Below are 56,477 nucleotides of genomic sequence, written 5' to 3'. Positions count from 1 at the left end.
CGAGACATCGACGGTCGCGGTCGACGCGACATAGCCGGCGTTGGCGAACACCTCGGCGGCGGCCCGGGCGTTTTCGATCCGGTTGTCCGCCAGCAGCACATGTTTGCCGGTCCCGACGCGGCGGGCGATGGCCTGACCGATCTGGCCGGCGCCGATGAGAACGACGACGTCGGTCATCGGGCGGGTCCCGCGAGATATTGTTCGTCGGTCACCGCCTCCATCCACTCCACCACCTTGCCGTCGAGCGCTTCCTGAACGGCCCAGTGGCTCATGCCGACGGTGGCGCTGGCGCCGTGCCAGTGGCGGTGGTTGGCGCCGCACTGGACCACGTCGCCGGCGCGGATTTCCTCCACCGGCCCGCCCTCGCACTGGTGCCAGCCCACGCCCGAGGCCACGATCAAGGTCTGGCCCAGCGGATGGGTGTGCCAGTTGGACCGGGCGCCGGGCTCGAAGATGACCAGCGCGCCCTGAACATTGCCCGGCGCCGGCGCCTTGAACCCGTTCTCGATGCGGACGCGGCCGGTGAAGTATTCCGCCGGGCCGAAGGCAGCCGGGTTCGTTCCGTTGCGCTGAACGGTCATTGCGGGCTCCTGAATGAAGATGAGAAGGGCGGCGAGGAACGCCGCCCCCATCACGCGGCTTCTGTGGCCGGGGCTTCCAGCGACGCCATGTCGATAACGAAGCGGTAGCGGACGTCGGACTTCTCCATCCGCTCGAAGGCGTGGTTGATCTCGTCCATGCGGATCATCTCGACGTCGGGCAGGATTCCCTTCTCGCCGCAGAAGTCGAGCATCTCCTGGGTTTCGCGGATGCCGCCGATGGGCGATCCCGAGACGCGGCGGCGGCCCATCAGCAGGGGCAGGCTCGACATGTTCGGGATCGGACCCAGCTGGCCGACCAGGACGATGGTGCCGTCCACGTCCAGCAGCGGCAGATAGGGGTTCAGCTCATGCTCCACCGGCACGGTGTCGATGATCAGGTCGAGGCTGTTGGCCGCCGCCTTCATCGCCGCCTTGTCCGAGGACACCAGAAGCTCGTGGGCGCCCAGCTCCTTCGCATCGGCCTCCTTGTCGGCGCTGCGGCTCAGGACCACGACATGGGCTCCGAGACCGGCGGCCAGCTTGACCGCCATATGGCCCAGACCGCCCAGACCGACGACCCCGACGCGGGTCCCTTCCTTGACGCCCCAGGTCTTGAGCGGCGACCAGGTCGTGATGCCGGCGCAGAGCAACGGCGCGGCCCGGGCGATGTCGAGGCTCTCCGGGACCGACAGCACGAACTCCTCGCGCACCACCAGATGCTTGGAATAGCCGCCGTAGGTCGGGTCGCCCGTGATCCGGTCGCGGCCGTTATAGGTCTGGGTGTTGCCGTGGCGGCAGAGCTGCTCCTCGCCCTTGTGGCACTGGTCGCAGTGCTGGCAGCTGTCGACCATACAGCCGACGGCGACGCGGTCGCCTTCCTTGTATTTCTTGACCTCGGGGCCGACGGCGGTGACGACGCCGACGATCTCGTGACCCGGCACCACCGGATAGGACGACCAGCCCCAGTCGTTGCGCGACTGGTGCAGGTCCGAGTGGCAGACGCCGCAGTAGAGGATCTCCATCTGCACGTCGTTGGCGCGCAGCTCGCGCCGTTCGAAGGTCCAGGGCTCAAGTTCCGCGGTGGTCGAATGGGCGGCGTAACCGATGGTCTTCATGGGGGCGCTCCAGCAGGCGAAGAGGGCGCCGTCCGGACGGTCCCTCTCTGATTTCGGTAGGGGCAATCTAGGACTGGTTCGGCCCTTCGATTAGGCGCAGATATCGGCATGCACCCATGTCGAGGATTCATGAATGAAGCGCGATGAGCTGGGCGACCTCTCGACCTTCATGGTCGTGGCGGAGGAACGCAGCTTCACCCGGGCGGCGGCCAAACTGGGCACCTCCCAGTCGGCGGTCAGCCATACGGTGCGGCGGCTGGAGACGCGTCTGGGCCTGCGCCTGCTGGTCCGCACCACGCGCAACGTCGCCCCGACCGAGGCCGGCGAACGGCTGCTGGAGACCCTGCGTCCGGCCTTCGACGATATCGAACAGCGGGTCGCGGCGCTGGGCGACCTGCGCGACCGCCCGGCCGGGACCATCCGCATCACCGCCGGCGAACATGCGGCGCGCAAGGTGCTGTGGCCGGTGCTCGAGCGCCTCCTGCCCGCCTATCCCGACATCAAGGTCGAGATCTCGGTCGACGACAGCCTGGCCGATCTGGTCGAGGGCCGCTTCGACGCCGGCATCCGTCTGGGCGAACGGCTGGGCAAGGATATGATCGCCGTTCCCATTGGGCCTGACCTGCGCATGGTCGTCATCGCCTCGCCCGACTATCTGGCCCGCCACGGCGCCCCGCAGACCCCGCACGACCTCGCCGACCACGCCTGTATCAACTACCGCCTGCCAACCCTGGGCGGCCTCTATGCCTGGGAGTTCGAGAAGGACGGTCAGGCCGCCAATATCCGCGTCGCCGGCCGGCTGATCTTCAACAGCATGGCCCTGGTCCGGAGCGCCGTCCTCGCCGGCATGGGTCTGGCCGTCATGATGCACGACGAGGTCGCGCCCCTGATCGCCGAAGGCCGCCTGACCACCGTCCTCGACGACTGGACCCCGCCGTTCTCGGGGTACCACCTCTACTACCCCAGCCGCCGCCAGCCGACCCCCGCTTTCGCCCTCCTCGTCGACGCCCTCCGCTACCGCAGCCGGTAAAAGAACGGCGGCCCCTCTTACGAGAGACCGCCGCAGTCTCGTCCGGGTCGGGACGCTCGGGGGAGTGGAAATGCCCGGATCGACCTCTGGTCAAATCCGGGGCGCGGGTCGGCGCCTCAGAAGAAGCCGAGCTTGTCGGGGCTGTAGCTGACCAGCAGGTTCTTGGTCTGCTGATAGTGGTCCAGCATCATCCGGTGGTTCTCACGCCCGATGCCGGACTTCTTGTAGCCGCCGAAGGCCGCATGGGCGGGGTACTGGTGGTAGCAGTTGGTCCAGACGCGGCCCGCCTCGATGGCCCGGCCGGCGCGATAGGCGGTGTTCATGTCGCGCGACCAGACACCGGCGCCGAGGCCGTAGACCGTGTCGTTGGCGATTTCGATGGCCTCTTCCAGCGTCTTGAAGGTTGTCACCGACAGGACCGGGCCGAAGATCTCCTCCTGGAACACCCGCATGTTGTTGGTGCCCTTGAAGATGGTCGGCTCGACGTAATAGCCGCCGTTCAGATCGCCCTTCAGCTCGGCCTGATCGCCGCCGGTCAGGACCTCGGCGCCCTCCGCCTTGCCGATGGCCAGGTAGGACAGGATCTTGTCGAGCTGGGCCTGCGACGCCTGGGCGCCGACCATGGTGTTCGGGTCCAGCGGGTCGCCGCGCACGATGGATTCCACCCGCTTGATGGCCTTCTCCATGAAGGCGTCGAAGATGTCCTCGTGGATCAGGGCGCGGCTGGGGCAGGTGCAGACCTCACCTTGGTTCAGCGCGAACATGGCGAAACCCTCCAGCGCCTTGTCGAGGAAGGCATCGTCGTGATCCATCACGTCCTTGAAGAAGATGTTCGGCGACTTGCCGCCCAGCTCCAGTGTCACCGGGATCAGGTTCTCGGTGGCGTATTGCATGATCTGCTGGCCGACGGCGGTGGAGCCGGTGAAGGCGATCTTGGCGATGCGCGGATTGGTGGCCAGCGGCTTGCCGACCTCCACGCCGGTGCCCGAGACGATGTTCAGGACTCCCGCCGGAATCAGGTCCTGGATCAGCTCCATGACCATCAGGATCGAGGCCGGGGTCTGTTCGGCGGGCTTGAGCACGATGCAGTTGCCCGCCGCCAGAGCGGGCGCCAGCTTCCACGCCGCCATCAGGATCGGGAAGTTCCACGGAATGATCTGCCCGACCACGCCCAGCGGCTCATGGAAATGATAGGCGACGGTGTCGTGATCGATCTCCGAGATGCCGCCTTCCTGGGCCCGGATGCAGCCGGCGAAATAGCGGAAATGGTCGATGGCCAGCGGGATGTCCGCGGCCATGGTCTCGCGCACCGGCTTGCCGTTGTCCCAGGTCTCGGCCTCGGCGATGGCCTGCAGGTTCGCCTCGATCCGGTCGGCGATCCTGTTGAGCATCACCGCCCGCTCGGTCACCGAGGTCTTGCCCCAGGCGGCCTTCGCCTTGTGGGCGGCGTCCAGCGCCAGTTCGACGTCGGCGGCGTCGGACCGCGCCACCTCGCACAGCACCCGGCCGTTCACCGGCGACAGGTTCTCGAAATAGCGGCCGGCGACCGGCGCCACCCATTCGCCGCCGATGAAATTCTCATAGCGGGGTTTGAACTTCGGCGTCGCGGCGCGGATGAATTCGGGCTTGGTCATGATCGGTCTCCGTCTGTTTCCATGGCGCGCCGGTTTTGGCGTCGTCGTTGGAGACCAGAGAAGCGCCCGCGATGCGGGCCGCGCCAGACGGCGAGTTCATGCTGCGCCGCACACCTGTCGCATGCGTGCGACAGGTTCAGTGCCCCGCCAGACCCAGCCGGTTCAGCTTCCTGTGCAGGGTCGCGCGGCTGACGCCCAGAGCCCTCGCAGCCGCCGAGACATTCCCGTCGGCCCGCGCCAAGGCCCGTCGAACCGCGCCGCGTTCGGCCTCGACCAGTTCCTCGCCGCTGCCGCCGACCGACAGCACGTCCGAGGCCGGCAGCTGTCCGGCGATGCGGGCGTCGGTGATGTCCAGCATCTGCCGCGCCGACCGCGTCGCCCCGACGACCAGATCGTGGCGATCCACCGCCAGGAGGGCGGCCCCGTGCCTTTCCCCGCCGGGCGGCAGGACGATGCGGGTCTGGGCGAAGGCTTCACGGAAGTGGGCGGCTTCGATGGCGCGCGCGGCGTCGCCCACCGCCGCCGCGATCAGGCCGACGAAGCCCTCGGTCAGGTCGGCCCGGGCCGAGGACACGTCCAGCGCCGCCGCCAGCCGCCCCTGATGGTCGTAGATCGGCGCTGCGGTGCAGCTGAGGCCGATGTTGCGCGTATGGAAATGCTGGTCGCGATGGATGGTCAGGGCCCGGCTCTCGGCCAGACACGTCCCGATGCCGTTGGCCCCCTCGGTCGCCTCGGACCAGACCGCGCCCGACCACAGGCCCCAGCGGCGGAACTGGTCGTCGTCGGCGACGGCGCCACGCCGATCGACGGGCACCCCGTCCCGATTGGTCAGCAGGACGCAGCAGCCCGTGTCGCCGACGGCCTGGAACAGCCGGTCCAGCGTCGACTGCGCCGCCCGCATCAAGGGCTCGATCTCCTGCCGCGCCGCCGCCAGCTCCTGCGCCGTCAGCACCTCGGGCGGCCGCCCGTCCTCGGGATCGAGGCCATAGAGGGTGATCGAGCGCCGCCAAGACGCCGCCAGGGCCGAACGCGCCGGCCCCGCTGCATCATCCAGCACCGACCGCACCCGATCCGGATGGGTGGCGGCGTCGGTCAGGGCGTCGGACCTCTGGCCCATGGTTCTCACTCCCGCCGAGGCCCCTTTCGAAGGACCTTCGCTGTTGACCGTTATTGGATACCCGTCGATCCCGGCTTGCAACCTCCTCATCCGCGACGGACTTTTCAGGGCGGGACGTTTCAGGTCTGACACACACGACGAGAGGACGGGCCATGCCTTCGGAATCCGACGTCAACGCCGCCATCGCCCTCACCCGCTTCGGCCTCGGCGCCCGACCGGGTGAGATTCAACGGTTGAACGACCCCCGCGGCTGGCTGGAAGGCCAGATCCGACCGACCGGCGCGGCCAATCCGCCGGGCCAGTTCGACACCTCCGTCGAGCGGATGCAGGCCTTCCTCGACTATCAACGCGACGCCCAGCAGGTGCGGCAGGCGCGCCGGGACATGCCGCCTGCCGAGATGGGTCAGCCCGGCGCCCAACCGGCCATGGAGACGCCCGCCCAACCCCGGCGACAGCAACGCCGCGCCCAACGCATGGCCAATCAGGCCGACCAGAACGCCCCCATGGCCCAGGCGGCGCCCATGCCCGCCGCCTCCGATCCGGCTCAGGCCGCCTTCGACGCCCGTCGCGACAGCCGCCGCGATCTGGTTCAGGATACGGCGCGAGAGTTCCTCGCCCGTGCGCAGCTGGGCGCGACCACCGATGCCGGCTTCGCCGAACGCTGGGCCCTGTTCTGGGCCAACGGCTTCACCGTCTCGGCGACCAAGTTCCAGTCGGCCGTCTTCATGGGCCAGTATGAGCGCGAGGCCATCCGCCCCCATGTCTTCGGCAAGTTCGAGGATCTGGCCATCGCCGCCGAACAGCATCCGGCCATGCTGCTCTATCTCGATCAGGCCCAGTCGATCGGCCCCGACAGCCGCGCCGGACAACGCCGCAACGCCGGGCTGAACGAAAACCTCGCCCGCGAGATCATGGAGCTGCACACCGTCGGCGCCGACGGCGGCTATACGCAGGCCGACGTCACCGAATTCGCCCGCGCCCTGACCGGCTGGTCGGTTCCTGCCCCGCGCGATCAGGGCATGGATCTGGTCCGCGCAAATGTCGCGGCGGGCGCTCAAGGCTTCGGCGGCGGCGGCCAGAGGCAGCAGGCCCGCTATGCGCGCGGGGTTCAGGTGGCGGTCCGGGGCGAGCCGGGCCTCAACGGCTTCGTCTACCGCGCCATCGTCCACGAACCCGGCGCCCGCACGGTGCTGGGCAAGAGTTACGCAGCGGGTGAAAAGGATCAGGGCGAGACCATCCTCCGCGACCTGGCCAACCGGCCCCAGACGGCCCGGCGGCTGGCCAGAAAGATCGCCGTCCACTTCGTCGCCGACGACCCGCCGCCCTCTCTGGTCGACAAACTGGAACAGGTCTGGACCCGCTCGGGCGGCGACCTCGCCGTGGTGGCCCGGACGCTGGTGACCGCCCCCGAGAGCTGGTCGCCCCAGCCGGCCAAGATCAAGACGCCCTATGAGTTCATCGTCTCGGCCCACCGGGCTCTGGGCACCAGCCCGCAGCGGGTTCAACCGTTGCAGCAGGCCCTCGTCGCCATGGGGCAACCCGCCTTCGCCGCGCCCTCGCCCGAAGGCTGGCCCGACACGGCCGCCGACTGGGCCGGACCGGACGCCCTCGTGAAGCGGCTGGACTGGTCCAAGGCCGTCGCCGACCTCGCCCAGGTCGCCGACCCCAACACCGTGGCGGCCAATGCTCTGGGCGCCCGCCTCAGCGAACGCACCCGCCTCGCCGTCGCCCGCGCCGAGAGCCGCCCCGAAGCCCTGACCCTCTTCCTCATGTCGCCGGAGTTCCAACGCCGATGACCGCCCCCATCTCCCTCAACCGTCGTCTTTTCCTCGGCGCCGCCGGCGTCAGCCTCGCCTTCGCCGGCCGGGCCTCGGCCCAGTCGGCCGCCGGGCCGCGCAACAAGATGGTCGTCATCATCGCCCGCGGGGCCATGGACGGCCTGTCGGTCACCGTCCCTTACGGCGATGCGAACTACGTCCCCTTGCGCGCCGGCCTCGCCATCGCGGCGCCCGGCCAGCCCAACGGCGCGCTCGCCCTCAGCGAAGGCTTCGGCCTCCACCCCTCACTGGCGGGCCTGCACGGCCTCCATGCCGCCGGTCAAATGCGCTTCGCCCCGGCGGTGGCCATCCCGGCCCGCATCCGCTCCCACTTCGACGCCCAGGACGTGCTGGAAAACGGCGGCGAGGGCCTGCGCCAGCAGACCGACGGCTGGCTCAATCGGGCGCTCGCGGCGTCCGGCGCCCGCTATCACGGCCTGTCCATCGGGGCCCAGACGCCCCTGATCCTGCGCGGTTCGGCCCCGACCTCCAGCTGGGCGCCGGGCGGCAAGATCGAGGGCGGCGACCGCATCGCCTCCCTGCTTCAGGACCTCTATGTCGACGACCCCATGCTCGGGACCAATCTGGCGCGGGGCCTGGAGACCGAACAGATGGCCATGGTCGCGGGCGACGCCACGGTGCGCCGTAACGACGTCGCCGGCCTCGGCGCTGCGGTCGCCCGTTTGATGGCGGGGGATCAGGGCGCCGACCTCGTGGCCCTGTCGATCGATGGCTGGGACACCCACGCCCGCCAGCTGGGCCAGCTCCAGACCCGCCTCACCGGCCTTGATCAGGTCATCGGCGGCCTGCATCAGGGTCTGGGAAATGACTGGGACCGCACCGTCGTCGTCGTCGCCACAGAGTTCGGCCGCACCGCCCGCGCCAATGGCACACAAGGCACCGACCACGGCACCGGCTCCTCCCTGCTGCTGGCCGGCGGCGCGCTCAAGCGGGGCGGCCCAAACTCCGGCATGGTCGGCGACTGGCCGACGCTCGCCGAGGCGAAACTGTTCGAGGACCGCGACCTGACCCCGACGCTGGACGTCCGCTCGGTCTTCAAGGGCGTGCTGCGCGACCACATGGGCGTCGACCGCGCCGCGCTGGACAATCGCGTCTTCCCCGGCAGCGCCGCCGAGGCCCCGGCTTACGACGGGCTGGTCTGAAAGCGGCCTATAACCAAAGACCTAAGGGTTGCGTAAGCCTCTGGTATCCATCCCCGGTTATCACTCCGGGACAGCCCGAAAGGGCGTGAAAATGGAGCCCCCATGCCCGGACGCCGCCGGATCCTGATCGCCGAGGACGATTCCCTCGTGCGCGAACTGGTCCGTTCCAAACTGACCTCGGCCGGCTATGACGCCCACACGGCGCGCTGCGGCCGCGAAGCGCTCGAACGGACCTTCCTCATCCGCCCGCACGCCCTGCTGCTGGACCTGAACCTGCCCGATGTCGACGGCTTCGCGGTGCTGGAGACCCTGCGCGCGGAAGCGATCGAAGCGCCTCCATCCGTCCTCGTCCTGACCGCCAGTCGCGCTTCAGAACACGTCCAGCGCGCCGTTTCGCTGGGCGCGCGCGACTATCTGACCAAGGACCGGATTCAGAGCCACCTGCTGCCACGCCTGGCCCGGATGCTGCGAAGCGCCGAACAGCTCGCCCCGGCCCAGGCGGCCTGAAGCCATGCCCTGACGGGAGGCGACCTCAGTCCGCCTCGGGCGCGCCTTCATCCCGCTCAGCCTGTTTGGCGGCCTTCTTCTCGGCCTTGGCGGCGGCCTTCTCGGCGGCCTTCTTGGCGTCGGCGCGCTCGCGTTCCTGACGCTCGAAACTGTAGTTGGGCTTGCGAGCCATGGGCGGTCTTTCCTTCTTCTTCTGATCTCAGTTGAGCGCAGGTCGGCGGTCGCGTCGACCGTTGATCAGTCGACTTCGACGATCTCGACCGACTGCCCCGCCACGACGGCCTCGTCGCCGACCCGCTTGCCGATCAGGGCGCGGGCCAGGGGCGAGACGTGGCTGACAGACCCCTCCGCCGGATCGGCCTCGTCCTCGCCGACGATGCGCCAGGTCTGGGTGCGGCCGTCCTCGCGCTCGATGGTCACCGACCCGCCGAAGCGCACCGCCCCGTCCTCGGGAACCTCCAGCAGCTGGGCGCTGGCCCGCCGCGCGGACCAGTAGCGCAAGTCGCGCGTCGCCCGGGCCATGGCGGTGCGGTCGGCTTCGATCGATCCATGCGCCTGCGCCGCCGTATAGGCCGCGCGCGCAGAGGCCAGCTCGGCCTCGATGGCGGCCAGGCCGGACGCCGTCACCAGATTGGCGTGGGGCGAGATGGGGCGGTCGGGAAGATCGGCGGCCGTGGCCTCCAGGTCTTCCTCACGGGTGAAGGCGACGCTCATCTGGATCATATAGGGGGTTTCCCCCCGGATTTCTCCTGCGGTGTGGGGTAGAGGAAGCGCATGACCGCTTCGAACACTCCCCCCACCGTCTCCATCATCGGCGCCGGCCCCGCAGGTCTGATGGCGGCCGAGGTGCTGTCCCGATCGGGCGTCCGGGTGACGGTGCACGAGCGCATGCCCTCGCCGGCGCGCAAATTCCTGCTGGCCGGGCGCGGCGGGCTGAACCTGACCCATTCGGAGGCGCAGGCCGCCTTCCTGTCGCGCTACGGCGTTGGTGAGGCGACGGTGTCCGACTGGCTCGATGCCTTCACCCCCGACGACCTGATCGCCTGGGCCGAGGGCCTGGGCCAGGCCACCTTCACCGGCTCCAGCGGCCGGGTCTTCCCCCGCGCCATGAAGGCCTCGCCGCTGTTGCGCGCCTGGCTGGCCCGGCTGAGCGAACTGGGCGTCGTCCTGAAGACCCGCTCCCACTGGACCGGCTGGTCCGGCGACAGTCTGATCTTCGGGGACGGATCTTCGGAAGCTCCTGACGCCGTCATCCTCGCCATGGGCGGGGCCAGCTGGCCGCGGCTGGGCTCGGACGGAAGCTGGGCCCCGGTGCTGGCGGCCGAGGGCGTCGCCGTCACGCCGCTCCAAGCGTCCAACGCCGGATTCAATGTTGACTGGTCCGACATCCTGATCGACCGCGCGGCCGGGCAGGCGCTCAAGGCCATCGCACTCACCTTCGAGGGCAAGACGGTCCGGGGCGAGGTCATGCTGACCCGCTACGGGATCGAGGGCGGGGCCATCTACGCCCTGTCCTCGGCGCTGAGAGCGGCCATCGCCCGCGACGGCTCGGCCATCCTGACCCTCGACCTGCGTCCCGACCTGACCGAGGACGCCCTCGCCGACCGCCTGGCCAAGGGACGCGGCAAGGACTCCATGACCAACCATCTGAGGAAATCGGGCGGCCTGTCCCCCGCCGCCATCGCCGTCCTGCGCGACATCCCCGGCGAGATCCCGCTCGGCGCCGAGAAGCTGGCCAAACGCATCAAGGCCGTGCGTCTGAAGCTGACCGGGATGCAGGGACTGGAGCGAGCCATCTCCTCCGCAGGGGGCGTCGGTCTGGAGGCCGTGAATCAACAGTTGATGCTGACCGCCCGCCCGGGGGTCTTCGTCGCCGGTGAGATGCTGGACTGGGAGGCCCCGACCGGCGGCTATCTGCTCCAGGCCAGTTTCGCCTCGGGCGTGGTCGCGGCGAACGGCGTGCTGGACTGGCTGAAGGACTGAACGCGACTTTCGGACAACGCTCGCGCTGATTCCCGCCCGGCCCCGCTGAAGCGGGCGCGGACGCCCTCCCGCGCAACGGGCGGATTGGCTAGAACCCGCGCATGACCGACATCTCCGGCGTCTGCCCGCCCCGTTTCGCCGCCGTGAAGGACGCCTTCGCGGCCAATTTCACCGAAGCGCCCGACGGGCTGAACGAACAGGCGGCGCGGGTGTCGTTCTGCGTCGAGGGGGAGGTGGTCGTCGACCTCTGGGCCGGCCAGGCCGATCCACGAGAGGGGACGCCCTTCACCGACAGGACCCTGACCCCCGTCTTCTCGACCGGCAAGGCGGTGATGGCCCTGCTGATCGCGACCGCTGTCGAGCGGGGGCAGCTGAGCTACGACCAGACCGTCGCCAGCCTGTGGCCCGCCTATGGTCAGGCGGGCAAGGACGGGATCACTGTGGCCCAGCTGATGTCGCATCAGGACGGCCTGCCCGGCTTCGACACGCCCGAGGACCCGGCCATCTGGTTCGACCGTCAGGCGGTCTTGGACCGGCTCGCGGCCCAGGCCCCGATGTGGCCCCCGGGCACGGCCTCGGGCTACCACCCGATCACCATCGGCTATCTGGCGGGCGAGGTCTTCCGACTGGCCGACGGCCGCTCGATGGGCACGGCGCTGCGCGAGGATTTCGCGACCAAATACGATCTCGACCTGTGGATCGGCCTGCCCGAGGCGGAGCACGACCGGGTCGCGGCGATCAAAAAGCCCTCGGCGCCGCCCAGCCTCGGAACGATCGATCCGATCAAGTCCGCCGCCTTCATCTCGAAGGGCGCGGCCCCCGGCGGGCGCGGCTCGACCGAGTGGCGGACGACGGAGATCCCCTCGGCCAATCTGCACGGCACGGCGCGCGATCTGGCCCGCATCTTCAGCATCGTCGCCAACCGCGGCGACCTGCACGGCCGCACCATCCTGTCCCCGGACATCGTCGGCCAGCTGACGCGCGAACGCATCCACGGGCCGGACAAGGTCCTGCCCTATGTGATCAGCTGGGCCACGGGGGTGATGCGGAACGAGGGTCTGAACATCTTCGGCCCCAACCCGGACACGGTCGGCCACTGCGGCTGGGGCGGTTCCTGCGTCTTCGCCGATACGAAGACCCGCGTGTCGGGCGCCTATGTGATGACGCGTCAGTCGCCGCACCTGATCGGCGATCCGCGCGCCACCCGGCTGATCGACGCCTTCTACTCGGGCTTCTGAACCCGGCCCGGAGCCGTCAGTCCGCCGACAATCCCGCTGAGGATGGCGCAGGCGGCGCAGACGGCCATCACGACCTGATACGCCCTGTGGAAGGCCGCGCCCTCGGCCGCCTGACCGGACGCTCCCGCCATGAAATCGCCGAGCCGCGCTCGGGCCTCAGGCTGGTCCAGCAGGGCGACGAAGACGGCCGACAGCACCATGCCCAGCAGGGCCACCGCCAGCAGACCCGCGACCCGCGCCACCGCATTGTTGACGCCGGACGCCACCCCGGTGTGTCCGGGCGCGACCGCTCCCATCACCGCCGCCGTCAGGGGGCCGACGGCCAGGGTCATCCCGATCGCCAGCACCGTCATTCCCGCCAGAGGCCCGGCGACATAGCCGGCGTCCGACGGCATCATCGCCAGCAAGGCCAGCCCCACGCCCGCGAGGATCGGCCCGACGCTGAGCGACAGCTTCGCTCCGAACCGGTCGGCGATCCGCCCCGCCAGACCCGAGAACAGCCCCATGATCACGGCGAACGGCAGCATGGCCGAGCCCGCCCCGGTCGCGGTCCAGCCGTGCACCCGGATCAACTCGAACGGCAGGAAGAACATCGCCCCGCCCAGCGCGAAATAGAGCAGCAGCGTCAACAGGTTGATTCCGCTGAACACCGGCGACCGGAACAGCGACAGCGGCATCATCGGATGCGCCTCCTTGGCCTCGGCCCAGAGGAAACCCGCCAGCACCAGCACCCCGCCGACCAGCGACCCGACGATCCAAGGATTTCCCATCCCCAGATCGGGCGCCGCCGTCAGGCCCCAGGTCACCGCACCCAGACCGGCCACGGCGAGGACGGCGCCGAGCCCGTCCAGCCCCTTGGCCTCCTCGTCGCGGCTCTCGGGCGTGAACTTCACGGTGATCAGGACGGCCAGAATGGCCAGCGGGACATTGATCCAGAAGATGGCGCGCCAGTCGGCGTGGTCGGCCAGCCAGCCGCCGACGAGAGGCCCGACCATGCCGAAGATGGCCCCCGCCCCGGCCCAGGCGCCGAAGGCCTTGCCGCGCTCCCCGGGCGGGAAGGTCGCGCCGATCAGGGCGAGCGCTCCGGGCGTCAGCAGGGCCGCGCCGACGCCCTGCACCGCCCGCGCCCCGATCAGGGCCTGAACGTTCGGCGACAGGCCGCAGGCGATGGAGGCGAGGGTGAAGACCGCCACCCCGATCAGGAAGACCTTGCGCCGTCCGAACCGGTCGCCGGCCGCCCCGCCGATCAGGACGAGGGCGCCCAGCGTCAGCAGATAGGCGTTCGACACCCACTGCACCGCCGCCGGGCCCGCCCCGAGGTCGCTCTGGATCGACGGCAGGGCGACGCCAAGGGCCGAGCCGTCGATGAAGGTCAGCGAGGACCCCAGCACCGTCGCGGCGAGGATCCAGCGCTTGTGGGACGTCGACAGGGGCTCTTCAGTACGGGGGGCCATGGCTCCGAGGCTAGGCCGGTCCCTAGGCGGCGTCGACCACCGTCTTGATCGCCTGCCGCTCGGCCCGTTTGCGCCACAGGGCGGCGAGGGCGAAGACGGCGGCGCCGGCCCAGATGAAGGCGAAGGAGGCGAGGCGCAGCGCGGTCAGGGGCTCGCCCGTGAAGACGCCGACGGCGAACTGCAGCGTCGGGGCGAGGAACTGCAGGAAGCCGATCGTCGACAAGGGCAGCCGCCGCGCCGACCAGGCGAACAGGGCCAGGGGAACGGTGGTGATGATCCCGCAGGCGATCGACCAGGCCCAGTGCGACGGGCTGGCGAGGCCGACCGCCTGTCCCGTCTGGGCGAGCCAGATCAGTCCCGCCGCGCCGAAGGGCAGCATCAGCAGGCATTCGATGAACAGGCCGGTCTGGGCGTCGGCCGCGACCCGTTTGCGGATCACCCCATAGGCCGCGAAGCTGAGGGCGATGCCGATCGACAGCCACGGCGGACGGCCCAGGGCGACGGCCTGAATGGCCACACCGACGGCGGCCAGACCGATGGCGGCCCAGCCCCATTTGTCGATCCGCTCACGGAACAGCACCATGCCCGCCGCCATGTTGAGCAGGGGGTTGATATAGTAGCCGAGGCTGGCCTCGATGGTGTGGTGATGGGTCGTGGCCCAGACATAGAGGCCCCAGTTGATCACGATCATCACCGTCGACAGGGCCAGCCAGCCGACCGTCGCGGGGTTGGTCAGGGCCCGCCGGGCCTCACGCGTCTGTCCGGCCAGCAAGACCAGAACGGCGGCGAAAGGGGCCGACCACAGGACGCGGTGGGCCAGAATCTCGGGCGCCGAATAGCCCATGTGCGCCAGGGCCATGAACAGCAGCGGCAGGACGCCCCAGACGCAGTAGCAGAGCAGGGCCGCGATCAGGGCGTTGCGGGTTTCGGACGGGGCGTCAGTCATGACTCATCTTTCCTTCTCCCACGCGGGAGACGGCTGCCGGGCGGAGCCCGGTGGGATGAGGCGCCGTGCGGCCCCTCATCCCTTTGACGGCGGAACCCTCCCCTCGGGGAGGGGGATCAGACCGTGATCGAACGGAAGCCGGTCGAGGACTTGATGGTCCCCGTCTCGTCCAGCAGCTGGGCGATCTGGACGGCGTTCAGGGCCGCGCCCTTGCGCAGGTTGTCCGACACCACCCAGAGGACGAGGCCGTTCTCGACGGTCGGGTCCTTGCGGATGCGCGAGACATAGACGGCGTGTTCGCCCGCGGCGTCGACCGGGGTGATATAGCCGTCGTGCTCGTGCTTATCGACCACCAGGACGCCCGGGGCCTCGCGCAGGATGGCGCGCGCCTCGTCGACCGAGATCGGACGGTCGAACTCGACCGTGACCGCTTCGGAGTGACCCACGAAGACCGGCACCCGCACGCAGGTGACCGTCAGCTTGATCTCCGGGTCCATCATCTTGTGGACCTCGTTCCACATCTTGGCCTCTTCGTCGGTATAGCCGTCCTCGTTGAACGAGCCGATGAAGGGGATGACGTTGAAGGCGATCTGCTTGGGGAATTTCTTCGGCTTGGCGTCGCCCAGGCCGTAGATGGCCTTGGTCTGGTTCCACAGCTCGTCCATCCCTTCCTTGCCCGCGCCCGAGACCGATTGATAGGTCGCGACTACGGCCCGCTTGATCCTGGCGGCGTCGTGCAGGGGCTTGAGCGCCACGACCAGCTGGGCGGTCGAGCAGTTCGGGTTGGCGATGATGTTCTTGCGGATGTCCTTGACCGCGTCCGGGTTCACTTCCGGCACGATCAGGGGCACGTCCTTGTCCATGCGGAAGACCGAGGAGTTGTCGATCACGATCGGACCGGCCTTGCCGATCTTCTCGGACCATTCCTTCGACACCGTCCCGCCGGCCGACATCAGCACGATGTCGACGGTCGAGAAGTCGAACTGCTCCAGGTCCTGGCACTTCAGGGTGCGGTCGCCGAACGAGACCTCCACGCCTTTGGATTTTCGGCTGGCGATCGCGTGAATTTCGTCCACGGGGAAGTTCAGTTCCTCGAGGATGGTCATCATTTCCCGGCCGACATTGCCGGTGGCGCCTACGACGGCGACGCGATAGCCCATGATATCTGGTCCTTCGGACGCGCTAACGCTCGGGACGCGGTCCCTCGCTGCTTGAGCGCGATTTGGTGCGTGAAAAGGCAAGGCCTGCCGCAAGGGGTCTTGCGGCAGGGGCACGCATGTAAGCCTTCGCGCGCGCGAAGCAATCGCTTTCCGCTTCCGGCGCGCAAGGATTTGCCCCAGTTCGCAGGCCAGAAGCATCGGCTACGCTTATGAATGCCTCTCTGCCTGGCCGGACATCAGCTTCACAGCACCGCCCGTCTCGCCTAACTGGAAGGCCATGACCTCCCGCATCCGCTCCGCCTATGACATCCGCGTCGACGAGGGGGTGATCGCGCCCGATCCGGCCCAGGCGCCGTTGATCAAGGCCATGGAGCGGCTGGAGAAGGACCTGTCCCGGAAAGGCCTGTTCGGCGGCCATCCCGAGGTGCGCGGCCTCTACATCTGGGGGCCTCCGGGGCGCGGCAAGTCCATGCTGATGGACCTGTTCGTCTCCGCCACCCCCGAGCCGAAGAAGCTGCGCGCCCATTTCCACGCCTTCATGGCCCGCATCCACGACCTGGTCCGTCAGTGGCGCGAGGGCGACAGGAAGCAGCGTCAGGCCGTCTTCGGGACCCACAAGGGCGACGACCCCATCGAGCCGATCGCGGCCCTGATCGCCTCGGAGGCCCGCCTTCTCTGCTTCGACGAGCTTCAGGTCACCGACATCGCCGACGCCATGATCCTGGGCCGGCTGTTCGACGCCCTGTTCGAACGAAAGGTGGTTCTGGCCGTCACCTCCAACCGCGCGCCCGACGAGCTCTACAAGAACGGCATCAACCGCCAGCTCTTCACCCCCTTCGTCGACGAGATCAAACAGCGCTGCGTGGTCATCGAGATCGCCGGCGCCCGCGACTGGCGGCTGAACCGGCTGATGGGCTCGCCGGTCTGGTTCACGGGGGATGCGGACGGCAGGTCCGGCGCCGCCTTCGAGGCCCTCTGGACCGATCTGCGCGGCGGGGAGACGGAAGAGGCCGCCCATCTTCAGGTGCTGGGCCGCGACGTGGTCATCGAGCGCACGGCCGGCAGTCTGGCCCGCGCCACCTTCGAGGAGCTCTGCGCCCGGCCTCTGGGCCCGCAGGACTATCTGGCCATCGCCGCCCGCTTCCACACCCTGTTCCTGGATTCCGTGCCCATCCTCAGCCCCGACCGCCGCCATGAGGCCAGGCGGCTCGTGACCCTGATCGACGCCCTCTATGAGGCCGGGACCCGGCTGGTGGTTCGCGCCGAGGCCGAACCCGAAGCCCTCTATCCCGCCGGCGACGGGGCCTTCGAGTTCGAGCGCACGGTCTCGCGCCTGCGCGAGATGTCGAGCGCCTCCTGGCTGGAGAAGGCCGAACACGCCGAAAACCCGCTCACAACTTCGCCGTAATGGCCGCTAGGCTGGGCTGGAAGCTGGAGGATTTCCGATGACCGTTCTCGCCGCCGCCCTGTCGGCCCTCGCCCTGACCACCGCCGCCGCCGATGCGACGGCCGCGCCCCACGGTGCTTCTCAGACGCCCCCGGCCCGGCCCGCCCCGGCGGCGGCGCCCGCCGCGCCGCGTCCGCCTGTGGTGGGGATCTCTCCCGCCGGGATCGTCGCCTGGCTGGGCACGCAAGGCCTCAGCGTCGGTCCGCTGCAGCAGGATCAGGGCCGACAGTATGTCCGCGTCGACGCCGACGGCCTGGCCTGGCTGCTGTTCTTCCAGTCCTGCGACAACGGCCTGTGCTCGGACGTCCAGTTCTCGACCGCCGTGACCAACGCCGTCATCACCCCGGACATGGTCAACGGCTGGAACCGCGACCGCCGCTTCCTCAAGGCCATCTATGAGGCGCCCGAGGGGACTGACCCCGCCTCGGCCGTGGTCCAGTACGACGTCCTGCTGGACAACGGCGGCCCGGAGCAGCTGAACAACCATCTGATCATCTGGCGCAACCTCCTGCCCCAGTTCGCCCGCCTGACCACCGGCGCGACGGCGGCCCCGGCAGCGGCCCCGGCGCAATAGGCAAAAGAAAAGGGCCGCAGCAGATGCTGCGGCCCTTCTCCATTTCATCTGGCGCTCAAGCAGCGCGCGACCGCGTCGCGCGCGTTAGCGCCCGCTGGCGTCAAGCCAGCGACGGATCCAGATCCTTGCAGGACTGGATCAGGCCCTGGACCGAGGCGACCGACTTCTCGAACATCGCCTTTTCTTCGTCGTTGGTGGTGAACTCGACGACCTTCTCGACGCCGCCGGCGCCGATCAGGGCGGGCACGCCGACGTAGAGGTCCGACAGGCCGTATTCGCCCGACAGCCAGACGGCGCAGGGCAGGACGCGCTTCTGGTCCAGCAGATAGGACTTGGCCATGGCGATGGCCGATTCCGCCGGGGCGTAGAACGCCGAGCCGGTCTTCAGCAGGGCCACGATCTCGCCGCCGCCCTTGCGGGTGCGGGTGACGATGGCGTCCAGATCGGCTTGCGACAGGAAGCCGGCGGCGACGGCGTCAGGCAGGGGCAGGCCGCCGACGGTCGAGTGACGCACCATCGGGACCATGTCGTCGCCGTGGCCGCCCAGGGTCCAGGCGTGGATGTCCTGCACCGAGACGCCGGTCTTTTCCGACAGGAAGTAGGCAAAACGGGCCGAGTCGAGCACGCCGGCCATGCCGACGACCTTCTCCTTGGGCAGGCCCGAGAACTTCTGCAGCGCCCAGACCATGGCGTCGAGCGGGTTGGTGATGCAGATGACGAAGGCGTTCGGGGCGTGGGCCTTGATGCCTTCACCGACGGCCTTCATGACCTTCAGGTTGATGGAGACCAGGTCGTCGCGGCTCATGCCGTCCTTGCGGGGCACGCCGGCGGTGACGATGCAGACGTCGGCGCCCGCGATGTCCTCATAGGCGTTGGCGCCCTTCAGCGAGACCGACGAGCCGAACACGGCGGTGGCTTCGGCGATGTCCAGGGCCTTGCCCTGGGGGGTGCCCTCGGCGATGTCGAACAGGACGACGTCGCCCAGCGCCTCGCGCGCGGCCACATGGGCCAGGGTGCCGCCGATCATGCCGGCGCCGATAAGGGCGATCTTCGCACGAGCCATGGAATTCTCCGTTTTGGGTGGCCCGCCGCACGGATGGGAGCGGCTTCAGGCCGGTTTGCAGTTGCGAGAGGAAATCGTTCGGCGGCGGTCTAGACCTGTGGACGGGCCTCGGCAAGCGCCTGCGCCGCCTCACGGGATTTCTGCTCCGGCGATGCCGAAACCGCGCCCCGGAACGGATGCGCCAGTTGGCCGAGGAAGTCCCTGGGCACCGCATCCTCGACGCCGTATCGTTCCGGCATCTGGCCCTTCGGCAGGCGGAAGCTGCCGAACAAATGGTCGTAGAAGGGGAAGAGGGCCGCGAAATTGCGGTCATAGGCCTCGCGCTGGTCCGCATGGTGCCAGTGGTGGAAGGCCGGCGAGCCGAATACATGCCTCAATGGCCCGAAATCGATCCGCACATTGGCGTGCAGCAGATGGGCATGGGCCTGATAGACCAGGGCGTAGAGTGCGAGGGGTCCGGGCGAGAAGCCCAGCAGGATCGCCGGACCCGCCGCCGCCGTGGAGAACAGCACCTGCTCGACCGGATGCACCCGGTGCGAGGCGGCCCAGTCCAGATGCTCGCTGGAATGATGCACGGCGTGGAAGCGCCACAGCACGGGTGCGGCATGGGAGAGGCGGTGAATCCAGTAGACCCCGAAGTCGGACAGCAGCAGGATCTCGACGAACTGCAGCCACTGCGGCTGCGACCGGATCGCCTCGGCGACCGCCTTCGGGACCGCATGGACGGACAGCAGGCTCAGGGTCACCCCGACCGCGAAGATGCCGATACTGATCAGCCAGCCTCCGACAAAGGTGTGCAGCAGGTCGGTCGTCCAGCCCGGCCGCATTACGGCTTGCGTCCGGTCGCGCGGGATCAACCGCTCCAGCACGATGAAGGCGGCGCCCAGGCCGACCACGAGAGCGAGGTCCTTCAGCGTCATCCGCCCATGATGACCGGTCGTCCTTGAAAGCCGATTAAGGCCCTGCCGAATTCTTCGCTCCCGGCTAGGATAGGTCCATGACCTTCGAGACCGACCCCCGCCTTCTGGCCAACTCCGCCGCCGTCGCCGCCTGGCCCCTGTGCGACGTGCGGCTGATGGACGACGCCCGCTTTCCCTGGCTGGTGCTGATCCCGCGCGTGGCGAACGCCTCGGAGCTCGACGACCTCGCCCCGGCCGACCGCCCCGTCCTGATGGCCGAGATGATCCGGGCCGGTGAGATCGTGCGCCGTCTCGGCGACGCCATGGATCTGGCGGTGGACAAGGTGAATACCGCCGCGCTCGGCAATGTCACCGCCCAGTTGCACGTCCATGTCGTCGGCCGCCGCCGCGACGACCCCCTGTGGCCCGACCCGATCTGGGGCCGCGATGGGCGTCAGTCCCTGGGCGCGCTCCGCCTGGCCGAACTCGCCGCATTCGCCGCCGGGCTGTGAAAGCACGGCCGTATAACCAAAGTTAGTAGCCGCTTCCGGCCCGTCCTGACCTAGTTTCTGCGACTGGATATCAAGGGTCAGGCCTTGCCGAACAGCATCTTCGAGCGCGGAGCCGGGGACGACAGCGCCATGGGGCGTCTGGTCAGGACCGCGTGCGCCCTGTTTTCCGCCCCCGTCGGCCTGTGCTCCATCTTCGTCGACGAACGGATCGCCCAGCGCACCCTGATCGGCCTGCCCGGCTTCGGCGACGGCGGCCCGGTCCCCTTCAGCCCGACCCGGCTCCTGATCGCCGAAGGCCCGGGGGCCCTGTTGCTGATCGAGGACGGCCTGACCGATCCGCGCGTCAGGGACCTCGACCTGGTCAAGGGTGAGAAGGGCTTGCGCTTCTACGCCGGGGCCACGGTCTCGGACCGTTCGGGCCAGGCCATCGGCTCGATCGGGGTCATGGATTTCAAGGTCCGTCCGCCCCTGACCCCGGCCGAGGTCGACCACCTGCGCCGCTTCGCCGTCATGGCCGGCGACCTGTACGAGCTGGAGCGCGACGAACGCGCCTCCTCGGCCAAGCGCGAAACCCTGGAGCTGGCCGAGGCCATGGCCGGGGTGGGGCACTTCAGCGTCGATGTGGCCACCGGTCAGGTGACCTGGTCCGACGAGGTCTTCCGCATCCACGGCCTGGCTCCCGGCTCGGTCGATCCCACCCTGCATTCGGCCATCGGCGCCTATAATCCCGATGACGCCGCCGTGGTTCGCGCCCTGGTCGACCGGGCCCTGAGAACCGGGACGGGCTATGACGCCACCCTGCGCATCACCCGCGCGGACGGGCAGGAGCGCACCACCCGCTCCAAGGCCCGCTGCGAGATGGACGCCGAGGGCCGGCCCGTGCGCCTGTTCGGCGTCTTTCAGGACATCACCGAGACGGTCGAGGCCCAGGCGTCCCTGATCGAGGCCCGCGACGCCGCCGAGGCGGCGACCCGCGCCAAGTCCGACTTCCTGGCCAATACCAGCCACGAGATTCGCACCCCCCTGACCTCGATCATCGGCTTTTCCGCCTTCCTGCAGTCCAGCCCCACCCTGACCGACAAGGAGCGGCACTATGCCACCCGCATCTCGGCCGCGTCCAACGCGCTATTGGGGGTGATCAACGACGTGCTCGACTATTCCCGGCTCGAGGCCGACGCCTTCGAGCTGGACCCGGCCCCGTTCGACCCCCGGCTGATGGCCGAGGGCGCCGCCGCCATGATCGCCGAACAGTGCCGCGAGAAGGGGCTCGATCTCGACCTCCACATCGCCGCCGCCCTGCCCCGGGCGATGGTCGCCGACGAGGGCCGGGTGCGTCAGGTGGTGCTCAACTTCCTCTCCAACGCCATAAAGTTCACCGAGACCGGCCGCGTCGGCCTGACCCTCGCGGCCGTGGACGCGGGGCTTCGCGTCGAGGTAACCGACACCGGCATCGGCGTCTCGCCCGAGGCGGTCGAGCGGTTGTTCGACCGCTTCACCCAGGCCGACAGTTCGACCACCCGCCTCTATGGCGGCACCGGCCTGGGCCTGGCCATCTCGCGTCGGCTGGTGGTCATGATGGGCGGCCGGATCGGGGTAGACAGCACCCCCGGCCAGGGCTCGACCTTCTGGTTCGAAATCCCGCTGGAGCCGTCGGTGGAAGAGGCCCCGATGCAGATGCAGGCGGAATAGGCCGTCACACCCTCGGCGGCGGTCCGAACTTGCCGGCGTTGTAGTCGGTGATGGCCTGAATGATCTCCTCGCGGGTATTCATCACGAAGGGGCCGTGGCTGGCGACCGGCTCGCCGATCGGGTCGGCGTGGCCAAGAAGGACGACCGCATCCGAGGCCGCCTCGATCCGCACCGCGTCCCCGTCGCCGAGCGCGATCAGATTCCACGGCTGGACCGGCGTCCCGCCCACCGAAACCTGGCCCGCGACGACATAGAGGAAGACTGTCCGCCCGCGCGCCACCGGCGCCTCGAACACCCCTCGGGTCCTGAACTTCAGAACCGCGAGCTGGATGTCGATCAGCGACTGGATCGGGGCCGTCACCCCGCCCCAGCTGCCCGAGACCGGCTCCACCGTCACCCTGCCCTCGTCGGTGGTGAAGCTCGGGATGTCAGCGGCCTGCAGACCGACATAGTCCGGCCTGGTCATCTTCAGCCGCGACGGCAGATTGACCCAGAGCTGCAGGATCTCCATCGGTCCGCCCTCGCGCTTGAAGGCGGCGGGCGACAGTTCGGCGTGGATCAGGCCCGACCCGGCCGTCATCCACTGGATGCCCCCGGCCTTGATGATGCTTTCCCCGCCGGCGGAATCGTTGTGCGCCAGCTCGCCGTCCAGGATGAAGGTGACGGTCTCGAAGCCCCGGTGCGGATGCGGCCCGAACGGCAGGCCCCGGTTGTTCGGCGGATAGGTCTGCGGACCGTGGTGATTGAGGAACAGGAAGGGATCCATCTGGTCCAGCCCCGGCCCGGGCACCGGACGGCGGGTCACCAGATCGCCGATGTCATCGCGGTAGGCGGGATGCTGGCGCAGGACGGGGCGAACGATGGGATCGGTCATTCGCCACATCTAGTGTGGCTGATAGCTTTTTACCAGACGGCGCTCAAGCAGCGAGCGACCGTGTCGCGAGCGTTAGCGCCTCACCAAACTCCGGGGATCAGGCGGAACTTCACCTTGGCCGCGTGTTCGCGATAGGCCTCGTCCTGCATCAGGATGCGTTCCTCGGCGAAGATGCGCAGGACCTCGAACACCAGCCAGACCGACAGCAGCACGGCGTTCCAGCTGCTCGGGTTGACCGCGAAGGCGCCGATATAGGTGACCAGATAGCCCAGATACATCGGGTGGCGGACGGCGGCGTAAAGGCCCGAGCGCTTGACGCCGCGGTTGGCCGCGACCACGCCGAAGCTGCGGCGCAGCGACAGCTTGGCGCCCAGGCTGATCAGCAGGCCCGCGGCCATCAGCATGGCGCCGCCGGCCCAGCCGCCGCCCGTGGGCTGGTACAGCATTGGCAGGGCGGTCCCCAGAACCCCCGTCAGCCAGTCGACTGGCCGCAGGCTGATATCTTCGGTCCCCCGGCGCAGCAGCACCATGACCGCGATCAGGCCCTCGGAGAAGATGAACAGGATATTGGCGGGCTTTTCGGCCAGATCGCCGACGAACCGGTGAACCATCATGATGTAGAGCACAACGATGGCGATACGCTCTGCGCCGTCGAGCAGCCGCGACACGGTCAGGCGGCTCAGTTTCAGGTCGATGCTGGTCATGACCGCAACATGCGGCCAACGTCCTTGCTGACGGCTTAAGAACCGCTTTTAAATCCGCCGGTTATAACCATAGTTAGGCCTTTCAACCTCAGGGCGTAACCGGGTTACCGCAACGCTCGGGGCCTTCAGCCGGCCTGATCGCCCGGATGGGTCAGGGTCACGGCCTGATCCCGGCCGAGGCCGCTCAGCGTCCCGGTCCAGCCCTGGCCGGACGATCGCAGGCGCAGCCGCACGGCGCGGCCGCCGACCGAGGCCTCGATCTCTGCCGCCTCGCCGTCCCGGCTGACACCATTCACGGGGGCGGTCGAGCGGGTGGCGTCGTTCAGGCTCAGCGCGCCTTCGACCGGCTTCGAAGGTCCGCGATCCGACAGGACCAGATCCAGCACCGGCTTTCCGTCGGCCCCGACCGCCGTCCAGACGCCGTCGAGCGATCCCATCCGGGCGTCGGCCGAGGCCCGGGCGCGGTTCACCGCGGCGACATAGCCGATCTCGCCGGTCGAGCGGTTCTGTTCGTAATTACCCTGATAGGCCTCGACCGCGACCGGGCCCGTGATCGGCCGGCTGCGGATCGGGCGATTGACGTCACCCTCCTCGACCTGACGCCCGAAATCCGACGGCGGCTCATAGGGACGAACCACGGGGGCGGCATAGACCTCGCTCGAGGCGGCCTGGCCATAGGCGGTTTCCTGACCCGAAAGGCCCGAAACACCGGCGATCATGAGGGTAAGCAACAGCATAGCCCTACGATGCGGATCGCTGGCGCACATGGCTAGCGTGGAAGCGGCAACACGCGAAAACGTGATCGGTTCCCCCGGAACGACGGGAGGGCGCACTTTTTCTTGCCGCAGTGCGGCGCCGCTCGCGTTGACACCCCCGGACGGGGGGTCCTAAAGCCACTCCCACAAACGGTGAAAGCCTGAATTCACAGGGTTTTGAGAACCATTCGCATGTCGAACACCCCCGACTCGACCGGTCAGGACGACCGGTACGTCATTCAGCCCAACGGCCGTCCACGGCCCATGTCCCCCCACCTGCAGGTCTGGCGCTGGCACGTCACCATGGCGGCCTCCATCCTGTTCCGGGTGACCATCGGCGCCGCCAGCGTCGCGGCGCTGCTCGTGGTCGGCTGGCTCGGCGCCGTCGCCTTCGGGCCCGACGCCTTCGCCTGCATCGGCGCCTGCCTGGCCACGCCGCTGGGCCTGGTCGTCGGCTTCGGCCTGACGGTGGTGCTGTTCTCCTTCCTGCTGAACGGCGCCCGCCACCTGATCAACGACACGGGCGCGGCCCTGACCCTCAAGCCCGCGGGCCTGTTGTCGAACATCGCCGTCTGGGGCCCGGTCCCGCTGGCGATCGTTGTCTTCGCCATCCTGTTCGCCACCGGAAGGATCTCGCTGTGAGCGGAGCCGCCAAGTTCAAAAACGGGGTCAAGATCTCCGAGCGTCACGGCGCCGGCGAATGGACCCTGGAAAAGGTCTGCCTCGCCGCCCTGATGCCGCTGGGCGTCTGGGTCGCCTCGACCGCCTTCACCCTGACGGGCGCGGGCTATGACACCGTGGTCGCCTGGTTCGCCAGCAAGCTGAACGCCGGCCTGGCCATCGCCACCCTGCTGATCTTCTGCCTCTTCGGCGCCCTGGCCTGGAAGGTCATCGTCGAAGACTACATCCACAAGCCCGGGACCAAGGGGCTGCTGGTCGGCCTGCTGAACCTGGCCTTCTTCGTGCTGGCCGCGGCCGGCGTCTTCTTCATCGTGCGTCTGGCGCTGGGCTCGGCCCCGCTTCCCGCCGGGTTCGGAGCCTGATCGCATGGCTGATCTGAAATTCGTCGATCATGAATACGACGTCGTCGTCGTCGGCGCCGGCGGCTCGGGCCTCCGTGCGGCCCTCGGGGCGGCGCAGCAGGGCCTGAAGGTCGCCTGCGTCACCAAGGTCTTCCCGACCCGCTCGCACACCGTCGCGGCCCAGGGCGGCATCTCCGCCTCGCTCGGCAACATGGGTGAGGATTCGTGGAAATGGCACATGTACGACACCGTCAAGGGGTCGGACTGGCTGGGCGACCAGGACGCCATCGAATATCTGGTCCGCGAGGCCCCCAAGGCCGTCTATGAGCTTGAACACTGGGGCGTGCCCTTCTCGCGCACCGACGAGGGCAAGATCTACCAGCGCGCCTTCGGCGGCATGACCCGCAACTATGGCGAGGGCCCGGTCCAGCGCACCTGCGCCGCCGCCGACCGCACCGGCCACGCCATCCTGCACACCCTCTACGGCCAGTCGGTCCGCCGCGAGGTGAAGTTCTTCATCGAATACTTCGCCCTGGACCTGATCATGCAGGACGGCGTCTGCACCGGCGTCACCGCCTGGAAGCTGGACGACGGCACCCTGCACCAGTTCCGCGCCAAGCTGGTCATCCTGGCCACCGGCGGCTACGGCCGCGCCTATTTCTCGGCCACCTCGGCCCACACCTGCACCGGCGACGGCAACGCCATGGTCCTGCGCGCCGGCCTGCCCCTGCAGGACATGGAGTTCGTGCAGTTCCACCCGACCGGCATCTACGGTTCGGGCTGCCTGATCACCGAGGGCGCACGCGGCGAAGGCGGCTATCTGACCAACTCCGAGGGTGAGCGCTTCATGGAGCGCTATGCCCCCTCGGCCAAGGACCTGGCCTCGCGCGACGTCGTCTCCCGCTCCATGACCATGGAGATCCGCGAAGGCCGCGGCGTCGGTCCCAAGAAGGATCACATCCACCTTCACCTCGACCACCTCGACCCCAAGATCCTGCACGAGCGCCTGCCCGGCATCTCGGAAAGCGCCAAGATCTTCGCCGGCGTCGATGTGACCAAGGAGCCGATCCCGGTCATCCCGACCGTCCACTACAATATGGGCGGCATCCCCACCAACTATCACGGCGAGGTCCTGACCAAGGTCGGCGACAACGCCGACACCGTGGTCAAGGGCCTGATGGCCGTCGGCGAGGCGGCCTGCGTCTCGGTCCACGGCGCCAACCGCCTGGGCTCCAACTCCCTGACCGACCTGGTCGTCTTCGGCCGCGCCGCGGGTCTGCGCGCCGGCGAGATCGTCGACAAGGCCGCCCCGGTCCCGGCCGCCCCGCCGGAAGCCACCGCCCCGCACCTGGCCCGTCTGGAGCGCTTCCGCAACGCCAACGGCTCGACCTCGACCGCCCATCTGCGCGCCGAGATGCAGGCCGCCATGCAGTCGGACGCCGCCGTCTTCCGCACCGGCAAGACCCTGGACGAGGGCGTCGCCAAGATCCGCGACATCCACGCCCGCTCGGCCGACATCAAGACCACCGATCGCGGCCTGATCTGGAACACCGATCTTGTCGAGACCCTGGAATACGACAACCTGATCGACCTGGCGCTCGTGACCATCGAGGGTGCGGCCAACCGCGAGGAAAGCCGCGGCGCCCACGCCCGCGAGGACTTCCCCGACCGTCACGACGACGAATGGATGAAGCACACCCTGGCCTGGAAGGTCGCCGGCGAGCCGGTCAAGATCGACTACCGCCCGGTCCACACCTACACGATGTCCGACGAGATCGAGTACATCAAACCCAAGGCGAGGGTTTACTGAGATGGCTGAATTCACCCTCCCGATCGGCTCGCGCCCCAAGAAGGGCAAGGTCCACAAGGCTCCCAAGGGCGCCAAGAACGTCAAGACCTACAAGGTCTACCGTTACGACCCGAACGTCGACGAGAACCCCAGCTGGGACGAGTACCAGGTGTCGTCGGACGACCACGGCCCGATGCTGCTGGACGCCCTGATCCACATCAAGAACGAGATCGACCCGACGCTGTCGTTCCGCCGGTCGTGCCGTGAAGGCATCTGCGGCTCCTGCTCGATGAACATCGACGGGCGCAACACCCTGGCCTGCACCAAGGGTTGGGACGAATGCTCGTCCTCGACCATCGCCATCTCGCCCCTGCCCCACCAGCCGGTGGTCAAGGACCTGGTGACGGACCTGACGCTGTTCTACGCCCAGTACGACTCGATCAAGCCCTACCTCCAGTCGGACGAGCCCGATCCGACCACCGAGCGGCTCCAGTCGCCGGCCGACCGCGCCAAGCTGGACGGCCTGTACGAGTGCATCCTGTGCGCCTGCTGCTCGACGTCCTGCCCCAGCTACTGGTGGAACGCCGGCGAGTATCTGGGTCCGGCGGCCCTGCTGCAGTCCTATCGCTGGATCTCCGACTCCAGAGACGACGCGACCCAGAGCCGCCTCGACGAGCTCGAGGATCCGTTCAAGCTCTATCGCTGCCACACCATCATGAACTGCGCCCAGGTCTGCCCCAAGGGTCTGAACCCGGCCAAGGCCATCGCCGAGACCAAGAAGCTGATGGTGGCCCCGGACCGCAAGAAGACCGCCGCATAGTCGGCCTGAGATGACCGGGGTCCTGCTCTTCGCCTATGGCACGCTGCAGGACCCCGCGATCCAGATTGCTCATTTCGGCCGCCGGCTGACGGGCAAACCCGACCGCCTCGACGGCTTCACCCGATCGACCCTGACCGACGGCGACGCCGTCTATCCCGTCCTGATCCCGGGCGGCCCGGCCCCCGCAATCGTTGACGGCGTGGTCTTCCAGATCACCGAAACCGACCTCGCCGCCGCCGACGCCTATGAAGGCGACCTCTACCGCCGCATCATCGTCCGCCTCGCCTCGGGAACCGAGGCCTGGGTCTATGTCGCGGCCGACACCCGGGCGCTTTGCCTCTCTCCTCACCCTTGCTAAGACGCGCCATGGCCAAGATCACCTACATCCAGCACGACGGCGGCGAGCAGACCGTGGAGGTCAAGAACGGCCTGTCCGTCATGGAAGGCGCGATCCGCAACAACGTCCCGGGCATCGACGCCGACTGCGGCGGCGCCTGCGCCTGCGCCACCTGCCACGTCTATGTCGATCCCGACTGGCTGCAGGAGGCCGGCAAGGCCAGCGCCATGGAGGAGTCGATGCTGGACTTCGCCGAGAACGTCGAGCCCAACTCCCGCCTGTCCTGCCAGATCCGCGTCTCGGACGCGCTCGACGGCCTCGTCGTCCGTCTGCCGGAAAGCCAGCACTAGGTGATCGACCCCCGGCTTGAGGACCTCGCCGGGACCCTGATCGCGAACCATGCCCGCCCCGGCCATACGCCTCTGATCGGCGTCGCCGGGGCGCAAGGCTCCGGCAAGACCACCCTCGCCCGCTCGCTCGCGGTGGCCCTCGGCGGCGTCCAGCTGTCCCTCGACGACGTCTATCGGACCCGGGCCGAGCGCCAGACCCTGGCTCGCGACCTGCATCCGCTGCTGGCGACGCGTGGCCCGCCCCTGACCCACGACCTAGACCTGCTGGCCGCGACCATCGCCGCCCTCAGGGCCGCCGGGCCGGATACCCAGACGCCCCTGCCCGCCTTCGACAAGCGCGCCGACGACCGCCTGCCGCCCGACCAGTGGCCCGTCTTCACCGGCCGCCCGTCCGTCATCCTGATCGACGGCTGGTGCCTCGGCGCCCGTCCTCAGCCAGACGCAGACCTCGTCGAATCCATCAATGATCTTGAGCACGAGCACGACCCCGACGGCCGCTGGCGGCGTCTGGTCAATGATGCACTGGCGACCGACTACGCCCGCGCTTTCGCCGCCTTCGACGCCATCCTCTTCCTCGCCGCCCCGTCCTTCGACGTCGTGCTGGACTGGCGCTGCCAGCAGGAGGCCGACCTTCTGGGCCTCACCCCCGACGCCCTGCCCGCCGCCGATCGCGCCCGCATCGCCGGCTTCATCCAGGTCTTCGAGCGGATCACCCGCTCCATGCTGGCCGGCGGCGTCGACGCCGAGGTCACGGTAACCCTCGATGCACATCGGGCGGTAACCACTCCCCTGTCACGCTAGGAGCTCAGGCGCCGCCGGGAGGGCTCTGCGACCTGAATCAAGAGTTGAGCGTTCAGTACCCATGACCATCCAGCAGGAAGATCGTCGCCTCGAGGCGCGCCGGCCCAGCCACGCCCGCGGAATCGTTCTGGCGGGCGGGTTCGAACTCGGCTGCGTGATCGTCGACCTGTCCCACAGCGGCATGAAGCTCAGGCTCGATCGCCAGATGGCCCTGCCCTCGCCGGTCGTCGTCGTCGACATCGCGGCCGGAACCGCTTGCGAGGCCGACACCGCCTGGACCAAGGGCGCCGAGACGGGCCTCAAATGCCGCACCCAGGCCTCCCTGCGCGGCCTCGTCCCGGCCCGCCTTGCAGCAGCGAGAGACGCCTGGCGGCGCGCGGGCGGGCGCTAGCCTCCGCCCTCAATCATGCGATAATCCGTTCAGCGCGGTCAGCGGCATCCGGATTTTCGAACAATGAAACCTTCGCTCGACGATCTGGCCCTGCTGGTCTCGGTGGCGCGGCATCGCGGCTTCCGCCGCGCCGCGGCCGAGCACGGCCTGTCTCCGTCCAGCCTCAGCGAGCGCATCCGGGCGCTGGAGGACGGGCTCGGGACCCGGCTCCTGAACCGCACCACCCGCAGCGTCTCCCCGACCGAGGCCGGCGAGGCCCTGATCGCCCGCGTCGGCGGGGCGCTCGAGGATCTGGATCTGGCCCTGGCCGCGACCGGCCTGCCGTCGGACGAACCCGTCGGCCGCCTGCGCATCAATGCGCCGGGCGCCGCCGAGATCGCCCTGGGGCCCCTGATCGTCCCCTTCCTCGCCGCCCATCCGGGGGTGCAGCTGGAGCTGGTCGTCGACGACGGCTTCACGGACGTCATCGGCGCGGGCTTCGACGCCGGGGTCCGCTACGGCGAGCGGCTGGACAAGGACATGATCGCCGTCCCTCTGGGCGGCCCCGAACGCTTCGTCCTCGTCGCCGCCCCGTCCCTGCTGGAAAGGGTCGGGACGCCCGACAGCCCCGAGCAGCTGGCCGCCCTGCCCTGCATCCGCATGAAGCTGCCCGGCGGGGTCGTGGTCTGGGAGTTCGAGAAGGGCGACCGCGTCATCCGCATCCATCCGGAGGGGCCGTTCACCGTCACCGACCGCGTCCTCGCCGGCCACGCCGCCCGCGACGGCCTCGGCTTCCACGCCACCTTCTCGGCCTGGGCGGAAGACGACATCGCGGCCGGGCGTCTGGTGTCGCTGTTCGAGGACTGGCTGCCGCCGTTCGAGGGCCCCTTCCTCTACTACCCCTCGCGCCGCCATGCGCCACCGGCGCTGGCCGCCTTCGTGAGCTGGCTCAGGGCGCGTCAGCGGGAGAGCTAGAAGGGCAGGCCGCCGGTCCGTTCTACCTCGACCGGGCCGGTCATGAAGACGTGGTCGGTGGCCTCATCCCAGTCGATGACCACCTCGCCGCCGTCCATGACCACCGTCGCCTTGCGGTCGGTCAGACCGCGCCGCGCCGTGGCGACCAGGGCCGCGCAGGCGCCCGTGCCGCAGGCCTTGGTCAGCCCCGCACCCCGCTCCCAGACGCGGAAGCGGATGCGGTCGCGCGCCTCCACATGGGCGAAGCCGACATTCACCGCCTCCGGGAACAGCGGATGGTGCTCGATCAGCGACCCCGAGCCGCGCACGAAGGCGTCGTCGGGCGTATGGTCCATGAAGAAGACGACGTGCGGATTGCCCATCGAGACCGCGCCCGGCGTATGCAGCACCGGCGCATCGATCGGCCCGATCTGCAGCTCGATGCCGCGCGTATCCATCTCTTCCGACAGGGGGATCTGACGCCAGTCCAGCCGCGGCGCCCCCATGTCGACGGTGATACGGAACTCACCCGCATTCGATGCCGTCGCGGGTCCGCCCAGGGTGTCGATGGTCACACTGTCCGCGCCCGACGCCTGCATCAGCATCCAGCCGACGCAGCGCAGGGCGTTGCCGCAGGTCTCCACCGCCGAGCCGTCGCTGTTCCACACCCGCATGAAGGCGTCGCCGGTCTCCGACGGTTCGATGGCGATCAGCTGGTCGAAGCCCTCGCCCGTGTCCCGGTCGCCGAGCGCGCGCACCTGCTCCGTCGTCGGCTGGAAGGGCCGGTCGAGCGCATTGACCACGACGAAGTCGTTGCCGGCGCCGTTCATCTTGACGAAGGGACGGGTCATTTCGGCCGGTATATACGCATGGTGAAGCCGGTTCCCAAATCGCCCCCGTCTTTCGTCATCCTCCGGCAAGCCGCGCCTTCGCGGCGCAGACCGGGGGACCCAGCGGCGCGCGAGAGCGCGAACCTGCCGCAAGCGACGCGTTTCGGCATCCTGCCTGAACAGATCGCCTTCGGCGCCGCGGGGTCCCCCGGTCTCGCTACGCTCGCCGGAGGATGACGAAAGGAGAGGTGCTGTTTTCGCCGACGCGCGTTATCGCTACTGCATGGCCGACCCGACCGCTCCCCCGCACAAGCATCACGGCCTGCGCCTCAAGGCCCGGCTGCGCTACCTCTATCACGGCGACAGCCTGACGGCAGTGCGGTTCCGGCTGGCGGTGATCGTGGTCGATCTGGCCATCATCGCCTTCTTCGTCGCCGCCCCCATCCTCAAGGCGCACGGCCGCGCCTTCTATATGATCGACTATGCGATCGCGGCCCTGCTGATCCTCGATCTGGCGGCGCGGATCACCGCCTTCTCGGACTGGAAGGACTGGTTCCGGCGGCCGATCAACTGGGTTGATCTGGTGGTGCTGGCCTCGCTGCTGGCGCCGGCCTGGGCCATCAACCTCGGCTTCCTGCGGATCCTCAGGCTCTGGACCCTGCTCAACTCCGACATCTTCTGGCGGACCATCGGGCGCAAGTTCGACGACACCCGGTTCGAGGAGATCACCCGCGCCCTTTCCGGACTGGTGACCTTCGTCTTCGTGGTCACGGGCTTCGTCTACACCACCTTCCGGGGCCGCCACGACGGCATCAACGGCTATCTGGACGCGCTCTATTTCACCATCGCCACCCTGACCACGACGGGCTTCGGCGACATTACCCTGCCGGGCGCCTGGGGCCGGATCCTGTCGATCGCCGTCATGCTGATCGGCATCACCCTGTTCGTGCGCCTCGGCCAGACCCTGCTCAAGCCGCACAAGGTCCACTTCCCGTGCGACGCCTGCGGTCTGCAGAAGCACGACCCCGACGCCGTCCACTGCAAGGCCTGCGGTCAGATGCTCTGCATCCCGGACGACGGCGACTGATGCGTCAATCGGCGCATCTTCCATGACAAATCGGTAATGCCTGCCGCCTTGTCGCTTGGGGCTCCACCGCTAAGGTGCCGCACCTTTCAAGGAGCCCCCATATGATGCGCTCGCTGGCCTCGGCCGCTGTTCTTCTCGCCGCAACCGGAATGACCACCGCCGCCATGGCCCAAACGACCGCTTCTCCTGCTTCCGCCTCCTCGGCTCCTCTCGCCAATCCGCCGATCCCCGAGGGCGGCTTCGCCACCTCGGACGCGACCGATCCGTATCTGTGGCTGGAAGAGGTCGACGGCGCCCGGGCCATGGACTGGGTCCGCGCCCACAACGAACGCTCGCTCGGCGTCCTCCAGGGCGATCCCCGCTACGAGACCCTGCATCAGGAGGCTCTCGCCATCGTCCAGTCGAAGGACCGTATCCCGGCCCCCGGCTTCAACCACGACGGCACGATCACCAACTTCTGGCAGGACGCCGATCATGTCCGCGGCGTCTGGCGCAAGACCACCCTTGAGTCCTACCGCACCGACGCCCCGCAGTGGGAGACGGTGCTCGACTTCGACGCCCTCGCCGCCGCCGAGGGCAAGAACTGGGTCTACAAGGGCGCCTCCTGCCTGCCGCCGGACGAGCGCCTCTGCCTCGTCTCCCTGTCCGACGGCGGCAAGGACGCCGTGGTCGTCCGTGAATTTGACAGCGTGACGAAGACCTTCGTTGACGGCGGCTTCTCCCTGCCCGAGTCCAAGGGCGGCGCCAGCTGGATCGACGCGGACACCCTGCTGATCTCGCGTGACTTCGGCCCCGGCACCCTGACCACCTCGGGCTATCCGATGATCGTCAAACGTCTGAAGCGCGGCCAGACCGTCGATCAGGCCGAGACCGTCTTCACCGGCCAGCCCTCGGACGTCTCCGTCTCCGGCTTCGCCCTGCGCGACGCCGACGGGGTCATCAAGGCGACCCTGATCAACCGCGGCGTCAGCTTCTACGAAGGCGAGACGTATCTGCTCAACGCCGACGGCACGACGCGCAAACTCGACCTCCCGGCCAAGTCCGACATCAACGCCCTGGTCCAGGGTCAGCTGGTCGTCACCGTCAAACAGGACTGGACCGCCCCGTCAGGCCAGACCTTCCTGACCGGCGACGTCATCGCCTGGACCCTCGACGCCTGGCTGGCCGACCCGAAGGCCCCGGCCAAACTGGTCATCCGCCCGACCGAGCGTCAGGCCATCGAGAGCATGACCGCGACGCGCAACAAACTGGTCGTGGCCCTGTTCGACAACGTCCGGGGCGGGATCGAGGTCTATGACCCGTCCGACTGGAGCCACAGCCGCATGGACCTGCCGCGCAACGTCACCGTCGGCGTCGGCTCGGCCAGCGAGACCGACGACCGCCTGTTCGTCTCCGTCGCCGGCTATCTGAACCCGTCCAGCCTCTACCTCGCCGACGCCGCCACCGGCGCGACCGCCGTGGTCAAGTCCCTGCCCGCCAAGTTCGACGCCACGGGCATGCAGGTGGATCAGTTCGAGGCCCGCTCGGCCGACGGCACCATGATCCCCTATTTCGTGGTCCATAAGTCGGACATCCCGATGGACGGCTCCAACCCGACGCTTCTGTATGGCTACGGCGGCTTCGAAAGCTCGCTCCTGCCCGGCTATTCGGCGACGGTCGGCAAGCTGTGGCTCGAGCGCGGCGGCGTCTATGTCGTGGCCAATACGCGCGGCGGCGGCGAGTTCGGGCCCAAGTGGCACGACGCGGCCCTGCAGGAGAACCGCCACAAGGCGCATGAGGACTTCCAGGCCGTGGCCCTCGACCTCGAGGCCCGCCACATCACCTCCCAGCCGAAGCTCGGCATCATGGGCGGCTCGCAGGGCGGCCTGTTCATGGGCGCCATGCTGACCCAGCGCCCGGACCTGATCAACGCCGCCGTCATCCAGGTCCCCCTGTTCGACATGCTGCGCTTCAACAAGCTGCTGGCCGGCGCCTCCTGGCAGGGCGAGTACGGCAATCCGGACGTTCCGGAAGAGCGCGCCTGGATCCAGGCCTATTCGCCGTACCAGAACCTGCGCGCCGGCATGCCCTACCCCGAGGTGTTCATCCACACCTCGACCAAGGACGACCGCGTCCACCCGGGCCACGCCCGCAAGGCGGCGGCGCGTCTGGAAGAGCTCGGCTATCCGGTCCTCTTCTACGAAAACACCGACGGCGGCCACGCGGCCGGAGCGAATCTGCTGGAAACCGCCCGCCGGATCGCGCTGGAATACACCTATCTGACGCGCCGCCTGATGGATCAGCCGGCGCAGCAGTAAGTCACTGTCGGGCAGGGTCGATGTCGTCGATCCTGCCCGAGGATCTGGGGCCCCGCCTTCGCGGGGATGAGCGGAGTTTAAAATGCGTCCTGTCCTGCTGACCCTCGCGATGAGCCTGATGGCCACCACCGCCCTCGCCCAGTCTGCGCCGCCCCACATGCCGCGCGACCTCTCCCCCGCCGGCGTCCGCGCCGCCGACGAGCATCTGGCGCTGGAGGAGGTCAACGGCACGGAAGCCATGGCCTTCGTCGCCTCCGAGAACGAGAAGAGCCTCAAGGCCCTGACCTCGGACCGCCGCTACGAACCCTTCCGCCAGCAGGCCTTCGACATCCTGTCGGCGACCGACCGGATCGCGGCGCCCTCCTTCCTCGGCGACGGCATCGGCAACTTCTGGCAGGACGCGACCAATCCCAAGGGCCTGTGGCGGCGCACGACCCTGGCCTCCTACCGCTCGGCGACGCCCGAGTGGGAGACGCTTCTCGACATCGACGCCCTGTCGAAGGCCGAAGGCAGGGACTGGGTCTGGAAGGGCGCCGACTGCATGCCGCCTGACGAGACCCGCTGCCTGATCTCCCTGTCCGACGGCGGCAAGGACGCCGTCGTGGTCCGCGAGTTCGACACCACGACGAAAACCTTCGTCGAGGGCGGTTTCAGCCTGCCCGAGGGCAAGCACCGCATCGAATGGCTCGACAAGGATACGCTGCTGGTCGCCACCGACTTCGGTCCGGGCACCCTGACCGAGAGCGGCTATCCCTTCATCGTCAAGGGGCTGCGCCGGGGCCAGACCCTGGATCAGGCCGTCGAGGTCTTCCGCGGCGCCGCCTCGGACGGCGGCTACGGCGTCAGCCCGCGCGCCTTCCGCAACGGGGCGGGCGAACTTCAGGCCGTTATCGTCTCGCGCCCGCTCGACACCTTCCGCGCCGAGACCTGGCTGCTGGACGGCTCGAAGACCATCAAGCTGGGCCTGCCGGAAAAGGTCTCCATCCACGGGATGATCGACAACCGTCTGGTCTTCACCCCGGATCAGGACTGGACCCGGCGTGGCAACGCCCGTTCCGCCGGCTCGCTGCTGGCCGTCAGCCTGAACGTCCTGCGCCCGCCGACCGACGGCAATATCTTCATGTCGACCGAGGCCGACATCGTCCTGGTCCCCACCCCGCGCCAATCCATCGAGGACGTGGCGGTGCTGGACGAGAAGATCGTCGCCACCGTCTATGACAACGTCACCGGCCACGTCGTCTCGTTCAACAACAACGGCAACCAACCCTGGACCCGGACCGTCCTGCCGGCCGCCGAGAACGCCGCCGTCCACCTGGGCTCCTTCGACCGCAAGTCGGGCCGGATCTTCTATACGTTCGAAGGCTTCCTGACCCCGCCGACCCTGGCCATCGCCGACCTGAACCAGTCGACGGCCAACGTCATCCGCTCGGCCCCGGCCCGCTTCGACGCCTCGAAGGATGTCGTCGAACAGTTCGAGGCCACCTCCTCGGATGGGACCAAGATCCCCTATTTCGTGGTTCGTCCCAAGGACGCGCCCATGGACGGATCGACCCCGACGATCATGTTCGGCTACGGCGGCTTCTCCGTCGCCTATCCGCCCGCCTACAAGCCCGAGATGGGCAAGCTGTGGCTCGAGAACGGCGGCGCCTTCGTCATCGCCAACATCCGGGGCGGGGGCGAGTTCGGCCCGGCCTGGCATGAGGCGGTCCTGCGCGAGCATCGCCAGCTGGCCTTCGACGACTTCGCCGCCGTGGCCCGCGATCTGGAGGAGCGCAAGATCACCTCGCCGCGCCGCCTCGGCATCTACGGCCGTTCCAACGGCGGGGTCCTGACCTCGGTCTCGATCACCCAGCACCCGGAACTGTTCAACGCGGCCGTCATCGAAAGCCCGCTGATCGACATGCTGCGCTACTGGGAACTGCCCGCCGGCGCCTCCTGGATCGGCGAATACGGCGACCCGCGCGTCCCCGCCGACGCCGCCTTCATCGCCCGCTATTCCGGCTACCAGAACCTGCGCAACGGCGCGCATTACCCGCGCGTCTACATCACGACGAACACCCGCGACGATCGCGTCCACCCGGGTCACGCGCGCAAATTCGCCGCCCGCCTCGGCGACATGGGCTACGACCACCTCTATTACGAAGAAACCTCCGGCGGCCACTCCAACGACGCCGACCCCGTCGCCAACGCCCGCCGCTGGGCGCGGCACTATGTGTATCTGGCGCAGCAGTTGATGGACTGAACCAAAATCCGCTCGTCCCTGCCTTCGCGGGGATGAGCGGTGGCCGGGATCACCGCTTCTTCAAACTCCCCAGCAGCCCGCGCAGCAGCTCCCGGGTGATGGTCGAACCGGCGGTGCGCAAAACCGACTTGGTCATGGCCTCGATCGGCGTCTCACGCGTCGAACGGCGCGGGGCGGCCGGAGCACGCGGGGCAGGCGCAGCCCTCGGCGCGGCGCGAGCCGCCGCCTTGTCGGCCTGGGCCTGAGCTTTCGCCTCAGCCTTCGCGGCTTCCTCCGCATCGGCGGCCTGATCGGCGGCGGCGTGGCGGGCGGCCAGCACCTCCTCGGCCGACTCGCGGTCGATCGCCTTGTCATAGACCCCGGCGACGGGGCTGGCGGCCATGACCGAGGCGCGTTCGGCGTCGGTCGCGGGACCGAGGCGGCTGTCCGGCGGGCGGATCAGGGTGCGGGCGGTGATCGTCGGCGCCCCCTTCTCGTCCAGCACCGACACCAGCGCCTCGCCGGTGCCCAGGGCCTGAATGGCCTCGGCCGTGTCGAAGGCCGGGTTGACGCGGAAGCTTTCCGACGCCGCCTTCAGACCGCGCTGGTCGGAGGGGGTGTAGGCGCGCAGCGCGTGCTGCACCCGGTTGCCCAGCTGAGCCAGGACGCTGTCGGGAATGTCGGCCGGGTTCTGGGTGATGAAGTAGATCCCCACCCCCTTGGAGCGGATCAGCCGCACCACCTGCTCGACCTTTTCCAGCAGGGGCTTGGGCGCATCCTTGAACAGCAGATGGGCCTCGTCGAAGAAGAAGACGATCTTCGGCTTCTCCGGATCCCCGACCTCGGGCAGCTGTTCGAACAGCTCCGACATCAGCCACAGCAGGAAGGCGCCGTACAGGCGCGGGCTGTTCATCAGCCGGGTCGAATCCAGCACATTGACCTGACCCCGGCCGTCCAGACTGGTGCGGATCATGTCGGTCAGGCGCAGGGCCGGCTCGCCGAAGAAGGCGTCGCCGCCGTCCTGTTCCAGCTGCAGCAGGGCGCGCTGGATCGAAGCGATCGAAGCCGGGGCCACATTGCCGACCTCACGGCCGATCTTCGCGGCGTTCTCCGCCACATAGGTCAGCATGGAGCGCAGGTCGTCGAGGTCCAGCAGCAGCAGGCCCTCCTTGTCCGCCACATGGAAGGCGACGGTCAGCACCCCCTCCTGCACGTCGTTCAGGTCCATCATCCGCGCCATCAAGAGCGGCCCGATCTCGGACACCGTCGCCCGCACCGGATGCCCCTTCTGGCCGTACAGGTCCCAGAACACCGTCGGCGCCGCCTTGGGATTGAGCGTCAGCCCCATCCCCGTCGCCCGGGCGATCAGCTTCTCGCTCGGCGCGCCCGGCTGGCTGATGCCCGAGAGATCGCCCTTCACATCGGCGCAGAAGACCGGCACCCCGGCGTCGGAGAAGCCCTGCGCCAGGATCTGCAGGGTCACGGTCTTGCCCGTGCCCGTGGCGCCCGCGATCACCCCGTGCCGGTTGGCCCTCTGCCACAACAGGATCTCGGGCACGCCTGCCCCCGTGTCGTTGGACTGGCCCATGAACAGGCCGGTTGCGGGCAGGTCGGACATCGCGAAGGCTCCAGTGATGCTGCTGGATTAGCGCAGCCGTTCACGGCGTAAAAGCGTTGGACTGTAACATGATTGACGCCGCCTCCCCGGCCCCCGAAGGTCGCCTGATGAAACCGCCCGTCACCGTCGCCACCCCCGTCGTCGCCCGCAACGCCCTGGTTCTGATCGCCGTGGTGGTCACCGCCGCCGCCCTGGTCTGGCTGTCGGACATCCTGACGCCCCTGGCCATGGCCATCTTCCTGATGATCGTCATCGACGGGGTGAAGCGCTCGATCGAGGACAAGACGCCCCTGCCGCACCGCTGGGCCGGCATCGCCGCCCTGATCGTGGTGGTCCTGCTCTTCGCGGGCTCCATCGCCATCATCATCTACGGCGCCTCCGGATTCTTCGGCGAGGCCTCGGGCGTGGCGACCAATATCGGGCCGCGCATCGACCAGATCCTGCGCGACGGCTCGGCCCTGCTGGGCATTCAGCATCCGCCGACGCTGCAAGTCCTGATCACCGGCATCGATATCCGGGGCTATCTGACCACCGTGGCGCTTCAGGCCCAGGGCGTCCTCTCCGGCGCCTTCTTCGTCCTCGTCTATCTCGGCTTCCTGCTGGCGTCGCAGGGCGGCTTCCGCAGGAAGCTCGTCGCCATGTTCCCCGAGAAGCTCCAGCGCGCCGAGGCCATGGAGGTCTTCCAGCGCGTGCGCGGCGGGGTCGAGGGCTATATCTGGGTCCAGTCGGTGACCGGCGCGATCATCTGCGTCTTCGCCTGGATCCTGATGAAGGTCGTCGGCCTCCAGAACGCGGAGTTCTGGACCTTCGTCATCTTCATCGTGGGTTTCATCCCGGTGCTGGGCGGCGCCGTTGGCGGTCTGGCCCCGCCCCTGTTCGCCCTTGTCCAGTTCCAGAGCTACTGGCCGGCCATCATCCTGCTGGTCGGGCTCCAGATCATCCTCTTCATCGTCGGCAATATGATCCAGCCGCGCATGCAGGGCGACAACCAGAACATCGACCCGGTCGCCGTCCTGTTGTCCCTGGCCCTGTTCGGCAAGATGTGGGGCGTGGTCGGCATGTTCCTGTCCACCCCGCTCGCGGTCATGGCCATGGCCATCCTGGCCGAGTTCAAGGGCTCGATGTGGATGGCCGTCCTCCTGTCCGGCGACGGCGCCCCCTATGCCGACGAGGCCGAGAAACAGGCCACGGCCGCCAGGACCCGGGCCAGCCGAAAGCGCGTCAAGCCGCCGCAGGAGACAGCCTAGCCCCCGCCCCTTGAACCCCTGCTGACGCCTTCCTATCTGGGTCTCAGACGACGCGGGCCTCCCCTCCCCCCTCCGGGGTTCGCGTCGAACCGGGACGGCGCCCTTCCCCCCTCCAGCGCCGATCCCCAAAGCAGGCCGTCGGACCCCCCGTCCGGCGGCCTTGTCTTTTAGTTCCATCCAGATCGTTGTTTTTCAAAGCTAAAAACTGACGTTCCGCGACCTGCGGCGCATTGGCGCAGGCCTCGGCCAGCCTGCATCCCGCTTCGTACCTGTTCCGTTAGGACCCGCGACGCCGCCCGTGACCCTCGGGGGCAAACGCTCAGCACACGGACAGGATCTTCCCGATGACACGCACCCTCGCCCTTCTCGCGACCGCCTCGACCCTCGCCCTCTTCGCCGCCCCGGCGTCGGCCCAGACCCTGTTCGGCCAGTCCGGTCCCGACAGCTGGACCGGCCCCTATGTCGGCGTCTTCGGCGGCTTCACCCAGCAGAACGGCCAGGGCGACGAGCGACTGCGCTTCGACCGCAATCTGGATGGGAACTACGGCGACACCGTCACCCTCGCCTCGCCCGCCGGTGCCGACGCCTTTTCGCCCGGCTATTGCGGCGGCGCGGCCAACTCCAACGCCGCCGCGGGCGGCTGCGACAAGGACGCGCCGGGCACGCAGGGCGGCGTCCGCGCCGGCTACGACTACCAGATGGGCAGCTTCGTCGTCGGCGTGGTCGGCGACTACAGCGCCGGCAATCAGGAAGACAGCGTCACCGGCTTCTCCACCACCCCGGCCGCCTATGTCTTCACCCGCACCCTCAACAATCTCGCCGCCATCCGCGCCCGCGTCGGCTACGCCTACGGCCCGGCCCTGATCTATGCGACCGGCGGCGCCGCCACCGCCGAGGTGGAGAACCGCTTCTTCACCACCAACGGCGCCAACACCTTCACCGCCCGCGTCGATGACGACCGCGCCGACGGCTACCAGCTGGGCGGCGGCGTCGAATATTCCCTGACGCCCAACCTCAGCGTCACCGGCGAATATCTCTACAGCTCGCTCGACGCCGGCGACCACGTCATCCGCGTGACGCAAGGCTCCGCCCCGGCGACCAACCCCTTCGTCCTGGCCCCCAACACCACCGGCACGGACATGATCCGCTCCAACTCCAAGTTCGGCCTGCACGCCTTCAACATCGGCATGAGCTACCGCTTCTGATCCTGTCGGAGGTTTGTCCCGGTTCGGACAGACTTATCGGCGATAACCATGGCCGGGCCTGCGAAAGCGGGTCCGGCCGTGTCGTTTCCGGCTTCCAGAGGGCGCCGGTCGGGCCTAATCAGCCATTCATTGATCCGAAGCTTCAACGGCCTATCGTGTCGTTGACCCCCTTGCGGCTCCGGCCGCGCCGAATGAGACCCTGCCCATGTCCGGCGACCTTCGCTCCGTCCCTCAGGCGATTTCCCTGGAGGCGCTCGAAGAGGCGTTCGCCAGGGCCGGAGGGGGGAGCGGCGCGCTGCAGTCCTCCTATCTGTCCCAGGCTCACGAGGACTATGCCGACGACGAGACGCCCGAGCTGGGCGGCGCCGATCTGGCCGCCCTTCTGGCCCGGGTCTGGACCTCGGCCGATGCGCGCAAGACGGGTGAGGCCGCCCGCGTCTCGGTCCAGCCGCTCGCCGCCGCCGACGGTTCGGCCACCGGCTATGACGTCATCGCCATCGTCCAGGACGACCGCCCCTTCCTCGTCGACAGCGTCATGGGCGAGCTGGCCGACGCCGGGGTTTCGGTCCGCGCCCTCTTCCACCCGGTCGTGACCCTCGGCCGCGACGCCGCCGGCGCCCGCACCGCCGGGACCGACCGCGAATCGATGATCGTCGTGGTCATCGACCCCCTGCCCGCCGAACGCCGCGAGGCCCTGTCCACGGCCCTGACCGAGACCCTCGCCGACGTTCAGGCCGCCGTCGCCGACCACGGCGCCATGCACGAGTTGATGGAGCGTTCGGTCGCCCATCTGGAGGCCTGCCCCGGCACCGTCGACCCGACCGTCGTCGCCGAGACCCTGGAGTTCCTGCGCTGGCTCAACGCCGACCACTTCGTCTTCCTCGGCGCCCGCGACTACGACTATCCGCGCACCGCCGACGGCGGCTATGCCCATGAGGAGCCTCTGGGCCAGGTCTCGGCCGGGGTCGGGGTCCTGCGCGATCCGTCGCGCACCGTTCTGCGCCGCACCTCCGAGCCCGCCATCCTGACCGCCCAGATGAAGCGCCAGATGGACCTGTCGGACCCGGTCACCGTGGCCAAGGCCAATATCCGCAGCCGCGTCCACCGCCGCGCCTACATGGACTATATCGGGGTCAAGCGTTACGGCGCCGACGGCCGCCCCTCGGGCGAGACCCGCTACGTCGGCCTGTTCACCGCCGAGGCCTATGACAGCGCCGCGTCGCAGGTGCCCCTGATCCGCGCCAAGGTCGCCGGCGCCCTCGCCCGCGCCGGCAAGGCCCCGGGCAGCCACAACGAGAAGCGCCTCAAGAACATCCTCGAGAACTATCCGCGCGACGAGCTCTTCCAGATCTCCGAGGACGAGCTGCTCAACATCTCGCTGGGCATCCTCCACCTCTACGACCGCCCGCGCATCAAGACCTTCACGCGTCAGGATCCGTTCGACCGCTTCATCTCGGTGCTGGCCTTCATCCCGCGCGAGCGCTTCGATTCCACCGTGCGCGAGCGCATCGCCCGCATCCTCGCCGCCGCCTGGGGCGGCCGCCTCTCGGCCTGGTATCCCCAGCTGTCGGACGCGCCTCTGGTGCGCATCCACTACATCATCGGCGTGACCCCCGGCGATCACCCGACCCCGGACCCGGTCGCCCTGGAAGCCGCCGTCGCCGAGGCCGGCCGCAGCTGGATCGACCGTTTCGAGAGCGCCGCCCGCGACGCCGAGATCGACGAGGCCCAGATCGGCGCCCTGTCGGCCAAATGGGCCGAGGCCTTCGGGGCCGGGTACCGCGACCGCTATGACGCGGCCGAAGCCGTCGCCGACCTGCAGGAGATCGACCGCCTGAACGCCACGGGCGCCGTCGGTTCCGGCGAACCCGTCGCCGTGCGCGCCTTCCGCGCCACGGGCGACAGCGAGCTGCAGTTCCGCTTCAAACTCTACCACCGCGGCGCCGCCGTGCCCCTGTCCGACGTCCTGCCGGTGCTGGCCGACATGGGTCTGAAGACGCTGGAAGAGTTCGGCCACGCCATCCGCCCCACCGGCGACACGGAAATCCACGTCCACGAATTCCTGCTCGAGGACCCGCGCGGCGCGGCCCTGTCGTTCGCCGACATCAAGGCCCCGTTCGAGACCGCCTTCACCGCCGTCTGGACCGGCCTGACCGAGAGCGACGGCTTCAACCGTCTGGTCATGGAGCTGGGCGTCGACTGGCGTCAGGCGGCCCTGGTCCGCACCCTCGCCCGCTATCGTCAGCAGACCGGCCTCGACCCGTCGCAGGCGGTGCAGGAAGAGGCCCTGACCCTCTACCCCGACGTGGCCCGCGCCATCGTCTCCCTGTTCCACTGCAAGTTCGACCCGTCGCTGGGCGGTTCGGCGGAAGAGCGGGAAGCCGCCTGCACCGAACTGTCGGACAAGATCACGGCCCTGCTGCAGGACGTGAAGAGCCTCGACCACGACCGGGCCCTGCGCCGCCTCGCCCTGCTGGTCGGGGCGATCAAGCGCACCAACTTCTACCAGACCACGGTCGAGGGTTCGCCCAAACCGCACATCTCGATCAAGATCGCCTCGCGCGAACTCGACGACCTGCCCCTGCCCAAGCCCTATCGCGAGATCTTCGTCTGGGCCCCGCACATCGAGGGCGTCCACCTGCGCTTCGGCCCCGTCGCGCGCGGCGGCCTGCGCTGGTCCGACCGCCGCGACGACTTCCGCACCGAGGTCCTGGGTCTGGTGAAGGCCCAGCAGGTCAAGAACGCCGTCATCGTCCCCGTCGGCTCCAAGGGCGGCTTCTTCCCCAAATACCTCTCGGCCATCGTCCGTTCGGGCGGCGACCGCGACGCGCAACAGGCCGAGGCCATCCGCGCCTACAAGACCTTCCTCTCCGGTCTGCTCGACATCACCGACAATATCGCCGCCGACGGTTCGGTGGTGCGTCCGGCCAATGTCGTCGCCTTCGAAGGGGATGACCCCTATCTGGTCGTCGCCGCCGACAAGGGCACGGCGACCTTCTCCGACATCGCCAACGGCGTCTCGGCCGACTTCGGCTTCTGGCTGGGCGACGCCTTCGCCTCGGGCGGCTCCATCGGCTACGACCACAAGGCCATGGGCATCACCGCCCGCGGCGCCTGGGAGGCGGTCAAGCGCCACTTCCGCGAGATCGGCAAGGACATCCAGTCCGAGCCCTTCACCGCCGTCGGCGTCGGCGACATGTCCGGCGACGTCTTCGGCAACGGCATGCTGCTGTCGAAGGCCACGAAACTGGTCGCCGCCTTCGACCACCGCGACATCTTCATCGACCCGACGCCCGATCCGGCCTCGTCGTGGGAAGAGCGCAACCGCCTGTTCCAGCTGCCGCGCTCGTCCTGGCAGGACTATGACAAGGCGAAGATTTCCGAAGGCGGCGGCGTCTTCTCGCGCGGCGCCAAGTCGATCCAGCTGACGCCCCAGATCAAGGCCCTGCTGGAGATCGCCGAGGACACGGTCGATCCCGTCACCCTGATGCGCGCCATCCTCAAGGCCCCCGCCGAACTCCTCTACCTCGGCGGCATCGGCACCTATGTGAAGGCCTCGACCGAGACCGACGCCCAGGTCGGCGACAAGGGCACCGATGCGCTGCGCATCGACGCCGGCGAACTGCGGGTCAAGGTGGTCGGCGAGGGCGCCAACCTCGGCTTCACCCAGGCCGGCCGCATCGAATACGGCCGCAACGGCGGCCGCTCCAACACCGACGCCATCGACAACTCGGCCGGGGTCGACACCTCCGACCATGAGGTCAACATCAAGATCCTGGTCGGATCGGCGGTCACCAACGGCGTCCTGCCGGCGGACCAGCGCACCGCCCTGCTGGCCTCCATGACCGACGAGGTCGGCCTCAAGGTCCTGGTCCACAACTACGACCAGACCCTGGCCCTGACCCTGCAACAGGCCGAAGGCGCGGGCGCTCTCGACGCCCAGCAGCGCTTCATGCAGGCCCTGACGGCGCGCGGCAAACTCGACCGCAAGGTCGAGGGCCTGCCCAACGACCTGCGCGTCAATGAGATGAAGGCCTCGGGCACGCCCCTGACCCGGCCCGAGCTCGCCGTTCTGATGGCCTATTCCAAGCTGGAGCTGGCCGACGAGATCGTGGCCTCCTCGGCCCCCGAGGACCCCTTCTTCGAGGAGACCCTGGTCCGCTACTTCCCGGCCCCGCTGGCGAAATACGAGGACCAGATGAAGGGTCACCGGCTGCGCCGCGAGATCGTCGCCACCGTCCTCTGCAACGAGATCGTCAATATGACGGGCCCGACCTTCCCGGACCGTCTGAAGGCCTCGGCCGAGGTCGACACCACGGCACTGGTCATCGCCTTCGAGGCCGCCCGTCGCGTCTTCCGCCTCGACGAGGCCTGGGCCGCCGTCAACGGTCTGGACCTCAAGATCCCGGCCGAGACCCAGACGGCGCTGTACACGGAAATCTCCACCGTCCTGCGCCGCCAGACCTTCTGGCTGGCCAAGCGGGCCGGCCGAGAGGGCGTCACCGTCGACAGCCTGATCGCCGCCTACCGTCCCGCCGCCGACGCCCTGCGTCAGGAAGGCGGCGGCGTCCTGTCCCGCTTCGAACAGGGTCTGCTCGACAAGCGCCTGCAGAAGTTCGCGGCCATGGGCGTGGGCGAGGATCTGGCGAAGACCATCGCCATGCTGCGTCCGCTGGTCGCCACCGCCGACATCGGCGATCTGGCGAAGGAAGCCGGCTGGTCCGAACCGGCCATGGCGCGCCTCTATCACCAGGTCGGCGCCGCCTTCGACTTCGACCGCCTGCGCGCGGCCGCCGGCGGCATCCAGTCGGGCGATCATTTCGACCGTCTGGCCGTGCGTCGCCTGATCGAGGACCTGATGAGCGAACAGGTCGCCCTGACCCGCGCCGTCGCCAAGGCTTCCGACGCCTCGGTCGGCGCCTCGGAACAGGCCGCAGAAGATGCCGTCGAGAAATGGATCGGTTCGCGTCAGGCCGTCGTCGAAGGCGTCCGCGCCTCCGTCGACGAGATCGAGGCCTCCGGCTCCGGCTGGACCTTCGCCAAACTGACCATCGCCAACGGGGCCATCCGCTCCGTCGCCGCCTCGGTCTGATGCCGTACAAAAAATCGCTCCGGCGGCGTGAAAGCGTCACCGGAGCGGTTTCGGTTCACCGCTGGTAAAACCTTTCGGGAATACAAGGGTGTTCATGGAAACCACCATGGCCACCGAACCCACCGCCTTGCCGGCGCTTAAGCCCGGCTATCTGTGGCGCGCCATGGAGCATTCGGCGGTCGGCACCGCCCTGGTCGGCCTCGACGGCGGCTGGCTGCGCATCAACGCCGCCCTGCGTGCCTTCCTCGGCTATACCGCCGAAGAGCTGTTCGGCCTGACCTTCCAGGACGTGACCCACCCTGAGGACCTCCACAGCGACCTCAGCCTGCTGGAATCCCTCGTCGCCGGCGACATTCCCTCCTACCAGATGGAAAAGCGCTATATCCGCAAGGACGGCGGCGTGGTCTGGGCCCAGCTCAGCGTCGGCCTCGTGCGCGATGACGACGGCGCCCCCCTCTTCTTCATCTCCCACGTCCAGGACATCGGCGCGCGAAAGGCCGCCGACGCCGAGCGGCTGCGCCTCGCCGAGCGCGCCAACCTCGCCGTCAAGGCCGCCGAGATCGGCATCTTCGAATGGGATCTGGTCACCAACGCCCTGAGCTGGTCGCCGGAGATGTTCGCCCTCTACCGCGTCGCCCCGCCCTCCGGCGAACTCGACTTCGCCTTCTTCGCCCGCAACCTGCACGAGGACGACGTCGGCCCGCTGGAAGCCGCGATCCAGAACGCCCTGGTCACCGACGTCATCGACACCGAGTTCCGCATCCGCCGCCTCGACGGCGACATCCGCATCATCAAGGTGCTGGGCCGGGTCCACCGCGCCGCCGACGGCGCGCCGGAACGCCTCATCGGCGCCAACTGGGACGTCACCGAGGCCCGCCTCCTGTCGCAACAGGCCGAAGCCGCCAGCCAGGCCAAGTCCCAGTTCCTCGCGGTCATGAGCCACGAGATCCGCACCCCGATGAACGGCATTCTCGGCATGGCCCAGGCCATGGCCGCCGACGCCCTGCCCGAAGCCCAACGCGCCCGGCTGGAGATCATCTCGGAGTCCGGCGAGGCCCTGCTGGCCATCCTCAACGACATTCTCGATCTCTCCAAGGTCGAGGCGGGCAAGCTGGATCTGGAGGTCGTGCCCTTCGACCTCGGCCGCCTGCTCAACAGCCTCTCCCAGACCTTCGCCGCCACCGCCGGCGACCGCGGCCTGAAGCTGGACGTCGACCTCGGCTCGGCCGCCGGCGTCTATGAGGGCGACCCGACCCGCCTGCGCCAGATCCTGTCCAACCTCGTCTCCAACGCCCTGAAATTCACGGCCCAGGGCGGCGTCACCCTCAAGGCCCGCCGCGCCGGCGAGAGCCTGACCCTCGAGGTCATCGACACCGGTCAGGGCATGGACGACGAGGTCCTGAACCGCATCTTCACCCCCTTCGCCCAGGCCGACAGCTCGACCACCCGCCGTTTCGGCGGCACGGGTCTGGGCCTGTCGATCGTTCGCGAACTGGCCCGACGCATGGGCGGCGACGTCTCCGTGGCCAGCCGCCCGGGCGCCGGCTCCCGCTTCGCCGTGGTCCTGCCCCTGCCCTTCATCGGCGAGGCCGAATCCCCCGCCGACGAGGCGCAAGAGACCGCCGACGCCCCGCTCCCGGCCCTGCGCGTCCTCGCCGCCGAGGACAACGCCACCAACCGTCTGGTGCTGCGGACCCTGCTCGGCCAGCTCGGCGTCGAGGTGACCATCGTCGAGGACGGTCAGGCCGCCGTCGAGGCCTGGCGCGCCGGTCCCGCCGAGGGCGGCGCCTGGCACCTGATCCTGATGGACGTCCAGATGCCGATCATGGACGGCTTCACCGCCGCCCGCACGATCCGCGACATCGAGCGCAGCCTCGCCCTGGACCCGACCCCCATCGTCGCCCTGACCGCCAACGCCATGTCGCACCACATCGAGGCCTGCCTCGAGGCCGGCATGACCCGCCTCCTGCCCAAGCCCATCGACGTCCGCCGGCTGGCCGAGACCCTGGCCGAGGCGGCGGCGGGGCTCACGGACGCGCCGGGCGGCGCCTCGGAGACCGAGGCGGCCTGATCACCGGCCAGATCCGTGGGGCGCGTCGCATGGACCCGGGGGTGTCCCGGATCCATGCGATCTTCGCGTCTCAGACCTTCGGCGCGATCCAGGCGTCGGTGATCTCGTAGTTGACGTTCATCGCCTGCACATAGACCTCGAAGCGGAAATACTGGGCTCCGGGGTCCCGCACGAAGCTGCCCTTGAAGAATTTGTAGGCCTTCTCGGCGGCGACGTTGACGACGGCGGACGAGATCACGCCGCCCGAGCCGTCCAGCTGGTGGACGACGAGCGCCAGCGGATAGGTCGGCCCCGCTGACTCGGGGGCCCGAAGCGCGGCGCCGAAGGTGAACTCACTATAGGGCGTGCTGGACGCATCGGTGTCCTGGTAGATGGACTGGCCGACGGCCGCCGACGGGATGGAGAAGAACAGCGAGCAGTTCGAGCTCTCGCGCGGCGCCTGCGGGTTCTGGTTGTAGGCCCAGTTCAGATCGCCGATCCGGTTCCAGGGCGCGATCGTCCGGCACTGGCTGCCCGACACGCCGCAGGTCCGGGTCTGGCCGCTCGAGTTCTTGCACTGCATGTGCGTGTTCGAGAGCATGTTGATGCTCGTATAGAGCGGGTCGATGTGGAATTGGGCCGGATCCCAGCTGTTGTTTTCGGCCGGGAAAATATAGGTCCAGTCGTGGCAATCGACCAGGTAGTAGTCGGTGTTGCCGAAGTGAACCGCGCCGTTATTGGTGCCGACGCCGCAGCGCTGGACCGCGACCGGATTCGGGCCGCTGACCTTGGCCGACGACTGCCAGGCCTCCCATTTGGTCTTGCCGTATTCCTTGGTGAACATGAACACCTCGATGGCGTCCGAGTTGGTGCTGTTCTGGCTGAAGTGCCAGACCTTGATCGTGTCGAGCTGCTTGCCGCTCTGGTAGAGATAGTTGGCATAGTTGTTCCACCGGGTCAGCGAGGTGCTGGTCCGGTCGACCGTCGGGCACTGGGGGAAGGACGCCGTCAGGGTCGTCGAGGCCTGACCCTGGCCGAACGGAACCGTCAGCCCCTTGGGCGCCAGGATCCACGAATCCGACAGGTCGCACTGACCGTTGCGCCAGAACGGCTGCCAGCCGCCGCCCTGATCATAGGTCCCGGCGATCGAGGCGTGATAGCCGTCCGTGCTCATCATGTCGTAGGCCGAGAAGCCGTCCGTCGGATTTCCGGGCGCGAAATAGGGCACATTGCCGGCCCGGGTGAAGAAGAAGTTGGAGACGACGCGGGTGCGCCCATAGATGTCGGCGACCGGGTAGGAATCGCTGATCTGGCCCAGGATGTCCTGCACCGGCTGGTCCCACTTATGGTAGGGCAGGGGCTCGCCCGGCAGCAGCTTTCGGGCCCGCCCCGGACAGGTCACCGGATCCTCCGTCGTCACCGCGCCCGTCGTCGCATCCGTGCAGACCTGCTGCACCAGATAGTCCTGGATCGTATCTGCCCTGGCCGCAGGGGCTCCGAACACCGCCGACCCTCCGATCAGCATGGCCGCCAACACCATTTTCCAATTCATCAGTACCCGCCCTGAATAAAACCCAGCCACGAATTATGGCGGTTCACGATACACGCGAAGCGGGATTTGGCCTCGCGGAAAATCGCGAATTCTGGCCTTGAGCGCGCTTTAGGCGACGCGCATTCCGGGTACGGAGTTATGCACCCCCACAATGTCAGGTCGTTTCAACGCCCTCCGACCGAACGCCATCGGCCCGCATCGGTCAGGCCGGGATCGGCGCCCCGGTCTGCCCCGGCGATGACGGCGGTCAGTCTGAACGGTCGGGACTCCACCCCGCCACCGCATCGCGGAATCCCTGGACGTCGCGGTTCAGCTGCACCAGCTGCGCAACCCCCATCCCGGCCGCCTCGAACAGCCTCTGCCCCAGACAGGCGCTGCGCTCCTGCAGCGCCCGGCCCTCATCACTCAGGCTGACCACCACCTGCCGCTCGTCCTCGGGATTGCGCCGCCGCGACAGCAGACCCAGCCCTTCCATCCGCTTGACCAGAGGCGTGACATTGCTGGAATCCAGCCCCAGCCGCCCGGCGATCTCTCCCACCGTCCGGCCGTCGCTCTCCCACAGGGCGTTCAGCACCAGATACTGTGGATAGGTGATCCCCAGTTCATCCAGCAGCGGCTTGTAGGCCCGGCTGATCGCCATCGAGGCGCTGTACAGCGCGAAACACAGCTGATCATCCAGCGTCGGCTTCCATCCTGATCCTCCCCCCTTGGGGGAGGTGGCTCCGAGCTCTTGCGAGGAGACGGAGGGGGCTGGCTTCGGATTCGAGGTCATGGATCAGGCGCTCCTTCAGCGCACATTCTATGTCACGACAAATAATGCTGGCCAAGCCGATCGCCACACGCTACCCATCATATGTCATGACATCTAATGTCGCATCATATTCAGGAACGCCCGCATGTCCCCCGTTGCGCCCACTCCCAACTTCCTTCGGAACTTCTATGCCCTGCGCGCCGGCGTCGCCGCCGTCTGGGTCGCCCTCGCCTTCACCGTCGGGGTTCAGAACCCCGCCCTCGGCGCCCTGCTGCTGGTCCTCTATCCGGCCTGGGACGCGCTCGCGAACCTCATCGACGCCCGCGCCAACGGCGGCCTTCGCGCCAACCTGACCCAGACGACCAACCTGGCCATCAGCCTGATCGCCACCCTCGGCATGATCCCCGGCGCCCTCTCCCTCGGCATCCATTTCATGATCGGCGTCTTCGGCGTCTGGGCCGTCCTCGCCGGCCTGTTCCAGCTCCTCACCGGCCTGCGCCGCTGGAAGACCGCCGGCGCCCAATGGGCCATGATCCTCTCCGGCGCCCAGTCCATCCTCGCCGGAGTCTTCTTCGCGATCATGTCCCGCGGAACCGCCGACCTCTCCATCGCGACGGTCGCCGGCTACGCGGGCTTCGGAGCCTTCTACTTCCTCGTCTCGGCGGTTTGGCTGACGTTCAGGCCCCGGTCAGCAGGATGAGCTTGCCGCGCGCGCGGCCGGCGAGACTGATATCGAGCGCATCGCGCCAGTCCTCCAGAGCAAAGGTCTGCGCGACCGGGATGGAGAAGCGCCCCTCCGCCGCCAGCCGCCCATAGTCGCCCAGCACGTTCCAGCGAAGCCTGAACCCGCCTTCGGACCTGATGTTTTCCGCGCCGGTCCGGGCGCCGGTCCGGGCGGCGCCTTCGACGTCGGCGACCGTCAGAACGCGCGCGGGGTCTCCGCCGGCGATTTCCACAAGATCGGGAAGGGCGCTCGCGGAGACCCCATTCAGGTTCACGGGCGCGGCGTCCAGGACGACGGCCGGGACGTCAGCGGCAAGCGTGCGGAGCCGCTCGACCATTCCGTCGCCGTGAGCGGTGACCAGAACGCCCATGGCGCGCAACGGGTCAGCGAAGGTGTCGCCAGCGGTCGCGATCACCCGGGCGCCGCGGAGGATCGCCATCTGGGCGGCGGCGAAGCCGACCATCGTACCCGCCCCGTTGATGAGCAGGGTCTGACCCGCCTTCAGATCGGCCCAGTCAAGATAACGGGCCGCGGTCTCCACGACCATGGGGAGCGCCGAGGCGGCGACGTGCGACAGGCCATCCGGGAGCCGGTCCCAATGGGACATGACGGTGTAATCGGCCGCGCCCGCGGTCGGATAATCCATGAAGGCGGACGGGCCGAACACGGCGTCGCCCGCCGCGACATCGGAAACGCCGTCCCCGATCGCCGTAACGACCCCGGAGACATCCAGCCCGATCCCGCTCGGCAGCTTTTGGGCCGACAGTCCCCGGCAAAGCGCCCAGTCAGCCGGGTTCAATCCGCAGGCATGGACGCGCACCACAATATGGCCTGCCCCGGGACGCGGCCTTGGCGCCGCCTCCAGCCGGAGAACCTCGCCGGGCTCTCCATATTCACGATAGCAGATCGCTCGCATTGTCTCGGCGGCCATGGCGTCCTCCAGAGTCCGGAAAGCCTCGGGGGAGCGTTGCCACGCGGCCCCGGGCCTGCCAATGTCAGTCACTGACATACGGTTTTGTGTCAGTGACTGTCAATATGAAGGATCGCCAGCCGTGCCGAAAGATCGGGGAGACGTCCGCCGCCGCCTGCGGGAGGCGGCTCTCGAGCTGTTTTACGCAAAGGGCTATGAGGGGACCACGGCCGCCGAAATCGCGGCGTGCGCCGGTGTCACGGAGCGCACCTTCTTCCGCTACTTCCCGGACAAGCGCGAAGTCCTGTTCAACGAGGCCGAAATGGGCGCGAGACTGGAAACCGCCATCGCGGCGGCCCCGCCCACGCTTGGTCCGATCGAGGTCGTCGTGTGGGCGTTCCAGTCGCTGGCGCCGATGTTCGAGGAAAACCTCCCGTTGGCGGAGCCGGGTCAGGCGGTGATTGGACGAACCCCTGCTCTTCAGGAGCGCCAACTCGCCAAATCCGCTTCGCTCACCCGCATGATAGCGGAGGCGTTGCAGCGACGTCAGATCGAGCCCGGGCTTGCGGGTCTCGCCGCGGCTGCAGGCATGGCCGTGACCAGTCATGGTTTGCAGACCTGGGGCCAGACTCCATCGACGCCCCTCGTCAGGCATCTTGAGATGGCGTTTCGGGCGCTGAAGGAACTGTCCGGGCCAGGGCCGCTATAGACGCGGACGTCAGGACTTTCGGCCACCCGGCGTCGGAACAGGCCCCAGACCGGCTTTCAACCGCTGTTCAGCGCCAGCCCTCACTTCAACGCCTCCACCACCACCCCCTCGGTCAGCAGTTGCGGCAGCACCTCCGGCTCCGCCTTCCCCGGCCGGTAGACCAGATACAGCGGCACCCCCGACCGTCCGTGGCGCTCCAGCTCCCGGGTGATGGCGTCGTCGCGGCGGGTCCAATCGCCCTCGAGGTAGAGCGCGTTCGCTTCCCGCAGCGCCTTCGCTGTGACCGGCGAGGACAGGGCGGTGCGTTCGTTGATCTTGCAGCTGACGCACCAGTCGGCGGTGAAGTTGACCAGGACCGGGCGGCCCGAGGCCAGCGCCGCCTGAACCTTCGCCTCGGACCAGGCGTCGGCGGGGAGTGCGGCGGGGGCCGAGGTCCGCGCCACGACGTGCTCCCCCGTCTGGCCCGCGCACCCGGTCAGGATCACCGCGAAGGCGACCAGCCCCCAACCGTAGACGGTCGTCCACGGGAGGCGGCGCGACACGCCCAGAATGAACAGGCCGAAGGCGGCGACCACGCAGGCGTTGACCAGCATCATGGCCGCAGGGAAGTTGGTCTGCCGCCAGAACACCCAAACCAGCCACAGGGCGGCGGCGTACATCGGCACGGCCAGCCAGCGCTGAAGCAGCACCATCCAGCGGCCGGGCCTGGGCAGTCTCGCCAGCAGTCCCGGCGACAGGCTGACCGCCAGATAGGGCAGGGCCAAACCCAGACCCAGCATCAGGAAAACGATCATGGCCATGGGCGCGGGCATCACCAGAGCCGCGCCCAGGGCGAAGGCCATGAAGGGCGCCGTGCAGGGGGCCGCGACCACCACGGCCAGCACCCCGGTGAAGAAGGCTCCCGTGCCGCCGGGCAGGCGAGACAGGGGCGACGATCCGCCGAGGGATTGCAGCCGGGCCCCGACCCCGAACACGCCGGACAGATTGAGCGCCACGGCCAGCATCAGGACGGCGAGGGCCGCCACCACCGCCGGGGACTGAAGCTGGAAGCCCCAGCCGACCGCCTGCCCGCCGGCGCGCAGGACCAGCAGAACGGCGGCGAGGACGGCGAAGGAGACCAGCACCCCGATCGTGAAGGCAATCCCGTCGCGGCGCGCCTCGGCCGGTTCGTGGGCCGATCGGGTCAGGGCCGCCGCCTTCATGGCCAGCACCGGGAAGACGCAGGGCATCAGATTGAGGATCAGCCCGCCCAGAAGGGCGAAGGCGGCCGCCTTGAGCAGGTCGAGCGGGCCGGTCTTCGCCGGGCCTTGCGCCTGACCGAAGGCGTCGGGGGTGGGTTCGAGCGAGCCGGAACCTGTCGAGCCCGGCAGGGCGGGGCCGGGGGTCGCGGTAATCTCCCAGCTGCCCAGATCGGTCGACAGGACGCCGGAGATGGGACCTGTAAGGCCCTTTTCCTTGAGGTCGCGGCCGGGGGCGAGGGTCAGGGTCAGGCCGTTCGGGCCGCGCTGGCCGAACTGGGCGGCGGCGTGGTCGATGACATCGCCCTCGAACGGGAAGAAGGAGGCCTGTTTGGGGGTCAGGCCATTCAGGGGACCGCCGGTGAGGCTCAGAGTGAGACTGCCGTTGTTCAGGGCCGCATGGGCGGTGATCCCGGCGGGGCGCGGTGCGGTCTCGACCACCGTCTGGATGCGGCGGCCGGTCGCTCCGGCGAGGGGCGCGGCGCCCTCGCGGATCGGCAGGTCCAGCCTCAGGGTCAGGGGGTCGGGCACGCACATCTCGGCGCTGCAGACCAGAAAGACGGCGCGGACGGTCAGGGGGATCGTGGTTCCGGGTTTCGCCTCGGCCGGGATCTCGATCGGGACGGGCAGGAAGACCTCGCCCTCATAGCCATAGTTGGTCAGGCCCGCGAGCCGCTGGCGCTGCGGCAGGGGCCAGACGATGTCGCCGGCCGTGACATGGGCGGGCAGGGTCCAGCTCAGGGTCGTCGGTCCGCCCGAGTCGCCCGGATTGCGCCAGTAGGTGTGCCAGCCGGGTTGGAGGGTCTGTTTGACCGCGACCACGGCCGTCGACCCCGGCGCGGCCCAGGCCGACATGGGGACCAGCTCGGCCTCGATCCGCTCGGTCTTCTGCGGACCGGAGGGCGCCTGTGCGCAAGCCGGGGCTGACGCCGCCCCCGCCATCAGGGCCAGACTCAGCAGGAGAGTTTTCAGAAGACGCAACGGCAGGGGCCCGGACGGTGAAGGACCGACCTATAACCTCTGCCGCGTCAGAGTCCTATTTGGGGGCTCTCTATCTGGGGCTGGCGTCGACGACGACCTCGGTGCGCCGCCGCAGCGGTTCGCGCACGCCCGGCGCCGCGACCGCGCCCTCGTCGCCCGCCGCGCCCACCTCGAAGGCCGGCGCGGGCCAGCCGGCCGCCGCCAGGGCCTCCGCCACCGCCGTCGCCCGCCGTTCCGACAGGCTCTGGTTGGCCTCGGCGCCGCCCCGGGCGTCCGCCAGACCCAGAACCTTCACGCTTTTGATGGCGCAGCCCTGCAGCTGGGTCGCGGTCAGCCCGATCGCCTGTCTGGCCGGCTCCGTCAGCCGCGCCTCGCTGTCGGCGAAATAGATCTCGAACCGCTTCGGCGCGCACGTCGCCGGCGCCGCCACGACCTGCGACCGGTCATGGAACATGCCCCTCGCCGTCTCGCACCCGGACACCAGAAGCCCCGCCCCCGCGATCGCAACCGCCAAATACCGCCTCGCCATCCCGATCCCCTCGTCCACCGGCATACCGCCGTTCAAAATTCGCTTCCCGGCGCGAAAAAGGGCGGCCCGCAACGCGAACCGCCCTGTTCCCGCTCTACCGCCCTTTGGACGGTCAACGAGTCCTAGTAGCGGCGCTGGCCGTTTTCCCAATAGCACTCGGTCTGACGGTTATCGTAGCAGTAGTAATAGGCGCCGCCGTTGTCGCGGTAGCGCTGCTGGTTGGCGCGGTCCTGGTTGGAGCCGCGGATCGCGCCGACGGCGCCGCCGGCGAGGCCGCCGATCAGGGCGCCGGTGGCCGCATTGCCGCTGCCGACATTGTTGCCGATGATGGCGCCGGCGACGGCGCCGAGGCCGGCGCCGACAGCGCCTTGGCGCACGGTTTCATTGGTGCCGCCGTATGGGTCGCTGGCGCAGGCCGAAGCCATAAGACCGGCGGCGCCGATGGCGATGAGTGCCTTCTTCATGGGTATGATCCCTTCATCCCGGTTGGCTCGAGAGCGAGCCTGTTGTTCGCCCCGGGGGGGAGAACGCTGGATTATGGCACAGGTTCCCGCCTATGCGGCTTCTCGACGATCGATTAGGTTGGTCGGGCGGCGTCGCGGAGTTCGACGCTCGCAAAGAGTAGGTTGGAGGGGTCTGACATGCGTTTTCCTGAAGTGGTCCGGAATGCGGACGATACGGGCCACAGCCCGGTGTGGGCGCGCAGCAAGCGCAAGCGTGGGCCGGGGGCA

General features: G+C 68.7%; 52 protein-coding genes (2 of these 52 only partly in view). 29 read left to right on the top strand and 23 right to left on the bottom strand.

Annotated elements, in window-relative coordinates; translation table 11 throughout:
- The 3 genes in view from ACW172_RS07880 to ACW172_RS07870 are tightly spaced (at most 50 nt apart) and all read right to left on the bottom strand, a layout consistent with a single transcriptional unit that may run on beyond the window.
- Nucleotides 1-177, bottom strand: the beginning of a protein-coding gene (locus tag ACW172_RS07880; protein ID WP_492034627.1) for an SDR family oxidoreductase. 654 nt of this gene lie to the left of the window's left edge; 177 of the gene's 831 nt are visible here — the first part of the coding sequence; the start codon lies at nt 175-177; the stop codon falls past the left edge of the window.
- Nucleotides 174-581 (bottom strand): (R)-mandelonitrile lyase, encoded by a 408-nt coding sequence (locus ACW172_RS07875; protein WP_492034626.1) that lies wholly within the window; start codon nt 579-581, stop codon nt 174-176. The genes ACW172_RS07880 and ACW172_RS07875 overlap by 4 nt, the downstream gene beginning before the upstream one ends.
- Nucleotides 582-631: 50 nt before the next feature.
- Nucleotides 632-1,696 carry an NAD(P)-dependent alcohol dehydrogenase gene (locus tag ACW172_RS07870; RefSeq protein WP_492034625.1) on the bottom strand — a complete coding sequence of 355 codons (1,065 nt, stop codon included), beginning with the start codon at nt 1,694-1,696 and terminating at the stop codon, nt 632-634.
- Between the two features lie 133 nt (nt 1,697-1,829).
- On the opposite strand from ACW172_RS07870, the gene ACW172_RS07865 reads away from it, so the two are divergent.
- Nucleotides 1,830-2,726 carry a LysR family transcriptional regulator gene (locus tag ACW172_RS07865; RefSeq protein ID WP_492034624.1) on the top strand — a complete coding sequence of 299 codons (897 nt, stop codon included), beginning with the start codon at nt 1,830-1,832 and terminating at the stop codon, nt 2,724-2,726.
- 116 nt (nt 2,727-2,842) lie between these two features.
- On the opposite strand, the gene exaC is transcribed toward ACW172_RS07865, so the two are convergent.
- Both exaC and ACW172_RS07855 read right to left on the bottom strand, forming a co-directional pair.
- Nucleotides 2,843-4,360, bottom strand: a complete 1,518-nt coding sequence (exaC, locus tag ACW172_RS07860) for an acetaldehyde dehydrogenase ExaC (RefSeq protein WP_492034623.1) — start codon at nt 4,358-4,360, stop codon at nt 2,843-2,845.
- Nucleotides 4,361-4,496: 136 nt separating this feature from the next.
- The gene (locus tag ACW172_RS07855; protein WP_492034622.1) at nt 4,497-5,477 is read right to left on the bottom strand and encodes a GAF domain-containing protein; all 981 of its coding nucleotides are present in this window, start codon (nt 5,475-5,477) and stop codon (nt 4,497-4,499) included.
- 152 nt (nt 5,478-5,629) lie between these two features.
- Between ACW172_RS07855 and ACW172_RS07850 the strand changes: the two genes are divergently transcribed.
- From ACW172_RS07850 to ACW172_RS07840, 3 genes are all read left to right on the top strand, one after another.
- Nucleotides 5,630-7,273 carry a DUF1800 domain-containing protein gene (locus ACW172_RS07850; RefSeq protein WP_492034621.1) on the top strand — a complete coding sequence of 548 codons (1,644 nt, stop codon included), beginning with the start codon at nt 5,630-5,632 and terminating at the stop codon, nt 7,271-7,273.
- Complete coding sequence (locus ACW172_RS07845) at nt 7,270-8,457, top strand: DUF1501 domain-containing protein (RefSeq protein ID WP_492034620.1); 1,188 nt, start codon at nt 7,270-7,272, stop codon at nt 8,455-8,457. The genes ACW172_RS07850 and ACW172_RS07845 overlap by 4 nt, the downstream gene beginning before the upstream one ends.
- A gap of 102 nt (nt 8,458-8,559) precedes the next feature.
- Nucleotides 8,560-8,964: a response regulator transcription factor gene (locus ACW172_RS07840; RefSeq protein ID WP_492034619.1), complete on the top strand. Its 405-nt coding sequence runs from the start codon at nt 8,560-8,562 to the stop codon at nt 8,962-8,964.
- 25 nt (nt 8,965-8,989) lie between these two features.
- On the opposite strand, the gene ACW172_RS07835 is transcribed toward ACW172_RS07840, so the two are convergent.
- Nucleotides 8,990-9,136 (bottom strand): hypothetical protein, encoded by a 147-nt coding sequence (locus tag ACW172_RS07835; protein WP_492034618.1) that lies wholly within the window; start codon nt 9,134-9,136, stop codon nt 8,990-8,992.
- Nucleotides 9,137-9,201: 65 nt separating this feature from the next.
- Nucleotides 9,202-9,678: a transcription elongation factor GreA gene (gene greA, locus ACW172_RS07830; protein WP_492034955.1), complete on the bottom strand. Its 477-nt coding sequence runs from the start codon at nt 9,676-9,678 to the stop codon at nt 9,202-9,204.
- Nucleotides 9,679-9,738: 60 nt separating this feature from the next.
- Between greA and ACW172_RS07825 the strand changes: the two genes are divergently transcribed.
- Nucleotides 9,739-10,947, top strand: a complete 1,209-nt coding sequence (locus ACW172_RS07825) for a BaiN/RdsA family NAD(P)/FAD-dependent oxidoreductase (protein ID WP_492034617.1) — start codon at nt 9,739-9,741, stop codon at nt 10,945-10,947.
- 101 nt (nt 10,948-11,048) lie between these two features.
- Nucleotides 11,049-12,185: a serine hydrolase domain-containing protein gene (locus ACW172_RS07820; RefSeq protein ID WP_492034616.1), complete on the top strand. Its 1,137-nt coding sequence runs from the start codon at nt 11,049-11,051 to the stop codon at nt 12,183-12,185.
- On the opposite strand, the gene ACW172_RS07815 is transcribed toward ACW172_RS07820, so the two are convergent.
- From ACW172_RS07815 to ACW172_RS07805, 3 genes are all read right to left on the bottom strand, one after another.
- Complete coding sequence (locus ACW172_RS07815; protein WP_492034615.1) at nt 12,170-13,639, bottom strand: MFS transporter; 1,470 nt, start codon at nt 13,637-13,639, stop codon at nt 12,170-12,172. The two genes, ACW172_RS07820 and ACW172_RS07815, sit on opposite strands and share 16 nt — an antisense overlap.
- 22 nt (nt 13,640-13,661) lie before the next feature.
- Nucleotides 13,662-14,585, bottom strand: coding sequence for an EamA family transporter RarD (gene rarD, locus ACW172_RS07810; protein WP_492034614.1), 924 nt, complete (start codon nt 14,583-14,585; stop codon nt 13,662-13,664).
- A 116-nt stretch (nt 14,586-14,701) separates the two neighbouring features.
- Complete coding sequence (locus ACW172_RS07805; RefSeq protein WP_492034613.1) at nt 14,702-15,745, bottom strand: aspartate-semialdehyde dehydrogenase; 1,044 nt, start codon at nt 15,743-15,745, stop codon at nt 14,702-14,704.
- A 277-nt stretch (nt 15,746-16,022) separates the two neighbouring features.
- Here ACW172_RS07805 and zapE point away from each other — a divergent pair, with 277 nt between their 5' ends.
- On the top strand, nt 16,023-17,153 hold the full coding sequence (zapE, locus tag ACW172_RS07800) for a cell division protein ZapE (RefSeq protein ID WP_492034612.1): 1,131 nt from the start codon (nt 16,023-16,025) through the stop codon (nt 17,151-17,153).
- Nucleotides 17,154-17,190: 37 nt separating this feature from the next.
- Complete coding sequence (locus ACW172_RS07795) at nt 17,191-17,766, top strand: YbjN domain-containing protein (RefSeq protein ID WP_492034611.1); 576 nt, start codon at nt 17,191-17,193, stop codon at nt 17,764-17,766.
- Nucleotides 17,767-17,866: 100 nt separating this feature from the next.
- Here the strand turns inward: ACW172_RS07795 and mdh are convergent, their stop codons facing one another.
- Both mdh and ACW172_RS07785 read right to left on the bottom strand, forming a co-directional pair.
- On the bottom strand, nt 17,867-18,829 hold the full coding sequence (mdh, locus tag ACW172_RS07790) for a malate dehydrogenase (RefSeq protein WP_492034610.1): 963 nt from the start codon (nt 18,827-18,829) through the stop codon (nt 17,867-17,869).
- An 89-nt stretch (nt 18,830-18,918) separates the two neighbouring features.
- A complete protein-coding gene (locus ACW172_RS07785) occupies nt 18,919-19,749 on the bottom strand; it encodes a sterol desaturase family protein (RefSeq protein ID WP_492034609.1) in 831 nt (276 codons plus the stop codon).
- 77 nt (nt 19,750-19,826) lie between these two features.
- Between ACW172_RS07785 and ACW172_RS07780 the strand changes: the two genes are divergently transcribed.
- Both ACW172_RS07780 and ACW172_RS07775 read left to right on the top strand, forming a co-directional pair.
- Nucleotides 19,827-20,240: an HIT domain-containing protein gene (locus ACW172_RS07780; protein ID WP_492034608.1), complete on the top strand. Its 414-nt coding sequence runs from the start codon at nt 19,827-19,829 to the stop codon at nt 20,238-20,240.
- An 84-nt stretch (nt 20,241-20,324) separates the two neighbouring features.
- The gene (locus ACW172_RS07775; protein ID WP_492034607.1) at nt 20,325-21,929 is read left to right on the top strand and encodes a GAF domain-containing sensor histidine kinase; all 1,605 of its coding nucleotides are present in this window, start codon (nt 20,325-20,327) and stop codon (nt 21,927-21,929) included.
- Between the two features lie 4 nt (nt 21,930-21,933).
- Here the strand turns inward: ACW172_RS07775 and ACW172_RS07770 are convergent, their stop codons facing one another.
- From ACW172_RS07770 to ACW172_RS07760, 3 genes are all read right to left on the bottom strand, one after another.
- Nucleotides 21,934-22,803: a pirin family protein gene (locus tag ACW172_RS07770; RefSeq protein ID WP_492034606.1), complete on the bottom strand. Its 870-nt coding sequence runs from the start codon at nt 22,801-22,803 to the stop codon at nt 21,934-21,936.
- 80 nt (nt 22,804-22,883) lie between these two features.
- Nucleotides 22,884-23,507 (bottom strand): methyltransferase family protein, encoded by a 624-nt coding sequence (locus ACW172_RS07765; RefSeq protein WP_492034605.1) that lies wholly within the window; start codon nt 23,505-23,507, stop codon nt 22,884-22,886.
- 125 nt (nt 23,508-23,632) lie between these two features.
- Entirely contained in the window at nt 23,633-24,238 is a 606-nt protein-coding gene (locus tag ACW172_RS07760; RefSeq protein WP_492034604.1) for a hypothetical protein, read from the bottom strand.
- 216 nt (nt 24,239-24,454) lie between these two features.
- Here ACW172_RS07760 and sdhC point away from each other — a divergent pair, with 216 nt between their 5' ends.
- The 9 genes from sdhC (at nt 24,455) to ACW172_RS07715 (ending at nt 30,726) form a co-directional block, all read left to right on the top strand.
- Nucleotides 24,455-24,904, top strand: coding sequence for a succinate dehydrogenase, cytochrome b556 subunit (sdhC, locus tag ACW172_RS07755; RefSeq protein WP_492034603.1), 450 nt, complete (start codon nt 24,455-24,457; stop codon nt 24,902-24,904).
- Nucleotides 24,901-25,305 carry a succinate dehydrogenase, hydrophobic membrane anchor protein gene (gene sdhD / locus ACW172_RS07750; protein WP_492034602.1) on the top strand — a complete coding sequence of 135 codons (405 nt, stop codon included), beginning with the start codon at nt 24,901-24,903 and terminating at the stop codon, nt 25,303-25,305. The genes sdhC and sdhD overlap by 4 nt, the downstream gene beginning before the upstream one ends.
- A gap of 4 nt (nt 25,306-25,309) precedes the next feature.
- Entirely contained in the window at nt 25,310-27,094 is a 1,785-nt protein-coding gene (gene sdhA / locus ACW172_RS07745; RefSeq protein ID WP_492034601.1) for a succinate dehydrogenase flavoprotein subunit, read from the top strand.
- 1 nt (nt 27,095) lies between these two features.
- Nucleotides 27,096-27,893, top strand: coding sequence for a succinate dehydrogenase iron-sulfur subunit (locus tag ACW172_RS07740; RefSeq protein WP_492034600.1), 798 nt, complete (start codon nt 27,096-27,098; stop codon nt 27,891-27,893).
- Between the two features lie 10 nt (nt 27,894-27,903).
- Nucleotides 27,904-28,251: a gamma-glutamylcyclotransferase family protein gene (locus ACW172_RS07735; RefSeq protein ID WP_492034599.1), complete on the top strand. Its 348-nt coding sequence runs from the start codon at nt 27,904-27,906 to the stop codon at nt 28,249-28,251.
- 8 nt (nt 28,252-28,259) lie between these two features.
- Nucleotides 28,260-28,580 (top strand): 2Fe-2S iron-sulfur cluster-binding protein, encoded by a 321-nt coding sequence (locus tag ACW172_RS07730; RefSeq protein WP_492034598.1) that lies wholly within the window; start codon nt 28,260-28,262, stop codon nt 28,578-28,580.
- On the top strand, nt 28,581-29,381 hold the full coding sequence (locus ACW172_RS07725) for a kinase (protein WP_492034597.1): 801 nt from the start codon (nt 28,581-28,583) through the stop codon (nt 29,379-29,381). It begins immediately after the preceding gene.
- A 61-nt stretch (nt 29,382-29,442) separates the two neighbouring features.
- Complete coding sequence (locus ACW172_RS07720) at nt 29,443-29,772, top strand: PilZ domain-containing protein (protein WP_492034596.1); 330 nt, start codon at nt 29,443-29,445, stop codon at nt 29,770-29,772.
- A gap of 63 nt (nt 29,773-29,835) precedes the next feature.
- Nucleotides 29,836-30,726, top strand: a complete 891-nt coding sequence (locus ACW172_RS07715) for a LysR family transcriptional regulator (protein WP_492034595.1) — start codon at nt 29,836-29,838, stop codon at nt 30,724-30,726.
- Here the strand turns inward: ACW172_RS07715 and dapF are convergent.
- On the bottom strand, nt 30,723-31,556 hold the full coding sequence (dapF, locus tag ACW172_RS07710) for a diaminopimelate epimerase (RefSeq protein WP_492034594.1): 834 nt from the start codon (nt 31,554-31,556) through the stop codon (nt 30,723-30,725). The two genes, ACW172_RS07715 and dapF, sit on opposite strands and share 4 nt — an antisense overlap.
- A gap of 262 nt (nt 31,557-31,818) precedes the next feature.
- Between dapF and ACW172_RS07705 the strand changes: the two genes are divergently transcribed.
- The 3 genes from ACW172_RS07705 (at nt 31,819) to ACW172_RS07695 (ending at nt 37,161) form a co-directional block, all read left to right on the top strand.
- The gene (locus ACW172_RS07705) at nt 31,819-32,622 is read left to right on the top strand and encodes a potassium channel family protein (RefSeq protein WP_492034593.1); all 804 of its coding nucleotides are present in this window, start codon (nt 31,819-31,821) and stop codon (nt 32,620-32,622) included.
- Nucleotides 32,623-32,723: 101 nt separating this feature from the next.
- Nucleotides 32,724-34,919: a prolyl oligopeptidase family serine peptidase gene (locus ACW172_RS07700; RefSeq protein WP_492034592.1), complete on the top strand. Its 2,196-nt coding sequence runs from the start codon at nt 32,724-32,726 to the stop codon at nt 34,917-34,919.
- An 82-nt stretch (nt 34,920-35,001) separates the two neighbouring features.
- Nucleotides 35,002-37,161, top strand: coding sequence for a prolyl oligopeptidase family serine peptidase (locus ACW172_RS07695; RefSeq protein WP_492034591.1), 2,160 nt, complete (start codon nt 35,002-35,004; stop codon nt 37,159-37,161).
- Nucleotides 37,162-37,210: 49 nt separating this feature from the next.
- On the opposite strand, the gene ACW172_RS07690 is transcribed toward ACW172_RS07695, so the two are convergent.
- On the bottom strand, nt 37,211-38,758 hold the full coding sequence (locus ACW172_RS07690) for a helicase HerA-like domain-containing protein (protein WP_492034590.1): 1,548 nt from the start codon (nt 38,756-38,758) through the stop codon (nt 37,211-37,213).
- 107 nt (nt 38,759-38,865) lie between these two features.
- On the opposite strand from ACW172_RS07690, the gene ACW172_RS07685 reads away from it, so the two are divergent.
- The 4 genes from ACW172_RS07685 (at nt 38,866) to ACW172_RS07670 (ending at nt 48,373) form a co-directional block, all read left to right on the top strand.
- Nucleotides 38,866-40,005 (top strand): AI-2E family transporter, encoded by a 1,140-nt coding sequence (locus tag ACW172_RS07685; RefSeq protein ID WP_492034589.1) that lies wholly within the window; start codon nt 38,866-38,868, stop codon nt 40,003-40,005.
- Nucleotides 40,006-40,349: 344 nt separating this feature from the next.
- On the top strand, nt 40,350-41,210 hold the full coding sequence (locus ACW172_RS07680; RefSeq protein ID WP_492034588.1) for an outer membrane protein: 861 nt from the start codon (nt 40,350-40,352) through the stop codon (nt 41,208-41,210).
- Nucleotides 41,211-41,415: 205 nt separating this feature from the next.
- The gene (locus tag ACW172_RS07675) at nt 41,416-46,302 is read left to right on the top strand and encodes an NAD-glutamate dehydrogenase (RefSeq protein ID WP_492034587.1); all 4,887 of its coding nucleotides are present in this window, start codon (nt 41,416-41,418) and stop codon (nt 46,300-46,302) included.
- Between the two features lie 106 nt (nt 46,303-46,408).
- The gene (locus tag ACW172_RS07670) at nt 46,409-48,373 is read left to right on the top strand and encodes an ATP-binding protein (protein ID WP_492034586.1); all 1,965 of its coding nucleotides are present in this window, start codon (nt 46,409-46,411) and stop codon (nt 48,371-48,373) included.
- A 70-nt stretch (nt 48,374-48,443) separates the two neighbouring features.
- Here ACW172_RS07670 and ACW172_RS07665 read toward each other — a convergent pair whose 3' ends face one another.
- Nucleotides 48,444-49,904, bottom strand: a complete 1,461-nt coding sequence (locus ACW172_RS07665; RefSeq protein ID WP_492034585.1) for a hypothetical protein — start codon at nt 49,902-49,904, stop codon at nt 48,444-48,446.
- A gap of 247 nt (nt 49,905-50,151) precedes the next feature.
- Nucleotides 50,152-50,544: a MarR family winged helix-turn-helix transcriptional regulator gene (locus ACW172_RS07660; RefSeq protein WP_492034954.1), complete on the bottom strand. Its 393-nt coding sequence runs from the start codon at nt 50,542-50,544 to the stop codon at nt 50,152-50,154.
- Between the two features lie 256 nt (nt 50,545-50,800).
- On the opposite strand from ACW172_RS07660, the gene ACW172_RS07655 reads away from it, so the two are divergent.
- Entirely contained in the window at nt 50,801-51,355 is a 555-nt protein-coding gene (locus ACW172_RS07655; RefSeq protein WP_492034584.1) for a DUF308 domain-containing protein, read from the top strand.
- On the opposite strand, the gene ACW172_RS07650 is transcribed toward ACW172_RS07655, so the two are convergent.
- The gene (locus ACW172_RS07650; protein ID WP_492034583.1) at nt 51,333-52,310 is read right to left on the bottom strand and encodes an NADP-dependent oxidoreductase; all 978 of its coding nucleotides are present in this window, start codon (nt 52,308-52,310) and stop codon (nt 51,333-51,335) included. The two genes, ACW172_RS07655 and ACW172_RS07650, sit on opposite strands and share 23 nt — an antisense overlap.
- Before the next feature lie 121 nt (nt 52,311-52,431).
- On the opposite strand from ACW172_RS07650, the gene ACW172_RS07645 reads away from it, so the two are divergent.
- Nucleotides 52,432-52,998 (top strand): TetR family transcriptional regulator, encoded by a 567-nt coding sequence (locus ACW172_RS07645; RefSeq protein WP_492034582.1) that lies wholly within the window; start codon nt 52,432-52,434, stop codon nt 52,996-52,998.
- A gap of 80 nt (nt 52,999-53,078) precedes the next feature.
- Here ACW172_RS07645 and ACW172_RS07640 read toward each other — a convergent pair whose 3' ends face one another.
- The 3 genes from ACW172_RS07640 to ACW172_RS07630 form a co-directional block, all read right to left on the bottom strand.
- Nucleotides 53,079-55,178, bottom strand: a complete 2,100-nt coding sequence (locus ACW172_RS07640) for a protein-disulfide reductase DsbD family protein (protein ID WP_492034953.1) — start codon at nt 55,176-55,178, stop codon at nt 53,079-53,081.
- Between the two features lie 109 nt (nt 55,179-55,287).
- Nucleotides 55,288-55,671 (bottom strand): OmpA family protein, encoded by a 384-nt coding sequence (locus ACW172_RS07635; protein WP_492034581.1) that lies wholly within the window; start codon nt 55,669-55,671, stop codon nt 55,288-55,290.
- Nucleotides 55,672-55,868: 197 nt separating this feature from the next.
- A complete protein-coding gene (locus ACW172_RS07630; protein ID WP_492034580.1) occupies nt 55,869-56,210 on the bottom strand; it encodes a YMGG-like glycine zipper-containing protein in 342 nt (113 codons plus the stop codon).
- A gap of 177 nt (nt 56,211-56,387) precedes the next feature.
- Between ACW172_RS07630 and ACW172_RS07625 the strand changes: the two genes are divergently transcribed.
- Nucleotides 56,388-56,477 carry the 5' end (the start) of a hypothetical protein gene (locus tag ACW172_RS07625; protein WP_492034579.1) on the top strand. 279 nt of this gene lie beyond the right edge of the window, so only the first 90 of its 369 coding nucleotides appear in the window; its start codon is at nt 56,388-56,390; the stop codon falls past the right edge of the window.

This window comes from Brevundimonas sp. ALps5 (assembly GCF_058681645.1).
This window is presented reverse-complemented; position numbering and strand designations above follow the sequence as displayed.

Bases quoted from the DNA above. Each gene is read 5' to 3' on its own strand.
- ACW172_RS07875 (WP_492034626.1), bottom strand. From the start codon at position 581: ATGACCGTTCAGCGCAACGGAACGAACCCGGCTGCCTTCGGCCCGGCG.
- ACW172_RS07870 (WP_492034625.1), bottom strand. From the start codon at position 1,696: ATGAAGACCATCGGTTACGCCGCCCATTCGACCACCGCGGAACTTGAG.
- ACW172_RS07865 (WP_492034624.1), top strand. From the start codon at position 1,830: ATGAAGCGCGATGAGCTGGGCGACCTCTCGACCTTCATGGTCGTGGCG.
- exaC (WP_492034623.1), bottom strand. From the start codon at position 4,360: ATGACCAAGCCCGAATTCATCCGCGCCGCGACGCCGAAGTTCAAACCC.
- ACW172_RS07855 (WP_492034622.1), bottom strand. From the start codon at position 5,477: ATGGGCCAGAGGTCCGACGCCCTGACCGACGCCGCCACCCATCCGGAT.
- ACW172_RS07850 (WP_492034621.1), top strand. From the start codon at position 5,630: ATGCCTTCGGAATCCGACGTCAACGCCGCCATCGCCCTCACCCGCTTC.
- ACW172_RS07845 (WP_492034620.1), top strand. From the start codon at position 7,270: ATGACCGCCCCCATCTCCCTCAACCGTCGTCTTTTCCTCGGCGCCGCC.
- ACW172_RS07840 (WP_492034619.1), top strand. From the start codon at position 8,560: ATGCCCGGACGCCGCCGGATCCTGATCGCCGAGGACGATTCCCTCGTG.
- ACW172_RS07835 (WP_492034618.1), bottom strand. From the start codon at position 9,136: ATGGCTCGCAAGCCCAACTACAGTTTCGAGCGTCAGGAACGCGAGCGC.
- greA (WP_492034955.1), bottom strand. From the start codon at position 9,678: ATGAGCGTCGCCTTCACCCGTGAGGAAGACCTGGAGGCCACGGCCGCC.
- ACW172_RS07825 (WP_492034617.1), top strand. From the start codon at position 9,739: ATGACCGCTTCGAACACTCCCCCCACCGTCTCCATCATCGGCGCCGGC.
- ACW172_RS07820 (WP_492034616.1), top strand. From the start codon at position 11,049: ATGACCGACATCTCCGGCGTCTGCCCGCCCCGTTTCGCCGCCGTGAAG.
- ACW172_RS07815 (WP_492034615.1), bottom strand. From the start codon at position 13,639: ATGGCCCCCCGTACTGAAGAGCCCCTGTCGACGTCCCACAAGCGCTGG.
- rarD (WP_492034614.1), bottom strand. From the start codon at position 14,585: ATGACTGACGCCCCGTCCGAAACCCGCAACGCCCTGATCGCGGCCCTG.
- ACW172_RS07805 (WP_492034613.1), bottom strand. From the start codon at position 15,745: ATGGGCTATCGCGTCGCCGTCGTAGGCGCCACCGGCAATGTCGGCCGG.
- zapE (WP_492034612.1), top strand. From the start codon at position 16,023: ATGACCTCCCGCATCCGCTCCGCCTATGACATCCGCGTCGACGAGGGG.
- ACW172_RS07795 (WP_492034611.1), top strand. From the start codon at position 17,191: ATGACCGTTCTCGCCGCCGCCCTGTCGGCCCTCGCCCTGACCACCGCC.
- mdh (WP_492034610.1), bottom strand. From the start codon at position 18,829: ATGGCTCGTGCGAAGATCGCCCTTATCGGCGCCGGCATGATCGGCGGC.
- ACW172_RS07785 (WP_492034609.1), bottom strand. From the start codon at position 19,749: ATGACGCTGAAGGACCTCGCTCTCGTGGTCGGCCTGGGCGCCGCCTTC.
- ACW172_RS07780 (WP_492034608.1), top strand. From the start codon at position 19,827: ATGACCTTCGAGACCGACCCCCGCCTTCTGGCCAACTCCGCCGCCGTC.
- ACW172_RS07770 (WP_492034606.1), bottom strand. From the start codon at position 22,803: ATGACCGATCCCATCGTTCGCCCCGTCCTGCGCCAGCATCCCGCCTAC.
- ACW172_RS07765 (WP_492034605.1), bottom strand. From the start codon at position 23,507: ATGACCAGCATCGACCTGAAACTGAGCCGCCTGACCGTGTCGCGGCTG.
- sdhC (WP_492034603.1), top strand. From the start codon at position 24,455: ATGTCGAACACCCCCGACTCGACCGGTCAGGACGACCGGTACGTCATT.
- sdhA (WP_492034601.1), top strand. From the start codon at position 25,310: ATGGCTGATCTGAAATTCGTCGATCATGAATACGACGTCGTCGTCGTC.
- ACW172_RS07740 (WP_492034600.1), top strand. From the start codon at position 27,096: ATGGCTGAATTCACCCTCCCGATCGGCTCGCGCCCCAAGAAGGGCAAG.
- ACW172_RS07735 (WP_492034599.1), top strand. From the start codon at position 27,904: ATGACCGGGGTCCTGCTCTTCGCCTATGGCACGCTGCAGGACCCCGCG.
- ACW172_RS07730 (WP_492034598.1), top strand. From the start codon at position 28,260: ATGGCCAAGATCACCTACATCCAGCACGACGGCGGCGAGCAGACCGTG.
- ACW172_RS07720 (WP_492034596.1), top strand. From the start codon at position 29,443: ATGACCATCCAGCAGGAAGATCGTCGCCTCGAGGCGCGCCGGCCCAGC.
- ACW172_RS07715 (WP_492034595.1), top strand. From the start codon at position 29,836: ATGAAACCTTCGCTCGACGATCTGGCCCTGCTGGTCTCGGTGGCGCGG.
- dapF (WP_492034594.1), bottom strand. From the start codon at position 31,556: ATGACCCGTCCCTTCGTCAAGATGAACGGCGCCGGCAACGACTTCGTC.
- ACW172_RS07705 (WP_492034593.1), top strand. From the start codon at position 31,819: ATGGCCGACCCGACCGCTCCCCCGCACAAGCATCACGGCCTGCGCCTC.
- ACW172_RS07700 (WP_492034592.1), top strand. From the start codon at position 32,724: ATGATGCGCTCGCTGGCCTCGGCCGCTGTTCTTCTCGCCGCAACCGGA.
- ACW172_RS07695 (WP_492034591.1), top strand. From the start codon at position 35,002: ATGCGTCCTGTCCTGCTGACCCTCGCGATGAGCCTGATGGCCACCACC.
- ACW172_RS07690 (WP_492034590.1), bottom strand. From the start codon at position 38,758: ATGTCCGACCTGCCCGCAACCGGCCTGTTCATGGGCCAGTCCAACGAC.
- ACW172_RS07685 (WP_492034589.1), top strand. From the start codon at position 38,866: ATGAAACCGCCCGTCACCGTCGCCACCCCCGTCGTCGCCCGCAACGCC.
- ACW172_RS07680 (WP_492034588.1), top strand. From the start codon at position 40,350: ATGACACGCACCCTCGCCCTTCTCGCGACCGCCTCGACCCTCGCCCTC.
- ACW172_RS07675 (WP_492034587.1), top strand. From the start codon at position 41,416: ATGTCCGGCGACCTTCGCTCCGTCCCTCAGGCGATTTCCCTGGAGGCG.
- ACW172_RS07670 (WP_492034586.1), top strand. From the start codon at position 46,409: ATGGCCACCGAACCCACCGCCTTGCCGGCGCTTAAGCCCGGCTATCTG.
- ACW172_RS07665 (WP_492034585.1), bottom strand. From the start codon at position 49,904: ATGAATTGGAAAATGGTGTTGGCGGCCATGCTGATCGGAGGGTCGGCG.
- ACW172_RS07660 (WP_492034954.1), bottom strand. From the start codon at position 50,544: ATGGCGATCAGCCGGGCCTACAAGCCGCTGCTGGATGAACTGGGGATC.
- ACW172_RS07655 (WP_492034584.1), top strand. From the start codon at position 50,801: ATGTCCCCCGTTGCGCCCACTCCCAACTTCCTTCGGAACTTCTATGCC.
- ACW172_RS07650 (WP_492034583.1), bottom strand. From the start codon at position 52,310: ATGGCCGCCGAGACAATGCGAGCGATCTGCTATCGTGAATATGGAGAG.
- ACW172_RS07640 (WP_492034953.1), bottom strand. From the start codon at position 55,178: ATGGCGGGGGCGGCGTCAGCCCCGGCTTGCGCACAGGCGCCCTCCGGT.
- ACW172_RS07635 (WP_492034581.1), bottom strand. From the start codon at position 55,671: ATGTTCCATGACCGGTCGCAGGTCGTGGCGGCGCCGGCGACGTGCGCG.
- ACW172_RS07630 (WP_492034580.1), bottom strand. From the start codon at position 56,210: ATGAAGAAGGCACTCATCGCCATCGGCGCCGCCGGTCTTATGGCTTCG.